The sequence below is a fragment of the Bradyrhizobium nanningense genome, from assembly GCF_004114535.1.
In the GTDB taxonomy this organism is placed as follows: domain Bacteria; phylum Pseudomonadota; class Alphaproteobacteria; order Rhizobiales; family Xanthobacteraceae; genus Bradyrhizobium; species Bradyrhizobium nanningense.
In genome coordinates this window covers 167,608-222,738 of the sequence record NZ_LBJC01000033.1, presented here as the reverse complement: position 1 = coordinate 222,738, position 55,131 = coordinate 167,608, and the positions used below count along the sequence as shown (strand labels likewise).

Annotated in this window: 60 protein-coding genes and 1 tRNA gene (1 of these 61 only partly in view); 23 read left to right on the top strand and 38 right to left on the bottom strand. The window is 64.9% G+C overall.

The window, feature by feature from the left end; genetic code table 11:
- Positions 1–822, bottom strand: partial view of an FAD-binding monooxygenase gene (locus XH84_RS29920; RefSeq protein WP_164936410.1) — the 5' portion only. Its footprint begins 1,101 nt before the window's first position; only the first 822 of its 1,923 coding nucleotides appear in the window; the start codon lies at positions 820–822; its stop codon lies beyond the left edge, outside the window.
- A gap of 103 nt (positions 823–925) precedes the next feature.
- Here XH84_RS29920 and XH84_RS29915 point away from each other — a divergent pair, with 103 nt between their 5' ends.
- Complete coding sequence (locus tag XH84_RS29915; protein WP_128920686.1) at positions 926–1,390, top strand: MarR family winged helix-turn-helix transcriptional regulator; 465 nt, start codon at positions 926–928, stop codon at positions 1,388–1,390.
- A gap of 120 nt (positions 1,391–1,510) precedes the next feature.
- On the top strand, positions 1,511–1,945 hold the full coding sequence (locus tag XH84_RS29910) for a COG4315 family predicted lipoprotein (RefSeq protein WP_128920685.1): 435 nt from the start codon (positions 1,511–1,513) through the stop codon (positions 1,943–1,945).
- Positions 1,946–1,996: 51 nt separating this feature from the next.
- Here XH84_RS29910 and XH84_RS29905 read toward each other — a convergent pair whose 3' ends face one another.
- Positions 1,997–2,593, bottom strand: coding sequence for a L,D-transpeptidase (locus XH84_RS29905; RefSeq protein ID WP_164936409.1), 597 nt, complete (start codon positions 2,591–2,593; stop codon positions 1,997–1,999).
- A 370-nt stretch (positions 2,594–2,963) separates the two neighbouring features.
- On the opposite strand from XH84_RS29905, the gene XH84_RS29900 reads away from it, so the two are divergent.
- Both XH84_RS29900 and XH84_RS29895 read left to right on the top strand, forming a co-directional pair.
- On the top strand, positions 2,964–3,992 hold the full coding sequence (locus XH84_RS29900; protein WP_128920683.1) for a hypothetical protein: 1,029 nt from the start codon (positions 2,964–2,966) through the stop codon (positions 3,990–3,992).
- A gap of 384 nt (positions 3,993–4,376) precedes the next feature.
- Complete coding sequence (locus XH84_RS29895) at positions 4,377–4,607, top strand: DUF6894 family protein (protein ID WP_028136727.1); 231 nt, start codon at positions 4,377–4,379, stop codon at positions 4,605–4,607.
- Here the strand turns inward: XH84_RS29895 and XH84_RS29890 are convergent, their stop codons facing one another.
- Complete coding sequence (locus tag XH84_RS29890; protein ID WP_128920682.1) at positions 4,608–5,393, bottom strand: SDR family NAD(P)-dependent oxidoreductase; 786 nt, start codon at positions 5,391–5,393, stop codon at positions 4,608–4,610. It abuts the gene before it with no gap.
- A gap of 133 nt (positions 5,394–5,526) precedes the next feature.
- Here XH84_RS29890 and XH84_RS29885 point away from each other — a divergent pair, with 133 nt between their 5' ends.
- Together XH84_RS29885 and XH84_RS29880 are read left to right on the top strand one after the other, a co-directional pair.
- Positions 5,527–5,916: a hypothetical protein gene (locus XH84_RS29885; protein WP_128920681.1), complete on the top strand. Its 390-nt coding sequence runs from the start codon at positions 5,527–5,529 to the stop codon at positions 5,914–5,916.
- A 126-nt stretch (positions 5,917–6,042) separates the two neighbouring features.
- Positions 6,043–6,294: a hypothetical protein gene (locus tag XH84_RS29880; protein ID WP_128920680.1), complete on the top strand. Its 252-nt coding sequence runs from the start codon at positions 6,043–6,045 to the stop codon at positions 6,292–6,294.
- Between the two features lie 21 nt (positions 6,295–6,315).
- Here XH84_RS29880 and XH84_RS29875 read toward each other — a convergent pair whose 3' ends face one another.
- The 5 genes from XH84_RS29875 to XH84_RS29850 form a co-directional block, all read right to left on the bottom strand.
- On the bottom strand, positions 6,316–6,501 hold the full coding sequence (locus XH84_RS29875) for a hypothetical protein (RefSeq protein WP_128920679.1): 186 nt from the start codon (positions 6,499–6,501) through the stop codon (positions 6,316–6,318).
- 209 nt (positions 6,502–6,710) lie between these two features.
- Positions 6,711–6,992, bottom strand: a complete 282-nt coding sequence (gene minE, locus XH84_RS29870) for a cell division topological specificity factor MinE (protein ID WP_091888131.1) — start codon at positions 6,990–6,992, stop codon at positions 6,711–6,713.
- Entirely contained in the window at positions 6,989–7,804 is an 816-nt protein-coding gene (gene minD / locus XH84_RS29865) for a septum site-determining protein MinD (RefSeq protein WP_128920678.1), read from the bottom strand. The genes minE and minD overlap by 4 nt, the downstream gene beginning before the upstream one ends.
- 19 nt (positions 7,805–7,823) lie before the next feature.
- Positions 7,824–8,522: a septum site-determining protein MinC gene (minC, locus tag XH84_RS29860; protein WP_128920734.1), complete on the bottom strand. Its 699-nt coding sequence runs from the start codon at positions 8,520–8,522 to the stop codon at positions 7,824–7,826.
- A gap of 293 nt (positions 8,523–8,815) precedes the next feature.
- Positions 8,816–9,820: an ABC transporter substrate-binding protein gene (locus XH84_RS29850; protein WP_128920677.1), complete on the bottom strand. Its 1,005-nt coding sequence runs from the start codon at positions 9,818–9,820 to the stop codon at positions 8,816–8,818.
- Between the two features lie 100 nt (positions 9,821–9,920).
- On the opposite strand from XH84_RS29850, the gene XH84_RS29845 reads away from it, so the two are divergent.
- The 6 genes from XH84_RS29845 (at position 9,921) to XH84_RS29820 (ending at position 15,126) form a co-directional block, all read left to right on the top strand.
- The gene (locus XH84_RS29845) at positions 9,921–10,568 is read left to right on the top strand and encodes a TetR/AcrR family transcriptional regulator (RefSeq protein WP_128920676.1); all 648 of its coding nucleotides are present in this window, start codon (positions 9,921–9,923) and stop codon (positions 10,566–10,568) included.
- Positions 10,569–10,651: 83 nt separating this feature from the next.
- A complete protein-coding gene (locus XH84_RS29840; protein WP_128920675.1) occupies positions 10,652–11,422 on the top strand; it encodes an ABC transporter permease in 771 nt (256 codons plus the stop codon).
- Between the two features lie 26 nt (positions 11,423–11,448).
- Entirely contained in the window at positions 11,449–12,486 is a 1,038-nt protein-coding gene (locus XH84_RS29835) for an NAD-dependent epimerase/dehydratase family protein (protein ID WP_128920733.1), read from the top strand.
- Positions 12,473–13,294, top strand: a complete 822-nt coding sequence (locus XH84_RS29830; RefSeq protein ID WP_128920674.1) for a GNAT family N-acetyltransferase — start codon at positions 12,473–12,475, stop codon at positions 13,292–13,294. Before XH84_RS29835 ends, XH84_RS29830 begins: the two co-directional genes overlap by 14 nt.
- A 6-nt stretch (positions 13,295–13,300) precedes the next feature.
- The gene (locus XH84_RS29825; RefSeq protein WP_128920673.1) at positions 13,301–14,356 is read left to right on the top strand and encodes a dihydrodipicolinate synthase family protein; all 1,056 of its coding nucleotides are present in this window, start codon (positions 13,301–13,303) and stop codon (positions 14,354–14,356) included.
- Positions 14,344–15,126: an ABC transporter ATP-binding protein gene (locus XH84_RS29820; RefSeq protein ID WP_128920672.1), complete on the top strand. Its 783-nt coding sequence runs from the start codon at positions 14,344–14,346 to the stop codon at positions 15,124–15,126. The genes XH84_RS29825 and XH84_RS29820 overlap by 13 nt, the downstream gene beginning before the upstream one ends.
- An 83-nt stretch (positions 15,127–15,209) precedes the next feature.
- On the opposite strand, the gene XH84_RS29815 is transcribed toward XH84_RS29820, so the two are convergent.
- Positions 15,210–16,406, bottom strand: a complete 1,197-nt coding sequence (locus XH84_RS29815; RefSeq protein WP_128920671.1) for an FAD-dependent monooxygenase — start codon at positions 16,404–16,406, stop codon at positions 15,210–15,212.
- A 147-nt stretch (positions 16,407–16,553) separates the two neighbouring features.
- On the opposite strand from XH84_RS29815, the gene XH84_RS29810 reads away from it, so the two are divergent.
- Positions 16,554–17,030 (top strand): MarR family transcriptional regulator, encoded by a 477-nt coding sequence (locus tag XH84_RS29810; RefSeq protein ID WP_164936419.1) that lies wholly within the window; start codon positions 16,554–16,556, stop codon positions 17,028–17,030.
- Here XH84_RS29810 and XH84_RS29805 read toward each other — a convergent pair.
- From XH84_RS29805 to XH84_RS29795, 3 genes are all read right to left on the bottom strand, one after another.
- Entirely contained in the window at positions 16,999–18,255 is a 1,257-nt protein-coding gene (locus XH84_RS29805; protein ID WP_164936408.1) for an O-antigen ligase family protein, read from the bottom strand. The two genes, XH84_RS29810 and XH84_RS29805, sit on opposite strands and share 32 nt — an antisense overlap.
- A gap of 164 nt (positions 18,256–18,419) precedes the next feature.
- Positions 18,420–19,967 carry an undecaprenyl-phosphate glucose phosphotransferase gene (locus tag XH84_RS29800; RefSeq protein WP_164936407.1) on the bottom strand — a complete coding sequence of 516 codons (1,548 nt, stop codon included), beginning with the start codon at positions 19,965–19,967 and terminating at the stop codon, positions 18,420–18,422.
- Positions 19,968–20,084: 117 nt separating this feature from the next.
- Complete coding sequence (locus XH84_RS29795; RefSeq protein ID WP_128920667.1) at positions 20,085–21,218, bottom strand: glycosyltransferase family 4 protein; 1,134 nt, start codon at positions 21,216–21,218, stop codon at positions 20,085–20,087.
- 204 nt (positions 21,219–21,422) lie between these two features.
- Between XH84_RS29795 and XH84_RS29790 the strand changes: the two genes are divergently transcribed.
- Positions 21,423–23,726: a GumC family protein gene (locus tag XH84_RS29790; RefSeq protein ID WP_128920666.1), complete on the top strand. Its 2,304-nt coding sequence runs from the start codon at positions 21,423–21,425 to the stop codon at positions 23,724–23,726.
- Between the two features lie 108 nt (positions 23,727–23,834).
- Here the strand turns inward: XH84_RS29790 and XH84_RS29785 are convergent, their stop codons facing one another.
- The 4 genes from XH84_RS29785 to XH84_RS29770 are packed head-to-tail and all read right to left on the bottom strand — an operon-like array spanning position 23,835 to position 27,834.
- A complete protein-coding gene (locus XH84_RS29785) occupies positions 23,835–25,010 on the bottom strand; it encodes a saccharopine dehydrogenase family protein (protein WP_128920665.1) in 1,176 nt (391 codons plus the stop codon).
- Between the two features lie 28 nt (positions 25,011–25,038).
- Positions 25,039–26,217, bottom strand: coding sequence for a saccharopine dehydrogenase family protein (locus XH84_RS29780; RefSeq protein ID WP_128920664.1), 1,179 nt, complete (start codon positions 26,215–26,217; stop codon positions 25,039–25,041).
- A 9-nt stretch (positions 26,218–26,226) separates the two neighbouring features.
- Positions 26,227–27,009 carry a DUF169 domain-containing protein gene (locus XH84_RS29775; protein WP_128920663.1) on the bottom strand — a complete coding sequence of 261 codons (783 nt, stop codon included), beginning with the start codon at positions 27,007–27,009 and terminating at the stop codon, positions 26,227–26,229.
- A gap of 57 nt (positions 27,010–27,066) precedes the next feature.
- Positions 27,067–27,834 (bottom strand): YdcF family protein, encoded by a 768-nt coding sequence (locus XH84_RS29770; RefSeq protein WP_164937403.1) that lies wholly within the window; start codon positions 27,832–27,834, stop codon positions 27,067–27,069.
- 167 nt (positions 27,835–28,001) lie between these two features.
- Between XH84_RS29770 and XH84_RS29765 the strand changes: the two genes are divergently transcribed.
- The 3 genes from XH84_RS29765 to XH84_RS29755 all read left to right on the top strand — a co-directional run bounded on the left by XH84_RS29765 (position 28,002) and on the right by XH84_RS29755 (position 29,887).
- A complete protein-coding gene (locus tag XH84_RS29765; protein WP_128920661.1) occupies positions 28,002–28,943 on the top strand; it encodes an acetamidase/formamidase family protein in 942 nt (313 codons plus the stop codon).
- 201 nt (positions 28,944–29,144) lie between these two features.
- Entirely contained in the window at positions 29,145–29,342 is a 198-nt protein-coding gene (locus XH84_RS29760) for a hypothetical protein (protein WP_007603456.1), read from the top strand.
- Positions 29,343–29,413: 71 nt separating this feature from the next.
- A complete protein-coding gene (locus XH84_RS29755) occupies positions 29,414–29,887 on the top strand; it encodes a GcrA family cell cycle regulator (protein WP_164936406.1) in 474 nt (157 codons plus the stop codon).
- 261 nt (positions 29,888–30,148) lie between these two features.
- On the opposite strand, the gene XH84_RS29750 is transcribed toward XH84_RS29755, so the two are convergent.
- Positions 30,149–31,705, bottom strand: coding sequence for a porin (locus XH84_RS29750; protein ID WP_128920659.1), 1,557 nt, complete (start codon positions 31,703–31,705; stop codon positions 30,149–30,151).
- 404 nt (positions 31,706–32,109) lie between these two features.
- On the opposite strand from XH84_RS29750, the gene XH84_RS29745 reads away from it, so the two are divergent.
- Positions 32,110–32,616 carry a MarR family winged helix-turn-helix transcriptional regulator gene (locus XH84_RS29745; protein WP_128920658.1) on the top strand — a complete coding sequence of 169 codons (507 nt, stop codon included), beginning with the start codon at positions 32,110–32,112 and terminating at the stop codon, positions 32,614–32,616.
- Between the two features lie 15 nt (positions 32,617–32,631).
- On the opposite strand, the gene XH84_RS29740 is transcribed toward XH84_RS29745, so the two are convergent.
- Positions 32,632–33,747 carry an alpha/beta hydrolase family protein gene (locus tag XH84_RS29740; RefSeq protein WP_128920657.1) on the bottom strand — a complete coding sequence of 372 codons (1,116 nt, stop codon included), beginning with the start codon at positions 33,745–33,747 and terminating at the stop codon, positions 32,632–32,634.
- A gap of 264 nt (positions 33,748–34,011) precedes the next feature.
- Positions 34,012–34,983 (bottom strand): SDR family NAD(P)-dependent oxidoreductase, encoded by a 972-nt coding sequence (locus XH84_RS29735; RefSeq protein ID WP_128920656.1) that lies wholly within the window; start codon positions 34,981–34,983, stop codon positions 34,012–34,014.
- 590 nt (positions 34,984–35,573) lie between these two features.
- Between XH84_RS29735 and XH84_RS29730 the strand changes: the two genes are divergently transcribed.
- Positions 35,574–35,813, top strand: coding sequence for a hypothetical protein (locus XH84_RS29730; protein WP_128920655.1), 240 nt, complete (start codon positions 35,574–35,576; stop codon positions 35,811–35,813).
- 122 nt (positions 35,814–35,935) lie between these two features.
- Here the strand turns inward: XH84_RS29730 and XH84_RS29725 are convergent, their stop codons facing one another.
- Positions 35,936–36,901 carry an alpha/beta hydrolase fold domain-containing protein gene (locus XH84_RS29725; RefSeq protein WP_128920654.1) on the bottom strand — a complete coding sequence of 322 codons (966 nt, stop codon included), beginning with the start codon at positions 36,899–36,901 and terminating at the stop codon, positions 35,936–35,938.
- A 123-nt stretch (positions 36,902–37,024) separates the two neighbouring features.
- On the opposite strand from XH84_RS29725, the gene XH84_RS29720 reads away from it, so the two are divergent.
- Both XH84_RS29720 and XH84_RS29715 read left to right on the top strand, forming a co-directional pair.
- The gene (locus XH84_RS29720; protein WP_164936405.1) at positions 37,025–37,648 is read left to right on the top strand and encodes a TetR/AcrR family transcriptional regulator; all 624 of its coding nucleotides are present in this window, start codon (positions 37,025–37,027) and stop codon (positions 37,646–37,648) included.
- Between the two features lie 203 nt (positions 37,649–37,851).
- The gene (locus XH84_RS29715) at positions 37,852–38,319 is read left to right on the top strand and encodes a hypothetical protein (protein WP_128920652.1); all 468 of its coding nucleotides are present in this window, start codon (positions 37,852–37,854) and stop codon (positions 38,317–38,319) included.
- 216 nt (positions 38,320–38,535) lie between these two features.
- On the opposite strand, the gene XH84_RS29710 is transcribed toward XH84_RS29715, so the two are convergent.
- The 7 genes from XH84_RS29710 to XH84_RS29680 form a co-directional block, all read right to left on the bottom strand.
- Positions 38,536–38,613, bottom strand: a tRNA-Pro gene (locus tag XH84_RS29710).
- A gap of 112 nt (positions 38,614–38,725) precedes the next feature.
- Positions 38,726–39,307, bottom strand: coding sequence for a MerR family transcriptional regulator (locus XH84_RS29705; RefSeq protein ID WP_128920651.1), 582 nt, complete (start codon positions 39,305–39,307; stop codon positions 38,726–38,728).
- Positions 39,308–39,331: 24 nt separating this feature from the next.
- Complete coding sequence (locus XH84_RS29700) at positions 39,332–39,676, bottom strand: integration host factor subunit alpha (protein WP_181769268.1); 345 nt, start codon at positions 39,674–39,676, stop codon at positions 39,332–39,334.
- Between the two features lie 133 nt (positions 39,677–39,809).
- Positions 39,810–40,790 (bottom strand): beta-ketoacyl-ACP synthase III, encoded by a 981-nt coding sequence (locus XH84_RS29695; RefSeq protein WP_128920650.1) that lies wholly within the window; start codon positions 40,788–40,790, stop codon positions 39,810–39,812.
- Positions 40,787–41,848 carry a phosphate acyltransferase PlsX gene (gene plsX, locus XH84_RS29690; protein ID WP_128920649.1) on the bottom strand — a complete coding sequence of 354 codons (1,062 nt, stop codon included), beginning with the start codon at positions 41,846–41,848 and terminating at the stop codon, positions 40,787–40,789. The genes XH84_RS29695 and plsX overlap by 4 nt, the downstream gene beginning before the upstream one ends.
- A 299-nt stretch (positions 41,849–42,147) precedes the next feature.
- Positions 42,148–42,717 carry a YceD family protein gene (locus tag XH84_RS29685; protein WP_128920648.1) on the bottom strand — a complete coding sequence of 190 codons (570 nt, stop codon included), beginning with the start codon at positions 42,715–42,717 and terminating at the stop codon, positions 42,148–42,150.
- Complete coding sequence (locus XH84_RS29680) at positions 42,714–43,265, bottom strand: ubiquinol-cytochrome C chaperone family protein (protein WP_128920647.1); 552 nt, start codon at positions 43,263–43,265, stop codon at positions 42,714–42,716. The genes XH84_RS29685 and XH84_RS29680 overlap by 4 nt, the downstream gene beginning before the upstream one ends.
- A gap of 98 nt (positions 43,266–43,363) precedes the next feature.
- On the opposite strand from XH84_RS29680, the gene XH84_RS29675 reads away from it, so the two are divergent.
- Together XH84_RS29675 and XH84_RS29670 are read left to right on the top strand one after the other, a co-directional pair.
- Positions 43,364–43,849: an outer membrane protein assembly factor BamE gene (locus tag XH84_RS29675; RefSeq protein WP_164936404.1), complete on the top strand. Its 486-nt coding sequence runs from the start codon at positions 43,364–43,366 to the stop codon at positions 43,847–43,849.
- 165 nt (positions 43,850–44,014) lie between these two features.
- Complete coding sequence (locus XH84_RS29670; protein WP_128920645.1) at positions 44,015–45,028, top strand: Bug family tripartite tricarboxylate transporter substrate binding protein; 1,014 nt, start codon at positions 44,015–44,017, stop codon at positions 45,026–45,028.
- A 193-nt stretch (positions 45,029–45,221) separates the two neighbouring features.
- On the opposite strand, the gene XH84_RS29665 is transcribed toward XH84_RS29670, so the two are convergent.
- The 11 genes from XH84_RS29665 to ldtR form a co-directional block, all read right to left on the bottom strand.
- Positions 45,222–47,342, bottom strand: a complete 2,121-nt coding sequence (locus XH84_RS29665; RefSeq protein ID WP_128920644.1) for a sodium-translocating pyrophosphatase — start codon at positions 47,340–47,342, stop codon at positions 45,222–45,224.
- Between the two features lie 233 nt (positions 47,343–47,575).
- A complete protein-coding gene (gene thiL / locus XH84_RS29660; protein ID WP_430641978.1) occupies positions 47,576–48,574 on the bottom strand; it encodes a thiamine-phosphate kinase in 999 nt (332 codons plus the stop codon).
- Between the two features lie 174 nt (positions 48,575–48,748).
- The gene (nusB, locus tag XH84_RS29655; protein ID WP_128920642.1) at positions 48,749–49,246 is read right to left on the bottom strand and encodes a transcription antitermination factor NusB; all 498 of its coding nucleotides are present in this window, start codon (positions 49,244–49,246) and stop codon (positions 48,749–48,751) included.
- 4 nt (positions 49,247–49,250) lie between these two features.
- Positions 49,251–49,742, bottom strand: coding sequence for a 6,7-dimethyl-8-ribityllumazine synthase (ribH, locus tag XH84_RS29650; protein ID WP_128920641.1), 492 nt, complete (start codon positions 49,740–49,742; stop codon positions 49,251–49,253).
- 177 nt (positions 49,743–49,919) lie between these two features.
- Positions 49,920–50,543, bottom strand: a complete 624-nt coding sequence (locus tag XH84_RS29640) for a riboflavin synthase (RefSeq protein WP_128920639.1) — start codon at positions 50,541–50,543, stop codon at positions 49,920–49,922.
- Complete coding sequence (ribD, locus tag XH84_RS29635; protein ID WP_128920638.1) at positions 50,543–51,691, bottom strand: bifunctional diaminohydroxyphosphoribosylaminopyrimidine deaminase/5-amino-6-(5-phosphoribosylamino)uracil reductase RibD; 1,149 nt, start codon at positions 51,689–51,691, stop codon at positions 50,543–50,545. Before ribD ends, XH84_RS29640 begins: the two co-directional genes overlap by 1 nt.
- Positions 51,688–52,170, bottom strand: coding sequence for a transcriptional regulator NrdR (nrdR, locus tag XH84_RS29630; protein ID WP_028135990.1), 483 nt, complete (start codon positions 52,168–52,170; stop codon positions 51,688–51,690). The genes ribD and nrdR overlap by 4 nt, the downstream gene beginning before the upstream one ends.
- Positions 52,171–52,182: 12 nt before the next feature.
- Positions 52,183–53,481 carry a serine hydroxymethyltransferase gene (glyA, locus tag XH84_RS29625; protein WP_128920637.1) on the bottom strand — a complete coding sequence of 433 codons (1,299 nt, stop codon included), beginning with the start codon at positions 53,479–53,481 and terminating at the stop codon, positions 52,183–52,185.
- Between the two features lie 269 nt (positions 53,482–53,750).
- Complete coding sequence (locus XH84_RS29620) at positions 53,751–53,972, bottom strand: hypothetical protein (protein WP_014494771.1); 222 nt, start codon at positions 53,970–53,972, stop codon at positions 53,751–53,753.
- 37 nt (positions 53,973–54,009) lie between these two features.
- Positions 54,010–54,246 (bottom strand): hypothetical protein, encoded by a 237-nt coding sequence (locus XH84_RS29615; RefSeq protein WP_128920636.1) that lies wholly within the window; start codon positions 54,244–54,246, stop codon positions 54,010–54,012.
- A gap of 199 nt (positions 54,247–54,445) precedes the next feature.
- Positions 54,446–54,964 (bottom strand): transcriptional regulator LdtR, encoded by a 519-nt coding sequence (ldtR, locus tag XH84_RS29610; protein WP_018320040.1) that lies wholly within the window; start codon positions 54,962–54,964, stop codon positions 54,446–54,448.
- Between the last annotated feature and the right edge of the window lie 167 nt (positions 54,965–55,131).

The window sequence follows — 55,131 nt, the reverse complement described above, 5'->3', positions numbered from 1 at the left end:
GCGGACCATGTAGCCGCCTTCGCGCGGAATGATCAGCAGGCTGCCGTCCTTTGCCGACTGGATGAGCGACTTGAAGCGGATGTCCGGAAAGTCCGTCACCGCCAGCACGTCCATCACACCCCAGGCGTGGTTGGCGGAATCACCGTGCAGCTCGCGCCCGATCGACTTGCGCACCGTGCTGCGTGCCCCGTCGCAGCCGACGACATAACGCGCCTTGACCGTCTCGACCTTGCCCTCGTTCGCGGCATCGACGCGTTCGAGCCGCACCGTCACCGCATGGTCGCCAGAACCCGCAGCCGGATCGACCTGGAGGTCGAGAAGACGGCGGCTGTAATGGGGTTCGAGCTTGGCCGGCGATTTGCGCATGATGTCGAGGAAGCCGTCATGGATGCGCGCCTGGTTGAGGATGACGTGAGGGAATTCGGACAACCCGTCCTCGACGTCCTGCACCCGGCCGCTGCAATTGATAGTCTCGGGCGAGCGTTCGTCAGGCTTCCAGAACGTGGTCTCATTGACCCAATAGGCCTCCTTCAGCACGCGCTCGCTGAAGCCGTAGGCATGAAACATCTCCATGGTGCGGCAGGCGATGCCGTCGGCCTGCCCGACCAGCAAGCGGTCCGGCTTCTGCTCGACGATACAGGTCTTGATATCGGGGAATTGCGCGAGCTGGGCGGCGAGCGTAAGGCCGGCCGGCCCGCAGCCAACGATGAGGACATCGACCTCGCCAGGCACGGCGCCCGCTGCACCGGAGGCCTGAATACGCGCGGCGGGATCGGCAATCTCGGGATCGCCCGGCTGAAATCCATTGAGATGGAATTGCATGAGCACCTCTCCCGGCAACGCTCTGTTTGGATATTGATCAGTATGCTGACTATCAGTATACTTGTCAACGATCCCGCGGTCTCGATCCCAGGAGAAGAATTCGGTGAAAGACAACAACGACATGCCCGGGCATCTGGCGCGCCGGTTCCAGCAGATTGCGGTCGCCGTGTTCCTGGCCGAGGTCGAGGATGCCGGCTTCGACCTGACGCCGGTGCAATACGCCGCGCTCGCGACCATCAAGGCCAATCCAGGGCTCGACCAGGTGACGCTCGCAGGATTGATCGCCTATGACCGCACCACCATCACCGGCGTGATCGACCGTCTCGTGCAGAAGGGCCTTGCCGAGCGCCGCGCCTCCAGCCGCGACCGCCGCGCCCGCGAGCTCGAGGTCACCGACGAGGGCCGGCGCACGCTGCGCAAGATCACACCGGCCGTGGAATCAGCGCAGCGCATCATGCTGCGCGGCCTCAGCGCGAAAGAGGGCGAGGAGTTGATGCGGCTGCTGCGCAAGGCGATTGCAGCCGGCAACGATTTGAGCCGCGCACCGCTGCGCGATGCTCCGGTATGATACGGTATGCTTATCCGCAATTGTCGCGGGCCTGCGAAACCTGGAACTAACCTTCGGCTGTTACGGTCCGCACCATTCTGCGCTTAACGCGCGATTAACTTTGCGGCTCGGGGGTTTTGGATGTTCAGGTGTCTCATCGCGGCCGCGGCCGTCGCGCTCTCGGCCGGCCATGCGCTCGCGAACGGCCATGGCGGAGGCGATGCCCCTCCTCCGCCGAAGCCCGAGGCGACGACCGCGCCGGCGAAAGTGGTCATCACCAAGCACGGTCCCAAGCTCGTCGATCTCAAGGGCATGACGCTCTACACTTACGAGCGCGACACCACCGGGAAGACATCGAACTGCAACGGCAAGTGCACCGAGAGCTGGGTGCCGCTGCCGGCAACGGCGGACGCCAAGGCGGTCGGCGACTTCACCGTGATCAGCCGCAACGACGGCAGCCGGATGTGGGCGTACCGTTATCGTCCGCTCTACACCTCGCCCGCCGACAAGGCGCCGGGCGAGGCCAACGGCAACGCCACGACGCTGCAATGGCGGATCGCGCGGCCTGAAAACTAGCGCGAGACCGGCCCGCGCAGGTGAGCCCCGGAGCGCACGCCAGAGCCTTCCTTACCCCCGCCAGCTTCCGCCCGTCTCGGCCCGCGCGCTCTGTCCGGGCGGCAGCACCACGACCGTCGAATTGAGCTTCACCCGGTCGTACAGATCGATCACGTCCTCGTTGCGCATCCGGATGCAGCCGGACGAGATCGCCTGCCCGATATATTCGGGCTGGTTGGTGCCGTGGATGCGATAAAGCGTGTCCTTGTTGCCGACATAGAGATAGATGCCCCGCGCGCCCAACGGATTGGCGGGACCGCCGGGAACGCGCGCCGGATACGGTCCGAGCCGCGCCTGGATATCTGCCGTCGGGACCCAGTCCGGCCATTCCGCCAGGCGGCCGACCCGCGCGACGCCGGAGAACGCCATGGCTTCCTCGCCCACTGCAACGCCGTAACGGATCGCCTTGCCGTCAGGCAGCACGTAATAGAGATAGCGTGCGTCGGTATCGACCAGGATGGTACCCGGTTGCTCCTTGCGCGGGTAATCGACGACGTGACGCAGATATTGCTCGGGCACGTTCGCCTGCGCGTAAGGCGTATGCGCGAGCAGCTGCCGATCGCGCGGCGTCATGCTCGCGTCGGTCGACGGCGAAAGCGTCGTCTGCATGCAGCCGCCCAGCGGCAGCAAGGCAACAGCAAACAAAGCGATGAGAAATCTTGGCACCGCCGGCCCCCGATAGCGGATAAGCAGCGCCCCCAGCATCCCCAGATGCTGCCCAAATCGTGCTGAAAACAAGGCAATGCGGAACACGTGCACGTGTTCGACAAATTGGGTTCCATCACCACAAACGGCGGAAGAGCGTCGCATCATCTCCATCCCCTCGCCTTGCTTTGGTCAAACCCGGCTGGACTCGTGCGTCATCGGGCCGGGCTCATCCGATCTGGGTGGGCTCCCCTCAACAGATCGGCTCGCGCCAATGCGAGCGACCAGGACTTTAACACCCGGGCTTCAACGCCTGGGCTTCAAAGGAGCTGCGATGCTCGCGACGCTGAACCCCAAGCAAATCGTCGATGAGATCGTGAAGGACACGGTCAAGGACAACGATCCGCACGACGCGATTCAGATCTCGCCCGACATTGTGCTGGCCTCGCGCCCGATCAGCGTTGCGCCGGCGTTGGCGCCCGAAATTGCGACCCGTCCGGAGCCGAAATTCGCGCCGCCGCCCAAACTCTCTCTGGAGCCCAGATTCGCTCCTGTCTCGGAGCCGCAGACGGCGGCACCGCCCTCGGTCGACACAGCCGTGCGCGCCGCAGCGAGCGATGACCATGTCCGGCCGAAGCGATCCGCAGTGCGCAAGTGGCTGCGCGGTGCGTTCGTCACGTTTCTGTTTGCGGGAGGAAGCGCCGCCGCCACCGTCGCGTGGGAGCAGCACGGCGATACCGCCAAACAGATGCTCGCCGAATGGACCCCTGCATTAGCGTCGCTAACGTCGCTGCTGCCCTCCACGTCGCAGACCGCGCCGGTCGCCCCCGCGCAGGCCGCGCCGCCTACGGATCAAGCTGTGCCGGCCGCAGCACAAGCGGCGGCCGATCAAACCACCGATCAATCGGCCGCGCCGCCCGTGGCGCAGGTTGCAACAGCGACGCCTGCGGCAACGCCGTCCGATGCAGCGCAGTCGGTGCAATCGATGACGCGCGACCTCGCCGCGATGGCGCAGCAGATCGAGCAGCTCAAGGCCAACATCGCCGAGTTGAAGGCCGGACAGGAGCAGATGGCGCGCGAGATGGCGAAGCCGCCCGCGCCGAAACCGGTGGCTGAGGCCAAGCCGGTCGATCCGCGCGTACGCGCTGCTGCGGTCCCAGCGCGAGCTCCGTCACCGCCGCCGGTTCGCAAACCGAAACCGGGCGTGTCGCACACCTACATGCCGGCTTATTCGCCCGCGCCGCTCACACCTCCGCCGCCGCCATCGCAGGCCGCAGCCGTCCCGCCGCCACCGGTCGCCACGACCCAGGCCGTTGCCGACGACGACGGACCGGTCGTGCGTCCGCCGATGCCGTTGCGCTGACGCGCGCAACAGCAACAGCGCGGCCGCTGCGACAACACGCACGCTGTCCGAGTCGATGTGATGCGTTGAGTCCGGGCAATTACGGAAAAGCGATGTTTTCCGCTCATGAGAAAAGGCCGTCGGGATCTATGCCGGCGGCCTTCTCTTGCAGCTGCCGGTTCCCGGAGCCCGGTTCTGCTGCAATTCCATGCCTTATGATTGCGCCACGTATTTAATAAATTCTTAATGACCCTGCATGCTGCACATCATTTCTGCGCCATAAGCACAGAGATTGCGCGGCCTGTTCATTCGATAGATATCGACTCAGTGGTACCATCCCGGATGTGTCGAGATTTCCATTGAAGACTTGTTTTCAGAGCTGGGTCGTCACACCGGGGAATTCGGATGCCTTACTACTCCTTCGATCTTGTGGTTGGTGAAGAGTTCAGGAACCAGGGCGGGATCATTCTCGAAGATATCGAGGTTGCCTCCGATCGCGCCGATCAACTGGCATGCGAGCTGTCGCAGGTGAAGCCGGAGCTGCAGCAGAAGGGTTGCGCGGTGCGCGTCACCGATCGCGATCACAATGAGCTTTATCGAACGCCGCTCGATCCGGTGCCGGCCTGGCGCCGCTGACTATTCGTCGAGCGCCGGCGGCTCGAACCAGTTCGTCAGCGACAATCCGCCGTCGACGACATAGGCCGCGCCGGTGACGTAACCGGAGAGCTTGTTCGACAGCACCGTGAGCGCCATCGGTGCGAGGTCGTTGGCCTCGCCGAGACGCCCGAGCGGAATGTGCCGCGCCAGCGCGGGATCCGCAACGAACCCGCCGGCCGCGATCGCGCCGGGCACCAGGGCGTTGACGCGGATGCCGTGGCGGCCAAACGTCTTGGCCAGCTCCTTCACCAGCATCGCCATGGCCGCCTTCGCCGTCGAATAATGCGGCAAATTGCGCGGCGTGCCCGCATGCAGCGAGGTGAGAAACAGGAACGAGCCGGGCCGCTTCGCCGCGATCAGCCGCTTGGCGAGGTTGCGCGCCAGGTGAAAGCCGGCATCGAGATTGACGGCATGCATCTGCTGCCAGATCCTGCGATCGACCGCGAGCGCATGATCGGCCTCCCGCCGCGGCGGCGATGCGCTGTGGACGAAATGCGTGATCTCGCCCAATGCTGCGTGCGCCGTCGCAAGCAGTGCGTCGCACGCCTCCAGCTCGGCGAGATCGCCGACCCAGGGCACCGCCAGTTCGGGCCTCGGGCTGGCGCTGATCGCAGCAGTCACCCGCTCGGCGTTGACATCGGCGAACACGGTCCGGACGCCCTCGCCGACCAAGGCCTGCGCGATCGCGCGGCCGATGCCGTTGCCCGCGCCGGTCACGAGCGCCGTGTCACGGGTAGGATCGAACGGCGTGCTGAACAGGCTCATTTCGCTCTCCGAAGCCGGGATGCGGTGCCACGATAGCGCACCGCAGAGGGAAGCGACAAATTCGCACCTGGCACCATTGCGGAGCAGCCCGCCGGACGCTAGCCTCCTGAAAAAGACAGAGGAGATACCAAGGATGCGCTACGGTTTCCTGGTGGCTGGCCTGTTGCTGATCGCAGCTCCCGCCCAAGCCGAGGACCACCCACGTTCGACCTATGTGACGATGGTCCTGCAGGCCTTCGCCGCCAAGGTGGAATGCCCGGGCACGGACGTCGTCTATCAGGACCTCGTGCAGAAGGCGCAGCAGATGCAGCTGCCCGAGGGTACCACCGAGAAGGTGCGCAAGGCGATCGCCTGGATGCATACCGGCGGCAAGATGGGCGAGAAGCAGGACGACGATCTGATGGCCGAGGTTGCGGTGGCGACCCAGGCGACGGACCTGAACCAGCGCCGTCTCGGCATGCCGACCTGGTGCGAGGCCCAGAAGACCAACCTCGCCGGCCTGATCCGCGCCAAGGGCGGTTAGCAGGGGCGGCTAGCAGGCCGGTTTTCGCGGCGTTAAGCACGTCGCCGGGAGACCCTGCGCCGGCCAACAATTGTCACAATTCTGGAAAGCATGCGGGGCCTCTTCGAATTCGAACAGGAACCTCTCATGCGGATGATCCATTTCGTTTTCGCCGGCACGCTCGCGGCCGCCACGGTGCTGGCCGGCCCTGTGCTGGCGAAGAATTCAGACAGCCAAAAAGCCGAGGGCAATTCGCCCTCCTCGACCTGCAGCGCGTATCAGCAGACACCCGATGGGACTTGGGAGCCGCTTCCGTGCAAGGAGACGGGAGACCGCGGCCAGTCGCAAACCCGGCGATCCTCATCGCAGGGAACCGAGCGCGACGGCGACGGCCGTTGAGGCGGTTTGCTGCTCCGGTGGTCAGCTCTGGTGCGGCCCACGGATGATCTTCATGGCGTCGGCGATGTGACGCCACTCCCTGGCCTCATCGGCCTCGCCGCGGCCCTCGCAAGCCTGGGCCTGCTCGGCGGCCTTCGCGATCGCAGCAAAACCGTGCTGTTCGAGCATCTGCCGCGCAACAGTATGGACCTGGACCTCGGACATCATGGGCGCTCTCCGTCTGACGAAACCGCGGAGCCCGGCTCGGCATTCCGCGGTCTACGATAACGATTGCGCCGCAGATCCCGTTCCGCCCGTCGTCGATCACATCGACAGGCCCCGGGAGCGTGAGTGATGCGAACGACAAAGGCGGCCCGCCATGCCCAGCGGACCGCCTTCTCACCCACCCCAAAATGGCTCGTCGTCGGCCGCGGTCCCTACGCGACCGCCACGCGCTTGCGCTCGATATCGTTGGGCACCTCGATATCGACCTCCAGGGTCGATACCTCGTCGCCGCGCTCGAGCCGGACGATGACCTTGGTCGGGTCCAGCGTGACGTGCTTGGACACGACGGCGAGAATTTCCTCACGCAGCACACCGAGCAGATCGGGCTGGCCACGCATTCCGCGTTCATGGGCAAGCAGGATCTGCAACCGTTCGCGAGCGACGGGTGCAGTGGCTTTCTTGCCGCGGAGAAGTCGAAGCAGACCCATGCTCATGCAGCCCTCCGTCGCAGCAGGCGGTCCATCAGACCTCTGCGCTCGGCGGGAACGTGCATCGTCACGTTCTCGCCGCAGAGGCGCTTGGCCGCGTCCATATAGGCCCGCGCCGGCGCTCCATCCGCGTTCGACAGCGTCACCGGCGTGCCGACGTTGGAGGCCTTCAACACGTCCTGGCTCTCGGGGATGATGCCGAGCAAGGGCGTTGCGAGGATTTCCAGGATATCGTCGATCGTCAGCATCTCGCCGCGCGCGGCGCGGGAGGGATCGTAGCGGGTGATGAGAATGTGCTTCTCGACCCGCTCGCCCTTCTCGGCCCGCACCGTCTTGGAATCGAGCATGCCGATGATGCGGTCGGAATCGCGCACCGAGGACACTTCCGGATTGGTGACGATCACAGCCTCGTCAGCAAAGCGCATGGCCATGGAGGCGCCGCGCTCGATGCCGGCCGGGCTGTCGCAGATCACCCAGTCGAAACGGGCGCGCAGTTCGTCGATGACCTTGCCGACGCCCTCTTCCGTGAGCGCGTCCTTGTCGCGCGTCTGCGAAGCCGGCAGCAGCCAGAGGTTCTCCAGCCGCTTGTCCTTGATCAGCGCCTGCGGGAGTTTCGCAACGCCCTGCACCACGTTGATGAGGTCGAACACGACCCGGCGCTCGGCCCCCATCACCAGGTCGAGGTTGCGCAGGCCGACGTCGAAGTCGACGACGACGACCTTGTCGCCGCGCTGCGCCAGCGCAGCTCCCAGGGCGGCGGTCGTCGTGGTCTTGCCGACCCCGCCCTTGCCTGATGTCACGACCAGTACCTTGGCCATTTCTGAAATCTCCTTCTGGTCAGTTCAGCGCGGTAATTCGCATGGTGTTGCCCTGCAGCCAGGCCTGGGCCGGCCTGCCGCGAAGCGCGGCGTCGATATCGTCGGCAGTCTGATAAAATCCATCGATCGCGAGCAGTTCGGCTTCGATCTTCTGGCAATAGATGCGCGCGCTGGTGCGGCCGTTGACGCCCGCCATGGCGCGGCCGCGCAGCGCCCCGTAGACGTGAATCGATCCGCCGGCGACGACTTCCGCGCCGGAGCCGACCGAACCCAGGATGGTCACGTCGCCTTCCGGGAAGATCACGGTCTGACCCGAGCGCACGGGGTTTTCGAGCAAAAGCGAGGTCGGCTTGGTCTCGGTCTTCGTCTCTGGCTTCTTCGGCGCGCTTGGCTCGACCATACAGCTGCGTCCGCCCGAGAGCAGCGGCGGCATCATCGGGGTCAGCCTTGCCTCCTCCACGCCCTCGATGCCGAGCACGCGAATGTTGCGGTCCTGCAGGCTGGCGAGCAGATGACCGATGCCGGACTGGCTGAGATCGACCGAGGACAAGTCGATCACCACCGGCCGGCCGGCAAAGAAGCCCGGCGAGCGCGCGATGGTGGCGTCGATCTCGTGCAGCCAGTCCTGAACCGGAACCGTCGGCGTAAACACGAAGGCCACATAGGAGCGCCCGCGCAGGCGCACCATTTGGCGTTGAGGTTTGACTGCAGCCTCCATCACGGCCGACTCGTTCCCTGTTATTGAATGGTTAACGATGCGGCGGATATGGTTAACGGCCGGTTAATTCTCCGTGGGATTACGTGGGGGGATGGGGTGCGCTGATCTCGCGATCGGCTGGGGCAAGCGTTGAACGGTCGCTCTCGCCCAGCACACGATGTCATCGTCCGGCTTGACCGGGCGATCCGGTACTGCGTGAAGGCGTTGAGTCGCCCGACGGGCCGCGGCGGACTGGATGCCCCGGTCGAGCCGGGCATGACACCGGTGAGTAGGTGAGCGCGCCGACTGCCCCCCTACTTCCTCACCTTGCTCGCATCCATCTTGATGCTCGGATCCAGCATCTTGGTCGTGAACGCCGTCGTCACGTCGAACGGCTTCTCCATGCCGAGATAGGTCTGGACCAGCTCGTAATCCTTCTTCATCCGCTCGCCGTCGATCCAGCCGAGCCCCTTGGTGGTGGTGAACTCGTCCGTCATCAGGAACTTGATGCGCTCCCACTGGCGCTCCTGGTTCTCCTTGTCGAGGCCGGAGACCTGGTCGAGCAGCGCCTTCAGGCAGGGCGCGACGTCGGCAACGCAGGCCGCAAAGGCCTTCTGCGTGACGCGCACGAAGTCTTCGACCACCTTCGGGTTCTTCTGCAGGTACGCGCCGTTGACGATCAGCGAGTTGCCGTAAGGATTGAGCCCGATCTCCTTCCAGTTGACGTAGCCGAGGTCCTGGCCGAACTCGATCACCTTCAGATCATGCTCGTTGTAGAAGTCGCTGATGATGTCGACGGTATGGCTTTTCAGCGCCGCGATCTTCGCGGTCGGCCCGACATTGACGAATCCGACCGAGTCCGGTGCAAGCCCTGCGGCTTTCGCAAAGGCCGGCCACATCACGCGCGAGGCATCGCCCGGCGGATTGCCGATCTTGTGGCCGGCGAAATCCTTCACCCCGTTCACGCCGTAGCTCTTCAGCCAGTAGAAGGTTTGCCCGGTATTGGCGTAGACGCTCATCACGGCAACGGTGTCGGCGCCCTTGCCCTTGGCCACCAGCATGGTGGCAAGATCGGCGACGCCGAAGGGCGAGCCGCCCGAGCCGACCTTGGCAGCGGAGACGCCGGAGCCCTTGCCGGTCTCGATCGTGAGGTCGATGCCGGCCTTCTCGTACCAGCCCTGCGCCTTGGCGTAGTAGTACGGCGAGTGATCGGCCGTCGGCGTCCAGTTGAGGATCAGGTTCACCGCTTCACCCGCGCTCGCCGGCACCGCCGGCAAACCGAGCATCAGGGCCACGACAGCCGCCTGCAAACGCTTCATCGCATCTCTCCTCATGCCAGCGACCCGGCTTGTCGCTCTCCCCGTGTGAGGATACCAATGCAACAAGCCCGCCCTCAACTTGTCAACTGTTTGGTTGGAAATGCCCGCAAAACGATCTGGCGACACCGTGCCGCAGCGCCGCGACCCCGTCGCCACCCGCAACAAGCTGCTCACCGCGGCGCGCCTGGAATTCGCCCGGCACGGCTTTGCGGGCGCCCGCGTCGACGAGATCGCCGAGCGCGCGGGCGTCAACAAGCAGCTCGTCTACCATTATTTCGGCGACAAGGACGCGCTCTACCTCGCCGTCCTCGAATGGGTCTATGAGGACATCCGCGAGCAGGAGCGCAAGCTCAATCTCGAAGGCCTGCCGCCGGAGAAGGCGATCCGCAAGCTGATCGAGGCCTCGTTCGACCATCTGGCCGCACACCCCGATTTCATCGTGCTTTTGAACGACGAGAACCGCGGCGGCGCCCGCCACGTCCGCGGCTCGACGCGGCTGGAAGCGATGCATTCCCCCCTGGTGAAGAGTGTTTCGCACATCCTCAATGAAGGGGTGCGCGCGGGCGTGTTCCGCAAGGGGATCGACCCGGTCCAACTCTATATCTCCATTGCCGGCCTCAGCTTTTTCTTCTTCTCCAACACGCCGACGCTGTCGGCGATCTTCGGCAAGGACCTGTCGAGCCGCAGCGCACGCCGCGCCCGCCGCCGCCACGTCGCCGATCTGGTGCTGCAGTCGCTCCGGCCCTAATCAACCAATTGGTTGAAACTTTCCCCGGGGACGGTTAGGCTGGCGACCTGCGGCATCGCCGCCGCGCCAACAGGGAGCAATCGGTGGCAGGAGACGGCGCACACGCCTCGCGCAGCTTTGCGGTCATCCTGGTCGTGCACCTCGCCGTGCTCGTGCTCTGGCAGGTCGCGGTCGATGCCTTCCACGTGCCGAAATTCATCCTGCCCTCGCCGCTCGCCACCGTTCAGACGCTGGGAACCACAGGCTACGCCTGGGGTTCCAACACGCTGGTCACGGCGCTCGAGATCCTCGGCGGCTTCGCGCTTGGCGCTCTCGTCGGCGTCGCGCTCGCGGTGATCTTCAGCTGGGCGCCGCTGCTCAGCCTCATGCTGCTGCCGCTGTTCGTGACGCTGAACATGATCCCGAAGGTCGCGCTCGGCCCGCTCTTCATCGTCTGGTTCTCCTACGGCATCGTGCCGAACATCCTGATCGCGTTCAGCATCTGCTTCTTCCCGATCCTGCTCACCACCGCACGCGGCTTGCGCGAGGTCGAGCCGGATCTGCTCGATCTCGTGAAGTCGCTGCGCGGCTCGCGCTGGACGCTGTTCCGCAAGATCCAGCTGCCGGGATCGCTGCCTTACATCTTCTCCGGCATGAAGGTCGGCGCCATCCTGGCGGTCGCCGGCGCCATCGTCGGCGAGTTCATCGCCTCCGAGCGCGGGCTCGGCTACCTCATGATCCAGGTGCAGTCTTCGCTCGACACGCCCGCGATGGTGATGGCGGTCGTGCTGCTGACGCTGCTCGGGGTCGCTCTCTATGGCCTCGTGCTCGCCCTCGAACGCATGTTCGTCGTCGGCGACGCAAGACAGACTTAGGAACGGCAGACTTGAAGGACAGAATCATGCTGCTCACCCGCCAGACGCTGCCGAAGACCATCCCCGATATTGCGGCCCTCGACGAGCTGCTGTGCCGGCCGACCCAGGCCCTGATCGACGACCTTAGGAAGGTCGAGGGCGACATCATGATCCTCGGCGTGGCCGGCAAGATGGGCCCGACGCTGGCGGGCCTTGCGAAGGCCGCAGCTCCCGATCGCCGGATCATCGGCGTGGCCCGCTTCAGCGACGCCGGCGTGAAGGACTGGCTGCACGCGCGCGGTGTCGAAACGATCAACTGCGACCTGATGGACGAGACGGCGATTGCGGCGCTGCCGAAGGCGCCGAACATCGTCTTCATGGCTGGCCGCAAGTTCGGCGCCGAGGGCGATCTGGCGCTGACCTGGGCGATGAACGCGCATGTGCCCGCCCTGGTGGCGCAGGCCTTCCCCTCCTCGCGCATCGTGGCGTTCTCGACCGGCTGCATCTATCCGTTCGTCCCGGTCGACGGCAAAGGCTCGACCGAGGACATGGCGCCGAACCCGCCCGGCGAATATGCGCAGTCCTGCGTCGGTCGCGAACGGATGTTCGAGTATTTCTCGCACAAATTCGCGACCCCGGGCCGGCTATTCCGCCTCAACTACGCGATCGACATGCGCTACGGCGTGCTGCACGACATCGCGACCAAGGTGCTTATGGGCACGCCGATCGACGTCAGCCTGGGCCATGTCAATTTCATCTGGCAGGGCGATGCGTCTGCCCAGGCGCTGCGCTGCCTCGCGCACTGCACCACGCCGACCTCGCCGCTCAATGTCAGCGGCCACGAGATCCTGGCGGTGCGCGATCTCGCCCAAAAATTCGGCGCAAGGTTCGGCCGCGCGCCGATGCTGACGGGCAAGGAAGAGCCCACAGCATGGCTGACCGACACGTCAAAGGCAGTCGCACTGTTCGGCCTTCCCGTCGTCGACACCGAACAGCTGATCGCCTGGACCGCCGACTGGGTCTCGCGCGCCATGCCGAGCCTCGGCAAGCCCACCAAATACGAGGTGCGCGATGGACGCTACTGACGGCCCGTCCATCCTGACGCTCGGCGTGCAGGACGCGATCGCGGGGCTGGCGCTCTCGACGGAAGCGCACTGGAATCAGACCGAGGAGGACTGGCGCATCTTCCTGCGCGACGGCATCGTGTTCGGCATCCGTGACGGCGCGCGGCTGGTCGCGACCGCGGCACTGCTGCCCTATTCCGGCAACAACGCCTGGATCAGCATGGTGCTGGTCTCAGGCACCCATCGCCGGCGCGGCCTTGCCACCCGTCTTGTCGACGTTTGCCTGGAAACGGCGCGAAAGAACGGCCTGACCAGCTGGCTCGACGCTACGCCCGACGGCGCGGCCGTCTACGGACCGCTGGGGTTCATGCCGACGCTGCAATTGCGTCGCCTGAAGCTGGTGAAGCCTGCGCGAGCCGAGACGCCGCCACCATCATCCGCCACGCTCGATGCGCTTGCCATGCGGGATCGGCGCGCGACTGGTTTCGACCGGATCGCCCTCCTCTCTGCCTTCGCCCAGCGCGCCGGCTCGCGCATCGTCGCCGCGAATGGCGCCATCGCGCTGGTGCGCGATGGCCGGACCGCCCGCCATATCGGCCCGTTGTTTGCCGATAATGCCGCGGCAGCTCTGGCTCTGGTTGACGGGATCGTGCGCTCCGAGACCAGCCCGCTGCTGCTCGACGCCGTCGCCTCCCAAGCCGCATTCCTGGAAGGCTTGACCGCCGCTAGCTGGACCGTCGAGCGCCCGTTCCAGCGCATGCGGTTCGGCCCCGCCACCTCTACGGGCGAGGAAACCCCATTCGCCGTCGCCGGCCCCGAATTCGGATAGGACATCATGCACCACAGCCAGATCAACAGCGACATCCGCAAGCTGATTGCCGACGGCACCGTGCTGCCGGCGCACCCCCTCGCGCTCACCGCCGAACGTCAGCTCGACAAGACGCATCAGCGCGCGCTGACGCGCTATTACATCGACGCCGGCTCAGGCGGCCTTGCGGTCGGCGTGCACACGACGCAGTTCGCGATCCGCGATGTCGGCCTCTACCGCCCGGTGCTCGAGCTCGCCGCCGAGACCGCGGCCGATTGGACCAAGCGTCCGCTGGCGATGGTCGCGGGCCTCGCGGGTCCGACGAGGCAGGCGGTCACCGAGGCCCGCACCGCGCGCGACATCGGCTACCACGCCGGGCTGCTCAGCCTCGCCGCGATGAAGAGCGCCTCCGAGGACGAGATCATCGCGCACTGCACGGCGGTTGCGGCGGAAATCCCGCTGGTCGGCTTCTATCTCCAGCCAGCCGTCGGCGGCCTCGTCCTGTCGAGCCGCTTCTGGCAGCGCTTTGCCTCGATCGACAACGTCATCGCGATCAAGATCGCGCCGTTCAACCGCTATCGGACGCTCGATGTGCTGCGCGGTGTCGCGGCGGCCGGCGCGCTCGACCGCGTCGCGCTCTACACCGGCAATGACGATCACATCCTGCTCGATCTCACCTTGCCCTTCGATCTGCGCGACAACGGCGTCACGACCCGCACCTACTTCAGAGGCGGCCTGCTCGGCCACTGGTCGGTGTGGACCGCGAGCGCGATCAAGCAGTTCGAGCGCTGCAAGGCGGCGCGGCACAAGGACATCGTACCCGCGGATCTGCTCGCGCTCGATGCCCGTGTCACCGACTGCAACAGCGCCTTCTTCGATGTCGCCAACAATTTTCACGGCTGCATCGCCGGCTGCCACGAGGTCTTGCGCCGCCAGGGCCTGATGCAGGGCCTGTGGTGCCTCGATCCGAACGAGGGCCTCAGCTCCGGCCAGAAAGAGGAGATCGACCGCGTCACGCGCGAGCACGCCGACCTCAGCGACGATGCCTTCGTCGCCGCGAACCTGAACAAATGGCTGGCATGAGCCCAGACCCCTTCATCAGCCTGCAGGGCGTCCGCAAGGTCTATCGCAGCGGCGGCGCCGAATTCCTGGCGGTCTCCGACGTCACGATGGACGTGCAGGAAGGCGAGCTCGTCTCGCTGGTCGGCCCGTCCGGCTGCGGCAAGACGACGGTGATGAAGATTCTGGCCGGCCTGCACGGCGCCGACGGCGGCACCGTCAGGATCGGCAACGCCCACAGCCCGTTCGATCCGACCCGCGACATCGGCATGGTGTTCCAGCAGGCGCTGCTCCTAAAGTGGCGCACCATCCTGGACAACGTGCTGCTGCCGGCCGAGATCGTCGGCCTGCCGATCAAGGCCGCGCGCGAGCGGGCGCGCGACCTGCTCAATCTCGTGGGGCTCGCCGGCTACGAGCAGAAATATCCGCAGCAGCTGTCCGGCGGCATGCAGCAACGCACCGCGATCGCGCGCGCCTTCATCCACGATCCCAAATTGATCCTGATGGACGAGCCGTTCGGCGCGCTGGATGCGCTGACGCGCGAGCAGATGAACCTGGAGATGCTGCGTATCTGGCGCGAGAGCGGCAAGACCATCATCTTCGTCACCCATTCGATCCAGGAAGCGGTTTTCCTGTCGTCGCACTGCGCCGTGCTGACGGCGGGACCTGCGAAGATGGCCGACTATTTCCCGATCGACCTGCCCTTCCCGCGGGATCTTCCGCTGAAGACGACGGATGCATTCGGCGCTTATGCCAGAAGGATCTACGCGAAGCTCGGACTGGGGGCGGCGTAGGAAGCTTGCTCAGGTCTTCCCGGCGGATCATCGTCGCGCATGGTGGGCACGCTTCGCTTTGCCACCCCTGCGGTACTGTGCCGCTATACCGCGCGCGCGTCATAAGCGTACATGAAATCGATGCTCCTCGATCCCAGCGGCAGCAGCCATTTCAGCATCTGATTTCTCATCCACGCGCCGGTGGCGCTGAATTCGCGCTTGCTGTTGCCGTTGCGGCGCGTTATCGCGACGATCTTCTCGGTACGCGGGCGACGCTCAGCCTCGAAGGCCTGGAAAGTGGCGCCGAGCTCCTGGCCCTCCTGCATCAAGCGCGCGAGCCGCATCGCATCCTCAAGTGCCAGCGAAGCGCCCTGACCGGCATGGGGGCTGGTCGCGTGCGCGGCGTCCCCAATCAGCAGCGAGCGCTTGCGCGACCAGGCCGGCAAGGTCGCGACGTCGAGCGTGTCGGTGACCACGATATTCTCGGCGGCCTCGATGATATCAGGGATCGGATCGTGCCAGCCGCGATGGAAGCCCCGCAGATGCTGCTTCAGTGTCGCCTGGTCGAGCGCACGAAACATCGCCGCGTCCATGCCGTGCGCAGGCTGCGTGCTCCACCACATCACGCCATCGTTCGGATCCGGGCTGCAATAGCCGTAGCCGAAGAAGCCGCTCTGGCCGAACGTCGTCTCGACGTGCCGGCCGATCGATCTGCCGTCGAGGACTGCGTGCGGCACGAAGCCGCCGAAGCCGATCAGTCCAGTGTCGAAAGGTTGCGGGCCGTCCGGCACCACCTGGCGTCGCGTCACGGAGTGGATGCCGTCGGCCCCGATCAGGAAGTCGCCCTCGGCCGTGGTGCCGTCGGCGAAATAGGCAATGACCGGCTGGTCGCCGCGGTCCTCGATCTTGATCAGGCGCTTCTCGAAATAGAGCGAGACGCAGGCGCACCAGGCCTTGTCGATGAGGATTTCGTTCAGTGTGGCACGGCAGACGTTGACAGCCGGCTGGCCGAAGCGCCGTACCATGTCGCGGTTGATCGACCCGAGCATCGTGCCGCCTTGCGAATAGAAGTCGAACGACTCCGCGACCGAGCCGCGGCTGATCAACTCGTTCGCCAGCCCGATCTCGTCCATCACATGCATACCGTTCGGCGCGATCTGAAGGCCGCCGCCGATGCCCTTCGAATAGGGCCAGGCCTCGTAGATCGCGGACTCGATGCCGGCGCGGCGCAGCAGGATCGCGGCCACCGGACCGGCGATGCCGGCGCCGATGATCAGGGCCTTGCGGGGACGATAAGGCATGGCTTGCTCCCGACGTTTCCGTGGTGCTAGGAGAAATTACGGTTGCTAAATCTCTTAGCAACTAAGATATACACCGCCTAAGATATGAGGTCAGCCTTGTCAAGGACGAAGGTGCGCGCTGCGCTGTTGCAGGAGCTTGAAGAGGCGATGCGCAGGTCGTCGGCGCAAGGCGTGCTCTATGGGCAAACCGTTGCCAACGTTGCTGGAATTGCCAATTCCGACCTCGAATGCATGGACATCCTGTATCTCGAGGGCCGTGTCACCGCAGGGAGGCTCGCCGAGGTCACGGGCCTCACGACCGGCGCGATCACCGGCGTGGTCGACCGGCTCGAAAAGGCCGGCCTGGTGCGCCGCGAGCGCGACGAGAAGGACCGCCGCAAGGTCTTCATCGCCGTCGTGCCGGAGGCGGCGATGAAGATCGGCCAGTTCTACGTGCCGATGCAGCAGGCGATGGAGAAGGTGTTAGGTGGTTATTCCGACGAGGAATTGCGTCTGCTGCTGCGGTTCGCCAACGAGGGCTACAAGGGTGTGCTCGCGGCGACGGAGGCCCTGAAGGGCCTGCTCGACACGCCACCGGAGAAGCGGCCGGCTCTCAAGCTGAAGACGCGTCCTCGCCAGCCCTGATCTTGTAGATCTGCGCGGCTGCGATCATGCCCCACATCGCGCCCAGCATCATCCAGAAATGCCGCCAGTGGTCGGTGTCGATCACGAAGCTTTCGCCGACGGTGCCGACGAAGGCGGAGAACACGGCCAGATAAGCGCGCTGCCACGGCACGGGGACGAAGATGTGGCGGAAGCCTGTGATCACGGTGGTGAAGACCAGCGCCGGATAGCACACGCCGGACAGCCAGCCGCCGGACATGAAGGCGTTGAGATAGGAGTTGTGGGTGTCCTCGGGGAAGAAGCGGTGGAATTGTAAGGGGCCGATGCCGAACGGCAGGTCGAGCGCCATCTCGGCACCCAGGATGTGGCGGCCGAACCGGCCGAAGCGACCCTCGTCGTAGCTTTGGTCGAAGCTCGCGCGCTGCTTGAACATCTCTGCGGTGGAATCGAACGACAGCAGCACAGCGATCAATGCGAGGCCCAGCACGGAGGCCACGATCGCCATGACGATGATGCGCGAACGCTGCGCGTTGGTGCGGCCGGTCAGCACCATCAGCGCCAGCATGAAGGCGGAAGTCAGCACCAGCCCGCCCCAGGCGGCGCGCGAGAAGGCGAGCAGGATCGCGAGCGACATGATGCCGAAGGCGATGACGTTGCGAAACGCCTTGGCCAGCTTGTCCGAAACCACGCTCTGGAGCGCAAACAGCGCCGGCAGGATCAGAAAAGCGCCGAGCACGTTCGGGTCCTTGAACGTGCCACGCGCGCGTCCGTAGAGCGTGAGCAGGTCGTTGCCTCCGGGCACGAGGTGAAAGTAGCCGGCGACCGCCAGGAGCGAAGCGACCATCGCGCCGACAACGAGCCCGCGGCAGAGCATGTCGAGCCGGGCCGCGGTGTCCTCGGACATGACCATGGCAAAGAATACGACGGTCACCGCCATGTACCAGGAGGTCGCGATCCAGCTCACCACCTCGGACTGCTCGAACAGCGGGATCGCGCTGATCGTGTAGCCGACATTGAGCAGCACCAGCAGCGCGACCAGCGGCATCAGCGCGAGCCGCAAGCGAAGACCGGTGGCGAAGAACGTGACCGCCGCGAGCAGCGTCATGATCTCGTAGGGGCTCGGCTCGATGAAGACGATTGCGCCGGAGGCGCCGACCAGCCACACCAGCGCGCGCTGCAGCGCCAGCACGCCGGGCGCAGCCGGTGCAGCCAATCTCACTCCATCGGCTGTCGCCGCATACGCCATCACATGCTCATACGCTTACGCAACTCTTACGCCACAAACACTGCTGTCATCGCCCGGCTTGACCGGGCGATCCAGCACTCCGTGGCGCCTGTTGTGGAAAACAGTTGGCGCCGCGGCGTACTGGATGCCCCGGTCGAGCCGGGGCATGACAGAGAACTCTCAACTCAGTACGCGTTCTCGTTCTTGGTCAGCAGCGAGATCGGCGTCTTCAGGAGAATGTAGAGGTCGAACAGCACCGACCAGTTCTCGATGTAATAGAGGTCGAACTCGACGCGCTTCTGGATCTTCTCTTCGTTGTCGATCTCGCCGCGCCAGCCGTTGATCTGGGCCCAGCCGGTGATGCCCGGCTTGACGCGGTGGCGGGCGAAATAGCCGTCGACGGCCTCGTCGAACAGCCGGCTCTGGAGCTTGCCCTGCACCGCGTGCGGGCGCGGGCCGACCAGGGACAGGTTGCCGGAGAAGACCACGTTGAAGAGCTGCGGCAGCTCGTCGAGGCTGGTCTTGCGGATGAAACGGCCGACGCGGGTGACGCGCGGATCGTTCTTGGTCACGACCTTCGAGGCCGTCGGATCGGCCTGGTGGTGATACATCGAGCGGAACTTGTAGACGTCGATGCGCTCGTTGTTGAAGCCGAAACGCTTCTGGCGGAACAGCACCGGTCCCGGGCTGTCGAGCTTCACCGCGAGCGCGACGAGTCCCATTACCGGCAGGGCTGCGAGCAGCGCAAGGCTGCCGACGACGCGGTCGAACAGCCATTTCATCACCAGGTCCCAGTCGGTGATCGGGGCCTCGAACACGTCGAGCGTCGGCACCTCGCCGAGATAGGAATAGGAGCGCGGCCGGAAGCGCAGCTTGTTGGTGTGCGCGGACAGACGGATGTCGACCGGCAGCACCCAGAGCTTCTTCAGCATCTCAAGGATGCGCGTCTCCGCCGAGATCGGCAATGCGAACAGCACGAGATCGACGCGGGTGCGGCGAGCGAATTCGACGATGTCGTCGACCTTGCCGAGCTTCTGCGCGCCGGCGCAGGTGTCGAGCGCGCGGCTGTCGTTGCGATCGTCGAACACGCCGAGCACGTGGATGTCGGAATCCTCCTGCCCCTCCAGCGCTTCGACCAGCTGCTCGCCGTTGCTGTCGGAGCCGACGACGATGGTGCGGCGGTCGAGCCGGCCCTGGCGCGCCCAGCCGCGCACCAGCGAGCGCAGCACCAGACGCTCGGCGATCAGCGCGGCGAGCCCGAGGAAGTAGAAGGCGGCAAGCCACAGCCGCGAGATTTCGCTGCCGTATTTGGCGAAAAAGGAGATGCCGATGAACAGCAGGAAGACGAACGACCAGGACGAGATCATCCGTGTCATCTGCCGCAGCTGCCCGCGGAACAGCTGCACCTGATAGATGTCGGCGGCCTGGAAGCAGATCACGGCGGCGACCGCGACGGCGACGACCTCCGCGGGATAGACCCAGTTGAAGCCCGAGAGCGGCATCACATAGCCGACATAGAGCGTGATGCCGACGAGGCTCAGCAGCGTGAAGTCGGCCAGGCGCACGAAGCCGGCGATCACGATCGGCGAATAAGCGCGGGCGACCTTCTGGTTGACGACTTCGAGCGCGGCGGGCGTCAGCCGGCGACGGCGCTCGACGAAGGGTTGGTCAGCGGGCTTCGCCGCAGCGCTGGTCGCGGCGTCGAGCATCGAGCGTGCGTTGAGCGGTTCCACGGGCGTCCACGTCCATTCCAAAGCCCGCGGCACGGCCTTGAGCGCCCGGGCGAGCATCCCCTGGCCCTTCGACTATCGAACAAATCGGAAGATTCTCTAAAGCGGGCTTAAGGATGGTTAATGATTGGCAAATGCGTCGCGATAGCCGGCGAGCACGCCGTCGACCATCGCGGCTTGCGAGAAATGTGCGGAGATGCGTTCGCGCAAGGTGGCCGCGCGCTGTGCCGTTACCTGGGAATCGTCGAGCGCTGCGGCGATCGCCTCGGCCATGGCCTCGGAATTGCTCGGCGCGAACAGGGCCGGACTCTCCGCCCCGAAGATTTCGGGGATGCCGCCGATTCTGGACGCGATCATCGGGATGCCGGCCGCGCCCGCCTCGATCACGACATAGGGCATGGAATCGCCGCGCGAGGGGACGACGAGCAGCCGCCCTTTGGAGAAGCCGTAGCGCGCCTTGACGTGGCCGATGAAGCGGATTGCGCCTGACAGGCCGAGCTTTTCGACCTGCGCCTTCAGGGCCGCCGTTTCCTCGCCGTCGCCGCCGAGCGTCAACGTGACCTTCTTGCCGCCCTCGTGCAGGCGCGCCACGGCCTCGACCAAGAGATCCGCACCCTTGATGTGCCTGAACTCGCCGACATAGCAGAGGTCGGTGGCATCATCGGCGGTCACGACAGGCTCGAACTCCTCGGGCGTGACGCCATTGAAGACGCAGCGCACCACGCCCTTGGGTGTGCCGACGATGCGTTGATAGGTGTCGCGGGCGAATGCGCTCTCGAACAAGAACAGGTCGGTCGAATCCATCAGCGCGCGCTCCAGCCGCGCGTAGAACTCGCCCTTGAAGGTGTTGAGCGGATAGTGCAGCGAGCCGCCATGCGGCGTGTAGATGCGGATGGTGTCGTCGGAGCGTCGCCGCATCCGGATGAAGGCGCCGGCCTTGGCACCGTGGCCGTGCATGACGTCCGGCTTCAGCGTGGCGATCAGGCGCCGCATCCGCAGCCACACCAGGACATCGTCCGGCGAAGGTTCGCGGCGGATCGCGAGCCGGTGCACCCCGAGCTTCAGCCGCGGCGCGAGCTCGGCAAGCGCCTTGTCGGCGCGTTCGCCGCCGGTGAGGCTGTCGGCGAGGATGCCGACATGATGGCCGCGGTCGACCTGTCCATTGGCGACGTCGAGGATGTGGCGGAAGATACCGCCGACCGGAGCGCGCACGGCGTGCAGGATGCGAAGCGGCCGGTCAAGAGAGAGTGGCATGAATCAAAACCAGCGCTCGACGACGTGTGCCGAACAATTCCTTGGAAATATCGAGACGGATTAAGAGCCCTCGTGGTTAACAAACGGTGACCGGCACGACCGCAACGATCGCCGGATGCTCCGATTAACCCAGCGGCAACCTTAATGGAGTGTAATCGCCCCGGTTGAGTTAGCTTGGTGGCATTGCCCCTGCGGGAGTGTTCGATGCGTTTAGCGTTCTGGCGTGCCGGCAAGGACAAGGCGGTGGTTGCGCGGGCCGTGTCAAAGCCCAGAGCCGAAGTCGCGCCCAAAGCTGAAGTCAAGGCTGAAAGGGCTGAAGTCAAGGTCGAGCCCAGGATTGAAGCGAGGCCTGCGCCGATCGTCACGAAGCAGACGCAAGTCGAATCCGGCGATATCGACCTGCACGCGCTCGGTGCCGCATTGGCACGCAAGCGCGGCTGGATCGTCGTGCCGACGGTGCTGGCGCTCGTCGCCTCGATTGCCGCCGTCAATCTCGTCACGCCGCGCTACAAGTCCGAATCGCGCATCCTGATCGATGGCCGCGAGAACGTGTTCCTGCGCCCGAACAGCGACCGCACCGAGGAGCGGCAGGCGCTCGACGCCGAGGCCGTCACCAGCCAGGTGCAGCTCGTGCTGTCGCGCGATCTCGCACGCGAGATCATCAAGAAGAACAAGCTCGCCGAACGTCCCGAATTCGATCCGGTGCTGCAAGGCGTCTCGCCGCTGAAGTCGCTGGCCGCGATGATCGGTATCGGCCGCGATCCGTTCTCGATGACGCCGGAAGAGCGCGTGCTCGATGCCTATTACGAGCGCCTTCAGGCCTATGCCGTCGACAAGTCGCGCGTGATCGTGGTCGAATTCCAATCCGCCGATCCCGAGCTTGCGGCCCGCGTCGCCAATTCGATCGCCGACGGCTATCTCGTGCTCCAGCAGGGCGCGCGCCAGGAGCAGGCCAAGAACGCGAGCCTGTGGCTCGCCGGGGAAATTGAGAATCTGCGCAAGAAGGTCTCCGACGCCGAGGCCAGGGTCGAGGATTTCCGTTCCAAGTCGAGCCTGTTCGTCGGCACCAACAATACCACCCTGTCGAACCAGCAGATGGGCGAGGTGAACACCCAGCTCAATAATGCGCGCTCGATGAAGGCGGACGCCGAATCCAAGGCGCGGCTGATCAAGGAGATGCTCCAGAGCGGCAAGCCGATCGAGGCGTCGGAGGTGCTGAACTCCGAGCTGGTGCGGCGGTTGTCGGAGCAGCGCGTCACGCTGCGTGCCCAGCTTGCCGAGCAGTCCTCGACGTTGCTCGGCAACCATCCGCGCATCAAGGAATTGAAAGCCCAATTGGGCGATCTCGATACCCAGATCCGCGACGAGGCGGCCAAGATCTCCCGCTCACTCGAAAACGACGCGCGCATTGCCGAAGGCCGGGTCAACGGCCTGACCGTGAGCCTGGAGCAGCTCAAGAAGCAGGCGGCCTCGACCAACGGTCAGGACGTCCAGCTTCGCGCGCTCGAGCGCGAAGCCAAGGCGCAGCGCGATCTGCTCGAGACTTACCTGGCCAAGTACCGCGAGGCCAACACCCGCGAGACCATCGACACCGCGCCAACCGATGGCCGCATCATTTCGCGCGCCATCGTCTCGAACACGCCGGCCTATCCGAAGAAGCTGCCGATCGTGCTGATCGCGACGATCGCGACGCTGCTGCTATCGTCCGGCGTCGTCGTCACCGGGGAGTTGTTGCGCCAGACCGCACCGCGCGCGGTGGCGGCGGTTTTCCCGGCACAGGCGCCGGTGCGCCAGGAGGCGGCAGTCCAGCCGGTCGTCGAACCGACCGCCGAGCCCCGCATCGATCCCGATTTGGAAGAGCCCGTACCGCTGCAGCCGGAGATGACGACCGATGCGGACGTCACCGAATTCGCCGAGATCGAGCAACTGGCCGACCGCCTGCGCGCCGCCGGCGCTGCAGCGAAGAAGGTCACCGTGCTCGGCACTGCCTCAGGCGAAGCCATCACGCTGTCGACACTGACGCTGGCCCGGCATCTGGCGCGCGAGGCGCGCGTCGTCGTGGTCGATCTCGCCGCGTCCTCGCCGACGATTGCCGCGGTGTGCGTCGACGCTTCGGCGCCCGGCCTTGCCGAGCTGATGCAAGGAGAGGCGTCGTTCGCGCAAGTTATCACCCGGGACAAGCTGTCGCGGCTGCATCTGGTGATGGCCGGCCGTCCCGGCTTCGATCGCAGCCTGCTGCAATCGCCGCGGGTGACGCTCGCCATCGACGCACTGCTGCGCGCCTATGATCACGTCCTGATCGACGCCGGCAGCGCCTCGGACCTTCCGGCCGAACTGCTGACGGCGCATGCCCGCGCCGTCGTGGTGCCCGATACCGCGATGGCGCCCGACGCGCGCAACCTGATGTGCGAGCAGCTGAGAGAGGTCGGCTTCAGCGAGGTGACCATGCTGAGCAAGCCGGTGCAGGCCTCGAATGCGACGGAAGCGCCGCGCGTGGTGGCGGCGTAGGTCTTACCCGCTCCCCTTGTAAGGGCTTTGCACAAAGTCGGGGGGAGCTTTAGAGGCGCCTAATTTGCAGACGTCTTTTGGCCCGGGGGCCCACCCAACAATGCCGAGCTACGTCTCAACCTCAAACGTCACCCCCGCATTGTCCCGCAGCCGCTTGATGAGCTTGTGCTGCATCGCTGCGCCCGGCGTCCAGAGACCGGCCGGAACATCCGGCGTGTCGCGCAACAGACAGATGGCGCATTCGGAGATCATCTTCGCCGTTGAGGCATAGCCGGGATCGAGATCGCCTTTCACCGCCACACGAACCTGACGGCCGTCGGGCGCGATCGCGACATAGAGCACGTCGTAGTGACCGTTGTCGCGCTCTTTCTTCGACGGCCCCTCGCCCGGCTTGAGCGCTGTGGGGCCGGTCTTTTCGCTGTTGGCGGCCATGACCAGCTTCGCGTTGGCCTGCCCTTCGTCCCCTGTCCCCGTCAGCACCATCTCGTCGTAGACAAAATCCCGGCCATACGGGAATCCCATCAGCATGTTGGAGCGATGGACGTTGCGCGTGTTCAGCGTCGCCATCGCAAACGGCGCGGACCAGGATTGCAGGTCTTCCTCGAAAACAGGCTTGTTGCCGCGCGGCTGTTTCGGTCCCTCGAAGCCGGGCGTGAACGCGAAGGGGTCCTTGAGGATCGACACCAGGCTGAGATCCCGCGCAACTGCTTCGAAGGTGACCCTCGCGCTTGCCGAGGTGCCGCCGGAGAACTTCCAGCTGAGGTCGCGGACGCGCCCCTTGACGCGAGATACAGGCGCTCCGAACACGCGCCTGGCTTCCTCCTGCACGAAGAACGCACCGAGTTCGAACGGAATGGAATCGAAGCCGCACGAGAACATGATGCGCGCGCCGCTCGCCTTGGCGGCCGCCTCATGCATATCGATCATCTGCTTTAGCCAGATCGGCTCGCCGCAGAGGTCCATATAGTCGGTGCCCGACGCGGCGCAGGCGGCGAGCAGATCGGAACCATAAAGCTGGTACGGACCGACGGTGGTGACGACGAGCTTCGCCTGATCCACCATCGCCTGCAGCGATGCGGGATCGGCTGCGTCGGCAACGATGAGCGGCGTGTCCTTAGGTGCGCCGATCGCGTCGCGAACTGACGTGAGCTTGTCTCTGCTGCGTCCTGCCATCGCCCATGTCGGCGCCCCGTCCCCGACGTAGTGCGCGGCGAGGTACTCGGCAACGAGCTGGCCGGTATATCCGGTAGCGCCGTAGACGACGATGTCGAACTTCGCTGACATGGATCGCGCGTCCTCGGAGGCGTGGACGTTATGCTTCCACGGCGAATGTCAGCCCCGCATTGTCCCGCAGCCGCTTGATCAGCTTGTGCTGCATCGCCGCGCCCGGGGTCCAGAAGCCGGCCGGAACGTCCGTCGCGTCGCGCAGCAGGCAGATGGCGCATTCGGAGATCATCTTCGAGGTCGAGCCGTAGCCGGGATCGCGGTCGCCGGTGACGCCGGCGCGGACCATGCGGCCGTCGGGGGCAATCGCGACATAGAGAAGGTCGAAACGGCCGTTCTCCCGCTCCTCTTTCGACGGCCCCTCGCCCGGCTTCGGCGCGTTCGGGCCGGTCTTCTCGGCGTTCGCCGCCATCACGCGCTTGGCGTTAGCCTCGCCCTGCTCGCCGGGGCCGGTCAAAACCATCTCGTCGTAGACGAAGTCCTGGCCATACGGGAAACCCATCAGCATGTTGGAGCGATGGACGTTGCGCGTGTTGATCAGCGCCATCATGAACGGCGCGGCCCAGGATTGCAGATCCTCCTCAAGCACCGGCCTGTTGCCCTTCGGCTGCTTCGGGCCGGTGAAACCCGGCGTCAACGCGAACGGATCGTTCAGGATCGCGATCAGACTGATGTCCTTGGCGACCGCGTCGAAGGTTGCCTTCGCGCTTGCCGCGGTGCCGCCCGACAGCGTGCCGCGCATGTCGCGCACACGGCCCTTCACGCGCGCGGCGGGCGCGCCGAACACGCGTTTGGCCTCTTCCTGCACGAAGAAAGTCCCAAGCTCGAATGGCACGGAATCGAAGCCGCAGGAGAACACGATGCGCGCGCCGCTCTCTTTCGCAGCCGCCTCGTACTTGTCGATCATCTGCCGCATCCAGATCGGCTCACCGCAGAGATCGAAATAATCCGTGCCGGTCGCAACGCAGGCCGCGAGCAATTCCTCGCCATAGAGCTGATACGGACCGACCGTCGTGATCACCGACATCGTCTGCTCCGCCATCGCCCTCAGCGAGGCCGCGTCCGACGCATCCGCAACGATCAGCGGCGTATTCCCGGGCGCGCCGATCGCATCGCGTACCGATTTCAGCTTGCCGAGGCTGCGGCCGGCCATCGCCCATTTCAGCGAATTGTCAGTTTTGTATTGCCTCGTCAGATACTCGGCGACGAGCTGGCCGGTGAAACCGGTTGCGCCGTAGACGACGATGTCGAATTTCGCAGAGCTCATGGTCGTCCCTTACTTTTTCGCGTAACTCACGCCCATGCCGGCACGGACGTCGCTTTGAATGCCATAGGGCGGGATCGGATAGCGCAGGCCGTTCCGGGCCAGCGCCTTCATGCCCTCGATTGCCTTGGCGAGATGCGCGGGCTTCAAGGCCATCAGCATCTCCTCGTCCGGCACGCCGCCATAGCGCCGTTCGGCATAGCATGGCAAGGACAGGCTGGGCTCCCCGGTCTTGAGCGCCCGCCCCCAGGAATCGGCGCAAGCGGTCTCGCCGACCACGCCCCATTCGAACTTCTTGTAGCCGGTATATTGCAGCCCGTTGATCAGGATGATCATCTGCCCGGGCGTCGCATAGACGAGGCAGATGTCGGGCGGATCGAGCCGCCCGCTCGCGAGCGGACTGACGGCGAGCGCCTGATATTGTCCGAACGGAACAACGTCCAGCGCCTCCTGCCGCTTGCGCGCGTCCTCCGCCGTGCCGTGCCAGACCCCGACATAATTTTCACCGGCGCGCCATTTGTCGTCCTGTGGCGCAAGGCCGATCACCGCGCGGCACTGCGCGCCGACGAGATCGTCGGCGGTGATGCCGACAGTCCAGCCCAGCCGCGCGGCCATGCTGACGATCTGGTCGGTGGTGTGGATCGCGTTCGGCCGCCGGATTTTTGGGATCGCCTCCATCTCCGCCGGTTGCGCGAACAACTTCATGCCGATCACATTCGTCTTCAACCGCAGCAGGCTGTTGAGATCGGCGACGAGGCCGGCAAGATCGATGCTGTCTGCACTGTGCTGTTGCATGGCTTCCTCCGGACGCAGCGATCGTGCGCCGCGTATTCTTGTTTTGCGGTTCTCGTTCTAGTCCTTGCCGGGTCCCGGAAGCAACTCGCCGGTCCTGCCCATCAGGCGGTAAGCCACGAGCCCGATCCACTCGCGCACCGCAACTTCGGTTCGGCCTAGTCCGTCCGCGCCGATATTGGTGAAAGACAAGAGATCGTCACGTCCGCCCATCCGCCAGTCCACCGGATAGGCCTCGACGTCAAATCCGGCCTTGCGGAAGATTCCCATCGAGCGCGGCATGTGGAAGGCCGACGTCACCAGCAGCCAGCGCTCGCCCGGCTTCGGCGTCACCAGCTGTTTGGTGAAAATCGCATTCTCCCAGGTGTTGCGCGAATTGCGCTCGAGGATCAGACGCTCTTTCGGGATGCCGAGATTCTCCAGGATCGGCGCGGAATAGTCGGCCTCCTTCGCCTCGGTCGAAACCAGGTTCGCGTTCCCCCCGGTGAACACGATGCGCGCGTTCGGATAGCGGCGCGCGAGCTCGGCCGGCGCGAACAGACGATCGGCTGCGTGCGCGACGACGGGCGTGCGATGCGCCGCCGAAAGATCGGTGTCGACCGAGCCGCCGAGCACGATGATGCCGTCGGGCGCGCCGCGCGAGGCGTCCCACGCGGGAAAGCGCGATTCCAGCGGATAGATCAAGAGATTGCCGAGCGGCGAGAACGCCGCCAGCGCCAGCAACACCAGCGTGGTCACGGCAAGCTTGCGGCCGAGCGCGGCAAAGCGCGTCGCCATCAGCACCAGCGCGACGATGCCGAGCTCGACCAGAAGGTTGATCGGCAGCAGCGCAGTGCCGAGGGTCTTGGACAGGACGAAAAACAGGGGAGCCTCGCGGGAATGACCTTGCCAGTCTGCGCGGGGCTTGACCTGCCCGGCGATCTTCAGACAGCTTCTTGAAAGAGGATCGAGCGCCGGGTCAAGCCTGGCCTGATGAAAGCGACCGGACGCGGCAAATGACCCATCACCACCTGCATTCCAGTCCCAAAACCTGCCATTGGGGCTTCTTCGAAGCCGCGCTGAAGCCCGTCCTCACCATCGCCAGCGGCGATGAGGTGACGGTCGACACCATCAGCGGCGGGCCTGACATGCTGCCCGACCGCGACAAGTTTCACATTCCCCCCGAGATGCTCGAGGTTCATGCCAGCAACGAGCGCATGCTGCCCGGCCACATTCTGACCGGCCCGATCGCCGTCGAGGGCGCCGAGCCCGGCGACGTACTCGCGGTCGAGATCCTCGACGTTCAGCTCCGGCAGGATTGGGGCTGGAACATGATCAAGCCGCTGTCCGGCACCCTGCCCGACGATTTTCACGAGACCCGCATCCTCAACATCCCGCTCGACCGTACCAGGATGACCGGCCGCATGCCGTGGGGCCTCGACCTGCCGCTCAAGCCGTTCTTCGGCGTGATGGGCGTGTCGCCGCCACCGGCCTGGGGCCGCATCTCCTCGCTGGTGCCGCGCGCGATGGGCGGCAATCTCGACAACAAGGAGCTCGGCGCCGGCGCGACGCTCTATTTGCCGGTGTTCGTGCCGGGGGCGATGTTCTCCTGCGGCGACGGCCACGGCGTCCAAGGCGACGGCGAGGTCTGCGTCACCGCGATCGAGACCGCGCTGCAGGGCCGCTTCCGCCTGGCGCTGCGCAAGGACCTGAAGCTCGACTATCCCCGCGCCGAGACGGCGACCCACTACATCACCATGGCGATGGACCCCGACCTCGACCAATGCGTGGTGCGCGCGCTGCGCGACATGATCGCGCTGCTCGGCGAGACGCGAAACCTGTCGCGCGAGGACGCCTACACGCTGTGCAGCCTGGCCGCCGATCTCAGGGTCACCCAGACCGTCAACGGCGCCAAAGGCATCCATTGCATGATCGAAAAGGCGATCGTGCACGGCTGAGCTCGGACGCCGTTTCCGTAACCTGTTGACGCCACACCGCCGCCCGTACTCCGCGCGGCGCGCTCGGTCGCGACTAATTTCCCGTGCGATTCCAACACGCTGAGCGTCAAGCTCAGCCTGCATTTGACTTCCGCCCCTGAACCTAAATAGAGTCTTAATCGTTACTTTTATGTACCCGAGTAAGAGGCTAGCGTTCGGGCCATGGCCACCGAAAAAGCCGAGACTGACCGCATTCCCGTAACCCTGGCGCTCTCGACCATCACCTACCTGGAGAAGCTGGTGAGACAGGGCACCCACGGCACCAGCGTTCCCGGCGTCGCACGTACCTTGATCGAGGAAGGCATCCGTCTCGCCATCAAGGACGGGCTCTTGTCGATCCGCGACAATGGCAGGACGTGAGCGCGCGCCGAACGTGAGGCGGACGGATCTCGAGGCGGATGGCCGACATCTGCAACCTGGGACCGTTACCAATGCCTGTTCTCTCACCGACCTGGACCGACGAACGAATTGAGCTCCTGAAGCGGCATTTCGAGGCCGGCCTCTCCTGCCGCGAGATCGCCGCCGACATCGGCGTCAGCCGCAACGCCGTGATCGGCAAGCTCTCCCGCCTCAACCTGACGCGTGGCCGGACCAACGACGATCGCAAGGTTCAGGATCGGGGCCCGGCGCGGGCGCAGAGGGCCGTGCCGCGGCTGCAATATGAGATGCTCGCCACGATCTATGGCGACACCGACGCCCCCGTGGCGACGGGGCCGATCGACGACGCCAATCGCTGCTCGCTGCTGGAGCTTGCCGAGAACCGCTGCCGCTGGCCGATCTCGACTCCGGGCGCCGAGGACTTCTGCTTCTGCGGCAATTCCGCGCCCGACGGCCAGCCCTATTGCGCCGGCCACAGCCGCCTCGCCTACCGGCCGAACGCCCGTGCGCGCGTGATGCGGGGCTGAAGTCCAGGCCGAAAATGAAAACCTCCGGCGGGGCATCGCCGGAGGTTTCTGGAGGCTTAGCGTGAAGCTAAGAGCCGCAACTTTCGTATCTGGCTAGGAGCTATATAGCTTAGTAACTCATGTAAGTAAATTAATCTGGCGCGATTGAATCGCATAGCTCGTCTTCGTCCGCCGCACGGACGACGAGAAGTGCCGAACGTGCGCAAAAAAAGCCCCGGCGGTGTCCCGCCGGGGCTGTGTCGGATCGAAGGACCCAGAAGCTTACCAGTTGCGCTGGGCGCGCAGGAGCAGGCTGTAGGTGTCCTGGTCCTTCAGCTCGTAGGTCGCCGCCGGCTTGGCGACGCCGGTCAGCGCTGCGGTCGTGATCGCGCCCGAGTACTTCTGATCGAGGTGGCTGTAGGTGAAGTCAGCCGAGAAGGTCAGGTTCTTCACCGGCGTCCAGCGGGTGATGACACCGACCTGGCCGATGTTGAAGTCCGGGTTGCAGGTGCCGGTCAGGGTGGCGAACGCGGCGCTGCCGCAGATCAGGCCCTTGGCCGTGCCGCTGTAGTTGACCGCAGCCCACGCGCCGTAGAGCGCCGTGTTCCAGTACGGGCTCCAGTTGTGGGTGTAGGCGCCCCGGAAGCCGTAGGTCTTGGTCAGCTCGAGCTGGCCGCCCGGAGCAAACACCGCGTCAGACACGCCGGCGAAGCCGATGCTCTGATAGGCCGCGTTCGAGCTGCCGAACATCGAGTAGCTGGTCGCGGCCAGCTCCTGGAAGTTGTAGCGGCTCGCGCCCTCGGTGTAGACGCCCGAGATGTTGATCACGTCGCCGGCACCGGTCGGGATGTTCTTGATGCCCAACGCGAGCTGAACGGCCCAGCCCCACTTGTCTTCCGGATGACCGGTGACTTCGCTGGCGCCGTAATAGGCGACATGGTTGTCGTGAGCCGCGACCGAGGCCTGGAACAGGCCCCAGGCCTGATCGACGCGAACCATCGCGACGAGGTCCGGCGAGCGGCTGCCGCCGATGTCGTTCGAACCGTAGGCACCGCCGAGCACGCCCGTGGTCGACATGCCGGCCGTGTTCCAGAGGCTGGTCTGGTAGACCTGCGTCTGGTCCTGCGCCGAGAACGCAGCGGTGACGCCCTGGCCGAAGTCGGCCGTGTAGGTGAATTGCGCCACGCCGTTGGTGGTGCCGCTGCCGCCGACGAGCTGATCGAAGTTGTTGCCGGGATAGTTGATCCAGGGCGCGTCGAACTGCGACACCGCCTTACCCATGGTGAAGCCGGCGAACTGGATGAAGGCGTAGTAGACGCCGAGCGCGCCGCCCGAGATGTTGCCGTCGGTGCCGTTGATGCTGCCGCCGCCCGAACCGGTGAGGCCGGTGCCGGCCGCGTTGAGACCGATCGTGCCGCTGTACTGGGTCGCGCCCGTGGCCGAACCGGTCCCGCCGTAATTGCCGGTCGTCCAGGTGAAGACCGCGTCGAAATAGGTGCGGACGACGCCGTATTCCGTCGCGGTGCGCGTGTCGATGTTGAGATCTTCACGAGCGCGCATCGAGTAGTAGTTGTTCAGGCGGTTGGTGGCCGCGAACACGCCGTTGTACTGGGCGCTGTAATTGCCGCCGGCGTTGAGCGCCACTTCGGCACGCACGTAGCCGCCCAGCTTGATGCAGGTGTCGGTGCCCGGGATGTAGTAGTAGCCCGCGCCGTACAGCGAGCAGATCTTCACGTACTCGACCGCCTTGGCCTTGACCGGAAGATCGGCCGCCTGGGCTCCACCGACGGCGATCAGACCCGCCGCAGTGCCGAGCAAAAGGCTCTTCACCACTTTCATTTAAAACCTCCAAGTTGCTCATTTTGCGGAGACGGACCGTGAGGCCCCCCAAGATCCCCGCCTCTCAAATCCGCTCGGCCGCTTTCGGACACTCCCGCTTTCGACGCGAGGAACGTGAGCGAACCACCTGCAACGGGACGATCGAGTACCCCCCACCGTCGAAGATCAATATGCCTGCGTCGTTCGGTAATCAAAATAGTTTATTAGGTCAGCTTTTCGGTTTTGCTAAACCTGTGCCCCGCGCGCCACACCGTGGCCTGCGGGGGGGCAATCACTGAGCTGATCATCTTTGTAGTTTTAGTGACGAAATTACCCTGCCCTGCACTTGCGTCAGAGCAGGCTTGCGTGGACTATGGCCTTCCACGAACACCGGCCTGAACAAATCGGTTCACGGGAGTGACGCTGTGTCCGCGACGAGGAAAGAAGGAGCGCGCCTGCGCTCGATCGGCAATCTGGATATCATCAGGCGCTTCACCTGGGAGATATCGTCGATCAACATGTATCTGGAGGAGCTGCGTCAGTTCTGGGCGAAGACGCTCGGCATCAGCGGCCCGCAATGGCTGATCCTGATGGCCATCTCCGACCTCGACAAGGACGACGGTATCCCGGTCAACGTCGTCTCCAAGCTGCTCCACGTCGATCCGTCCTTCGTCACCACCCAGTCCAAGCTGCTCGAGAAGAAGGCGCTGTTGCGCCGTCGCCCCTCGCCGACCGACGCCCGCGTGGTGCGGTTGTCGCTGACCGACAAGACGCAGAAGCACATCGCGAGCCTCCACGAGCAATACAAGACGATTCGCGAGTTCGTCTTCCAGGAGTTCGACGAGGACGAGCTGACGGAATTCACCACCAAGCTCGCGACGCTGAAGAACCGCCTCGAGAAGGCCTGCGTCCGGATCTCGCTCGACTTCTAGGCCTGAGGGCGGTGCTCAGATCCGCCGGGCGGCGGCACCGAGCCGCGATTCGAGCCAGTCGAAGATGTATTCGTTGGCAAGGCTCGGATTGTCAGCATGGGCCTGCGCCGCGCCGGTCTCGGCCGCAGTGAACACCTTCAACATGACATCCGAACTGCCGAGCCGGGAGCTCTGGACGATCTGACGGGCCCGGTCGGCCTTGAGCCAGCCGTCCTCGCCGAGCGTGATCAGCACCGGACAGTCGGCGCTGGAGGCCATCAGCGGCGCATGCGGCACCGGCACGATGCTGACGTCGCTCAGCGCGAACCGGCTGGCGAAGAAGGCCCGCTCGTGCAGGTCCCACAAGCCGCCGTCGCAGACGGCGGCGGCAAGCCGCGGCTCCTGTAGCACGGCGCGCGCCACGAAGGAGGAGCCCCAGCCATCGGCAATGATCCCGACGCGCGCGAAATCGACGTCGCTGCGCATCTCCAGATAGTCCATGACGCAAGGAATCGCGCTCTCGAGATCGCGCCGCCGCAACAGCGCGTCGATGAAATCGTCGCGCTGGTCGCCGAACAGGTCCAGCGCCAGCAGCGAGAACCCACGCTCGCGCGCATGCGGCACGAGCTTGAACAGGAACTCCTCCTTGCGGTGGCCGGGCTCGCCGATGCAGATCACGGTCGGCGCTCGCGCGCTGCCCGACGGCGCAGGGAGGAAGTAGCCCTGCAGCGCATGGCCGTCGAGCCATGGGATCGTCACGACCTCGCCCGCCGGGCTGCGCGCCGAAAGGTAGCGGCGCGCGCATTCCTGCATCGCGAGCACGGCAACCCAGCGGCGCTCGTCGTCCTGCTCCAGCGGCATCGCCGCCGCGCTATAATAGTTCATAGCGCGAAGCCAGTTGCGCTGCGCGCTCGCCATGTGGCCTTCCGCGAACGCAGCCTCGGCGCGCTGCCGGTTGGCTTGCGCCAGCCGCTTCCACTCGCGATGCCAGGAGCGGTCGTCGCCCCGCTTCAGCTGCCGCGCGATCATCAGGCATTCGGCGATCGTGGCGCCGCCCTCCTGGGCCGCGGTCAGCAGGCGCGTGAATTCAGCGGAGATGTCCTCCCGCTCCGGGCAAAGGATCCAGTCGTCGGAGAGGCATGCGGGTATCATCGGGAGCTACGCTCTGTCATCGCGTTACCCCTGATTGACTAAACCATTTCAGGTGCCCGACCAAGACGCCGCGCGCGGCATTCCAAGCGTTCGAGATCAACATCGCTTGAACGACGATCCATGACGCATGCATGACATGCCAATCCGACATAGGGAGCCGGCGATTGGCAAGAGGTGTCACGCGATATCACGCGCGCACCTCTTGACATGATGATTATCATACCTAAATACGCGCGTCGTTCGACGACGATCTCTGCCGCAAGCTCAACCGAGTCGCCAGCCGACCTCCTGCGTGAAACTTTCGTAGAAGGCGCGGTCATAGGCTTGCTCGGGCGTTGCGCGCACGCGTTCGTCGAGGCGCTTGGCGTCCTCGCCGACGAGAATGCGCCAGCGCTCGGCCTTGACCCCGTCGAGAATGATCTTCGCCGCTTGGGCGGCCGTGGTCGGCGCATCCTCCAGGAAGCTGCGGGCGCGTTCGGCGAACGCCGCCTGGATGTCCTCGTCCGACATCTTGTCGGCATCCGGCATGCCGGCCGCGACCATGCGCTTGCGCGTCAGCGCGACCTCGTCGGCATTGAGCCGCTCCGATCCATCGGCGCTCTGCACCTTGCGCGAATTGGAGACGATCGAGGTGCCGATGTGGCCGGGCATCACCACCGAGCATTTGACGTGCGGCGCGTGCAGGCGGAGGTCGTTGATCAGCGCTTCGGTGAATCCCTTCACCGCGAACTTCGCCGAGCTGTAGGCGGTGTGCGCCTGGTTCATGCCGATCGAGGCCCAGAAGCCGTTGACGCTCGCGGTGTTGACGATGTGGGCCTCGTCCGCGGCCACCAGCAGCGGCAGGAAGGTGCGCACGCCGAGATAGACGCCGCCCCAGCAGATGTTAAAGGTGCGCTCCCATTGCTCGCGCGTGCTGGTGAACAGGCTGCCGCCGCCGCCGATGCCGGCGTTGTTGAACAGCAGATGGATCTTGTCGGTCTTCTGCTGCTCGGCGAGCTCGTCGCGAAAACGGTTCAGCTGATCCTCGATCGCGACGTCGGCGACATGCGTCGTGACGCGCAGGCCTTGCGGAAGCTTTTCGGTCTCGCACAGCCGCTTGGTCTCGGCCATCGCGGCCTCCGAGACGTCGCATATCGCGACGTTGCAGCCCTCGGCCACCAATTGCCGCGCGAGCTCGCGCCCCATTCCCGTGCCGCCGCCGGTGATGACCGCGATCTTTCCTGCAAAATCCTTCATGGGACTTTCGGCCCCTCCCTTGTCGGTATGTTTCTTCGTCACCGCGCCGCCCGCCGGCGCGCGCAAAATGTAGCAGCGCTGCATGCGCAGGTAAAAGCGGATCGGCGATAGCGATCTTCGGCGTCAGTTATTTCGGCGCGCGGACTATTGATCGTTCCAGTGCGGTCACTCGCGTGGTCCGCACATGGGAGGCAGCCACGCCCGCGGCGTATCCTTCGAGACGCCCGCCATTGGCGGGCCCTCAGGATGAGGGCGGAGTCCGTTGCGCTAGTTTCAACAAGCACCGATGCCCGTCAGCCTCATCCTGACGAGACCGCTGAGAGCGGTCGTCTCGAAGGACGAGGCGCTTGCTCCGTCGTCGCCGTGAAACACCGTTAGCGCGGCGCTGGTGCCACAGTCGGGCATAAGTGCCCGGTTCCCGTATTTGTCCGGCTTCGGTTTAGGGGCAATTTTTTTACAATCCGAATCGTCAAATGGACTCCGGACGTTGGGTCGAGTCGACCAGGCCAGCGTGTTGTTTGCGTGTCACAGGCTCTGGCACTCCGCTTGCATCCTCTTCGTGGTCCAAAACGACCGATGAGGTGACAGGAATGTTCGTGACCGTCGTAGCCGTGCTCTGCCGGCTTAGCGCAGCTAGCTCAGGCAGTTGCGTCGAGGAAATCGTGACCGACAGCAACATGACGCCCGAGATTTCGATGATGCAGTGCGCGGTCGGCGCACAGGCACCATTAGCGAAATGGATGGGCGAGCATCCGATCTATCACGCCAACTGGCGCCTCGAGCGCTTCAAATGCGTCCCGGGTCATTACGAGATCAAAAGCCACGCGTAGACCCGTAGAACTACGAGCATCGAGGAAACGCCCCGGAGGCGCGCTCCCTTCCCTCCGTATGGGCTCGATAGCGCCGCTCTCGTTGAGTCGCTGCGCTCTGTGACAACGATCACACCTTCCCTTCACGCCACCGCCCGCAAGATCATCGCCCGCGCGCGCCGCCCCTCCGGCGTCGGCATCAGCGCATAATTGTGCGGCTGGTCACGGAGCAGATGCAGCTCGACCGGCACGCCCACCGCCCTCGCCCGCGCCGCCAGATCGATACTGTCGGGGTAAAGCAGATCGCGCGTCCCTGCGAAGATCGTCATCGGCGCCAGCGCGCGGAAGGCGCCGTTGAGCGGGCTGACGAAGGGATGGCCGACATCGAGCTCGCCGGCATAGAGCCGCCCGGCCTCGACGATGCCCGGAATGTCCTGGATCGGATCGTGCTTCGCGATCTCGATTTGCTCCGGACGGCTGACCGAGGCATCGGCGGCGGGTGAGATCAGCACCATCTGGTTCGGCTGCCGATGCCCGTGATCGCGCAGCCATTGGCAGGCGGCGAGCGCGAGTCCCGCGCCGGCCGAGTTGCCGACCAGCGTGACCTTTGCGGGCCCCGCGTCTTCCAGCAACATCCGCAGCAGCTCCGCCGTCGCCGGCACCACGTCCTTAGCGGTGGCGCGCGGCGCCAGCGGATAGATCGGCACGACGCAGACGACGCCGGCCTTGCGCGTCATCTCGCCGACGAAGCGCCAATGCGCCGGCACGATCTCGTTGATGTAGCCGCCGCCATGCAGGAACATGACGAAGTTGCAGCCTTCATGGCCCAACGATGGCGCGGTGTAATAGACCGGCCAGCCGCCCATCTTGGTCAGCGTCGCCTCGACGCCGCGGCCCAGCCCCGTCGGCTCGAACGAGGCCGGCTGCAAGGCGAGCTTCTGCACATGCGCCTGCACGGCTTCGGCGGACGCGAGCTGCTGCTTGTAGGGGAGCTGCCGCAGCATGGCATTGAACAAGCGGCTCTGCAAACTCGGCGCGGGATCGCGACTGCGCGGTGCGCAGATGACAGGACAAAACTGCAAGGCCGACACAAGTCTTGCGACGCTCATGATCCGTTCTCCGCCTGGCCGGGAGTCCATATAGCGACCAAGAGGCTTGCGAGAAGGCCGCCATGGGCCGATATAATGCGAGCATTCGCTCGCTTTTCCTACTCGCATTCGGATCGCAAGGCCATGGCGCGCACGCCGCCGACAAGACCCCGGAAAAATGCCCTGCAGGCGCGATCGCGCGCCACCGTCGACGCGCTGATCGAGGCGACTGCTCGCATTCTGGTCCACGACGGTTTCGAGAAAGCGAGCACCAACCGCATCGCGGAGATCGCCGGCGTCAGCGTCGGTTCGCTCTACCAGTACTTTCCGAGCAAGGAAGCCCTCGTCGCCGCCGTGATCGAGCGTCACAACGAGGAGATCATGGGCATCGTCCGCACCGCGCTGACCGAAGTCGCCGACCTCCCGATCGACAAGGCCGTACGAAGACTCGTCACCGTCGCGATCGAAGCCCACCGCATCAACCCGAAGCTGCATCGCGTGCTCGCCGAACAGATCCCGCGCACCGGCCAGCTCAAGGACATCGAAGCCTTCAACCGCGAGGTCCAAACCCTCGTGCGCACCTATCTCGAAAGCCGCCGCAAGGAGATGCGGAAGGTCGACCTCGATGTCGCAACCTTCATCTGCGTCAGCGCGATCGAAGCGGTGGCGCATAATACGGTGCTGAACGGGGCGGAGATGCTGTCGGAGAAGACGGTGCGGACCCTGGTGGACGAGACGACGCGGTTGGTGGTGGGGTATTTGAGGTAACGGATCGCGAACTAACAGGGGGCTCGTGTTCAAAATGATTAAATCACAGCTTGATCGCATCCATACGATCGTCGGAAGAATTGCGACAGAGTTCAGCGAAGTGGAAATGCTATGGTACCTCATTTTCACTTGTTTGCTAGCTGCCGACCGGAAGGTGGTGGAGCAATAGTCACAAGACTGGAGCTCAACAGCGGCAGTTGATCTTGGACGTTCCTGCAGCCGCGCTTGGGATAGAGTCACCGCTCCACGTTCTTATTAAACGCCGTGTCGAGGAAACGAAGGCGCTCGCCGGAAGACGCAACGACATCATTCATAGTATTATTCATGTCTTCCAAGCTGCACTTCCTCCCAGTATCGCCGCAGGCGGCGCCTCAAGACCCTCTCGCTTGGGACAGAAAGAAATTGCTCTAGAAGTTGCGCACACCTATCGTGAAATCGTTGTTCATCAACTTGACGTGCACGAATTACGACTCGCCGCCATTCGACATTCCAACCCAGCGGCCAATCTACGTCACGAAGAGCGCCAGCTGTCGCGCGCGCGGCAGACAGAATTGGACAAGATCGATCTAGATCCTATTGTTCTGGCACTGCTCGCGACGCAGAGAAAGTCCTCACGAAGAGGCGGGAGAGGTCCTGACGCTCGCCTCCGAGATTTCGCAAACAAGCGCTGATGGCTGTTTCACGGTCCGGTAGGATGAACATCGTACCCCCTCCCGGCTCGTGAAATTGATTCGGAAAGACAGCATCTCTCCACCAGCTTGGCTACTGTGCATGGGGTCGTTTTCGGCATTTTAGTTGCCGACCATCCACGGCCACGCGCTGGCCGTCGCCGCGGGTGGGAGCCCCCAACACGACGATCAACCCACAGACAGATGTTTTGGAAAAAATGGTCGGAGCGAGAGGATTTGAACCTCCGACCCCTAGTCTCCCAGACTAGTGCGCTAACCGGGCTGCGCCACGCTCCGAACGTCGTTCCATTAGCTAGGATCGGCGCGATGCGCAAGGCGAGGCACGCACCATTTTGGTGCCCTTACCCTAAGTCCCCGGAACCGCCCGCAAAGCCGGCCGAAGACCGCCCTAGCCGTCCTTCAGCGCCTGATCCAGCATCTCCTTAGCTGCAACGAGGTCGGCGAGCGCCCGCCCCAAGCGCTCCCGATCGAGCGCGCTGGGGCCGGCGGGCGCGGCGGGGGTGCCGCCTTTGCGGAAGGTGGTGAGGATGTCCTCGTCGTCGACCTCCGTGAAGCGGAAGTCGATGCCTTCCGCCTCGTCGCCCTGGTAGTCGTCATCGTCGGTGTCGGTGACGCCCTTGATCGGCGCCTCCTCGTCCTCGGGCTCCATCAGGCTTGCGCCGATGGCATCCTCGATGGCGCCGAACGAGACCGCGGCGGCGCTGTCGGCGAGGCCCTGCACCGATTTGACGCCGTGCTCTTTCAGGATCCGCTGGACCCCGCGGATGGTGTAGCCCTCGCCGTAAAGCAGGCGGCGGATACCCTTGAGCAGATCGACGTCGTCGGGGCGGTAATAGCGGCGGCCGCCGCTGCGCTTCATCGGCTTGATCTGCGAGAAGCGGGTCTCCCAGAACCGCAGCACGTGCTGCGGGATGTCGAGCTCCTGCGCTACTTCGCTGATGGTTCGGAACGCATCCGGCGCCTTGTCCAAATGCCAAATCCTTTGCGGAAGGCGTTACGCCTCTTGTGCAGCCTTGCTGGTGGCGTCGCCGTTGGCGCGGTGCTGGCCGTTGATCCGCTGCTTCAGGATCGCCGACGGCTTGAACACCATGACGCGGCGCGGCGAGATCGGCACCTCAGTGCCGGTCTTCGGGTTACGGCCGATGCGCTGACCCTTCTTGCGCACCATGAAGGACCCGAACGAGGACAGCTTCACCGTCTCGCCCTTCTCCAGGCAGTCGGTGATCTCCTTCAGCACGAGTTCCACGAAGGCGGACGATTCCGTGCGCGACAGGCCCACCTTCTGGTAGACGGCTTCGCACAGATCGACACGCGTTACGGTTTTACTTTGATCGGTCATCGCCCTGCCCCACATCACGGCGAACAATTGTTGTCTGAAATTATGAGGTTACGATACGCCGGTCAACAGCGCTCATCAATGCAGGCGCATCGATATCGCGGCGGATTCCGGCTAAATTTTATCGAGTGTGGCTCTACCAGCGCACCAGCGCGGAGCCCCAGGTGAAGCCCCCGCCCATCGCTTCCAGCAGAACGAGGTCGCCCTTCTTGATGCGGCCGTCCTTGCGGGCCACCGACAGCGCCAGCGGGATCGAGGCCGCCGAGGTGTTGCCGTGACGGTCCACCGTCAGCACCACCTTTTCGGGGGCGATATGGAGCTTGTGGGCGGAAGCGTCGATGATTCGCTTGTTGGCCTGGTGCGGCACGAACCAGTCGATGCTGTCGGCATTGAGCCCGGTGGCCTGGAAGGCATCGACGATGACGTCGGTGATCATGCCGACCGCATGCTTGAAGACCTCGCGGCCCTCCATACGCAGATGGCCGACGGTCTGGGTCGAGGACGGCCCTCCGTCGACGAACAATTTTGCCTTGTGGCGGCCGTCGGAGCGCAAATGCGTGGTCACGACGCCGCGGTCGGTGGCGGCCTTGCCCGGCTGCTCCTGCGCCTCGAGCACGACCGCGCCGGCTCCGTCGCCGAACAGCACGCAGGTGCCGCGGTCGTTCCAGTCGAGGATGCGCGAGAAGGTCTCGGCGCCGATCACCAGCGCGCGCTTGAAGGCGCCGGTGCGCAGGAAATTGTCGGCAGTGGCGAGCGCGAACACGAAGCCCGAACAGACCGCCTGCAGGTCGAAGGCCGCGCCGTGGTTGATGCCGAGCGCGTTCTGCACGGCGACGGCGGTCGCGGGAAAGGTGTTGTCCGGCGTCGAGGTCGCCAGCACGATGAGGTCGATCGACTGCGCATCCATGCCGGCGTCAGTGAGCGCGGCCTGGGCTGCTCTGATCGCCAGATGCGAGGTGAACTCGCCCTCGGCCGCGATGTGCCGCTCGCGAATGCCGGTGCGCTGCACGATCCACTCGTCGGAGGTATCGATGCGCGCCGCCAATTGGGCGTTGGTCACCACCTGCTCCGGCAGATAGGAGCCGCAGCCGAGCACGACCGAACGAATTTGAGTCACGAAACAGCCTCCTGCGCGGCCTGCACCGAATTGAGTGCACCACCCTCGCGGTTGAGCATCTGATTGATCTTGTTCAGGAGATCGTAGTGAGCCATCTCATAGCCAACATCGATTGCATAGGCAAAGCCTTCGGCACTGATTCCGCCATGGCTCTTGACCACGATCCCGTTCAATCCCAGGAACACGCCGCCATTGGACTTGTTCGGGTCCATCTTGTCGCGCAGGGCCTGGAAGGCGCTGCGGGCAAAGAGATAGCCGAGCTTGGACAACCAGCTCCGTTTCATCTCGTTGCGGAGCAATTCCGCCATCTGCCTGGCGGTTCCCTCGGCGGCTTTCAGCGCAATGTTGCCGCTGTAGCCTTCGGTCACAATGACGTCCGCCACCCCCTTGCCGATGCCGTCGCCCTCGACGAAGCCGAGATAGTCGAGCTCCGGCAGGTTCCTGGCGCGCAGGATTTCGCCGGCCTCGCGGATCTCCTCGTGCCCCTTGATCTCCTCGGTCCCGATATTGAGCAGGCCGAGCGTGGGCCGGGGCTTGTCGAACAGCACGCTCGCCATCGCGGCGCCCATGACGGCGAGTAACACCAGGTGGTGTGCGTCGCCGCCGATGGTGGCACCGAGGTCGAGCACGACGGATTCTCCGCGCCTGGTCGGCCATATCCCCGCAATCGCCGGGCGGTCGATTCCCTTCAGCGTGCGCAGATGGAAGCGCGACATCGCCATCAGCGCGCCGGTATTGCCGGCGGAGACCGCGACATCCGCCTCTCCCTTCTTCACCGCGTCGATCGCAAGCCACATCGAGGACGTCTTGCGGCCGCGCCGCAGCGCCTGGCTCGGCTTGTCCGAACCACTGACGGCAACGTCGGTATGGATGATCTTCGAGGCGGCCTTGAGCTGGGGGTGCCGGTCGAGCTCGGGCTCGATCTTGGCGCGGTCCCCGACCAGCAGGAACTCGATCTCGCGGTGCCTACCGAGCGAGATGGCAGCGCCCGGAATGACCACGGCGGCGCCGGCGTCGCCCCCCATGGCGTCAAGCGCAATGCGAACCTTGCTTGGCATAAAAGTCCTGGAAAACCTGGTCTGGTGCGGTCTTGAACGAGCGGAGCCGCAGAATGGGTCCGCCATGGACATGGCGACCGGTCAGGCGCCACGCCGCGCCCGGACCGGGGCGCGACAATAGCGTTTTGTTATCCCGAAACAACCTCTTGCCCCCAGCCTTTTGCTTTTGGGGTGATCCGGCCGCGAATCCCGGAATTTGCAGGAAATACATTGAAATCAGTTAGATAAGGGCTTCTTTGAAACCGTCCCGGCAGATGCTTCGCGCGCCCTTGCAGGCGATCCGGCGTGGAACGGCCCGGCTACTGGCCCTTCTTGTTGTCCTGCAGCGCCTTCAACGCGGCGAAGGGATGGTCCTCCGGATCGGGCGCGGTGACCTCCGCCTCGAAAACGGCCCCCTCCTTGCGCGGATAGGGATCGATCGCCAGGAACAGGGCATCGGTGGCGATCCGGCCGAGGTCGATGATGCCACCCACGATCGCTTCCGGTGGATCTGCGACCTCAGGCGTCTCCGCATCGTCCTGCCCCTCCTCGATCAGGTCGGCGAGGCGCCGCGCCTCGGCCTCGGGGGCGAACATCAGGTCCACCTCCTCCTCGATCTCACTCTCGATCGGATCCAGCGTGACCACGCAGGTCTGGCCGATTCGGGCCCGGACGATGCCGGTCACCTGAACCCGGCCGCCGCTCCTGGGCATGACGTCGAGGTCGGCCCGGGCGGACAGGACCTCCCGTACGCCGCCGACCTCAGCGATGGCCTTCCGCTCGGCGGCCGAGGCCTCGAGCTTGCGATGCAGGCCGGTGTCGGGGATCTGGGCGACGATGACAGGCGCCCGCCAGGGATCGGGCACGGATCCGGTCGTTGGTCGGCTCATGGCGTGACATCCTCAGGGAGCGCTGGAGGAAACCGAAACGAGGCCCGCAGCAGCGCGGCCTCGCCGGCCTGGCCGAGAGCGGCCTCGCTGGCCCGGGCGTAGGCCGCCAGCCGCTTCGCCTGGTCCAGGCCGGTCCCATTCAAGATATTCTTGCAGATCGCCTCTGCCAGGGCCTCACCGCCGGCCTCCATGGCCTGATCATAGGCCTGGACGCGGCCGTAAAAGGCCTCGCCGAAGGCCCGCATCCGCTTCGGCACGGTCTGGTCGCCGACCCCCATCTCGCGCAGATTGTCGTCCATATCCTCGCAGAATCGGTCGAACAGCGCCTGCGACAGCTCGGTGGCGCTTTGAACCGTGCGCAGGCGTCGCAGCAACAGCCACAGATGCAGCAGCAACAGGTCGAAACGCCCGTTAACGGTATCAGGCACGCCCAAGTCCCGGTAAAATATGGGTTCTCGCGCCTGCGTCACGATCATGCCATAGATGGCTTCAATGGTGCCGCTCGGGGTTCGCCGGGGTTTCCTGAAGTGATTGAACGGCCAAAGCATTGTGGTTTCCGCAAGCGGGCGCGCGCGAGTTGCATTCAGACGCCCTGCCCGGTACTTCAGCGCCTCGCGCGACGCAAGGGGACGGAATCAGTTCCGCTATGACCACAACGATTGAGACCAGCCCGCGCGCAGGTAAGCGGCGCGGCCTTCATGCACGCTGGCGCGGCTTGCGCATGCTCGCGGCCGTCACCCTGATCGGCGCTGCGCTTGCGGGCTGCACCGGCGAGCAATTCCAGAAGGGTTACATCCTGCCACCCGGCGCGCTGGAGCAGATTCCGATCGGCGCGAGCCAGGATCAGGTGCTGATCGTGATGGGCACCCCCTCCACCGTCGCCACCCTTGATGGCGAAGTGTTCTATTACATCTCGCAGCGCTCGGAGCGCATGGTCGCTTTCATGAATCAGAAGGTGGTCGACCAGCGCGTGATCGCGATCTATTTCGACAAGAACCGGCGCGTGCGGCGGCTGGCGAATTACGGCCTGCAGGACGGCAAGATCTTCGACTTCATCAGCCGCACCACGCCGACGTCGGGTCAGGAGATGAGCTACCTCGCGCCGCTGTTCAAGCTGCTCAGCTTCAACTGAGTCTCCAAAAGCGTTTTCGAGCGACGCCAATTCCGCCGGAAGGCAAATGGCTGTCGCCTGCGGCGTCGTGCCGCCCTCCGCGCGGCCTTTGCCGTGGCGTGCGACTTGCCGCCGCAAGCCGCGTTCCCTAGGCTCCCTGCAAAGCAAGAAGCTGGGAGCGGATTCGTGTCCAAGAAACTTCAGAATACCTTGTTGTCCCGCCGTCGCGTGCTCACCGCCGCTGCCGGCCTTTCGGCCGCAGCGATCCTGCCGCGATCAAGCCTCGCCGACTGGAAGCCGACCGAAAACGTCCGTCTCGTCGTGCCAGCCGCAGCCGGCGGCTCGACCGACGTGATGGGCCGGCTTCTGGCCGCACATCTGCAAACCGCATGGGGCCAGTCGGCCGTCGTGGAAAACCGCTCCGGCGGCGGCGGCACCATCGGCACCGCCGAGGTGGTCCGCGCCAAGCCTGATGGCCATACCATCCTGGTCGGCAATCCGGGCCCGAACGCGATCGCCTACAGCATCTTCAAGAATCTCACCTACAAGCCGGACCAGCTTCAGCCTGTGACCAACATGATCCGGATCCCGAACATCGTGTCGGCGCATCCGAAGACCGGCATCAAGTCGGTTGCTGAGCTGATCGCCTATCTCAAGGCCAATCCGGACAAGCTCAGCTACGCCTCCTCCGGCGTCGGCCAGAGCCCTCACCTCACCGGCGCCTGGTTCCTGCAGCTCACGGGCCTGAAGATGACGCACATCCCGTTCCGCGGCGCCGGCCCCGCGCTCCAGGCCGCGCTCGCCGGCGACATCCAGATCCTGTTCGACAACCTCTACCCGAGCCTGCCCCAGGTGCAGAACGGCACGCTCAACGGTCTCTGCGTCACCACGACCGAGCGCAGCGAGCTCGCGCCGAACTTGCCGACCATGCGCGAGAGCGCACCGGAGCTCGCGAATTTCGACGTCTCGTCGTGGTTCTCGGTGTTCCTGCCGAAGGGCGTCTCGCCCGAGGTGCTGAACGCGCTCAATCTCCAGGTCAAGGCGATGCTGGAGCGCGACGACGTCAAGAAGCAGATCGCCGCCATGGGCGCCCGCGCCGACTACGGCACGCCGCAGCAATTCGCCGCCTTCGTGGACGCCGAGACGAAGAAGTTCGCCGCCATCATCCAGAAGGAAGGCTTGCAGATGGACGTGCAGTAGGGTTCGCAAGAACGCCCGCCACCGCCTCCGTCATTGCGAGTGAAGCGAAGCAATCCAGCCCGTCTCCGCGCAGAGACCCTGGATTGCTTCGTCGCAAGAGCTCCTCGCAATGACGCGGTAAGAGCTCGTATTCCGTCAAATAAAAAACCCCGCGGCTCACGCCGCGGGGTTTTGTCTTTCACGTCGGCGCCGCCTAGTGCGCCAGGATCGCCAGCAGCAGCAAGGCCACGATGTTCGTGATCTTGATCATCGGATTCACCGCGGGGCCGGCCGTATCCTTGTAGGGATCGCCGACGGTGTCGCCGGTCACCGCCGACTTGTGGGCATCCGAGCCCTTGCCGCCGAAATGACCGTCCTCGATGTACTTCTTGGCGTTGTCCCAGGCGCCGCCGCCCGAGGTCATGGAGATCGCGACGAACAGGCCCGTCACGATGACGCCGAGCAGCATGGCGCCGACCGCGGAGAACGCCGCCGACTTGCCGGCCGCACCGCCGCCCGCGATCGCGTAGATCAGGAAGTAGACGACGATCGGCGACAGCACCGGAAGCAGCGAGGGGATGATCATCTCCTTGATCGCCGCCTTCGTCAGCAGGTCGACCGCCTTGCCGTAATCAGGCTTGTCGGTGCCCTGCATGATGCCAGGCTTCTCGCGGAACTGACGCCGCACCTCCTCGACGATCGCGCTCGCCGCACGGCCCACCGCCGTCATGCCCATCGCGCCGAACAAGTACGGCAACAGGCCGCCGAACAACAGGCCCACCACGACGTAGGGGTTGTTGAGCGAGAAGTCCGGATTGACGCCGGCGAAGTACGGATGCTGCGCGCTGTCCGCGACGAAGAACTTGAGGTCCTGGTTGTAGGCCGCAAACAGCACGAGGGCACCGAGACCGGCGGAGCCGATCGCGTAGCCCTTGGTCACCGCCTTGGTGGTGTTGCCGACCGCGTCGAGCGCGTCGGTCGACTTGCGCACCTCCTTGGGCAGGCCCGCCATCTCGGCGATGCCGCCGGCGTTGTCCGTCACCGGGCCGAAGGCGTCGAGCGCAACGACCATGCCGGCCAGCGCCAGCATGGTGGCGGTCGCGATCGCGATGCCAAACAGGCCGGCGAGGCTGTAAGTAACCAGGATGCCGGCGATGATCACGATCGCAGGCAGCGCGGTCGCTTCCATCGAGACGGCAAGGCCCTGGATCACGTTGGTGCCATGGCCGGTCACCGAGGCCTGGGCGATCGACTTCACCGGACGATAGTCCGTGCCGGTGTAGTATTCGGTGATCCAGATGATCAGCGCCGTGACGACGAGGCCGACCACGCCGCATTCGAACAGCGCCATGCCGGTGTACTCGACGCCCTCGAGCTTGCCGAAGCCGATCAGGTAGTAGATCACCAGCGCGATGCCGATCAGCGACAGGATGCCGGTTGCGATCAGGCCCTTGTAGAGCGCGCCCATGATCGACTGGCTCGACCCGAGCTTGACGAAGAAGGTGCCGATGATCGAGGTGATGATGCAGATGCCGCCGATCGCGAGCGGCAGCGTCATCATGTTGGCGAGGATCGGCGTCTTGGCGAAGAAGATCGCAGCCAGCACCATGGTGGCGACCGCGGTCACCGCATAGGTCTCGAACAGGTCGGCGGCCATGCCGGCGCAATCGCCGACATTGTCACCGACATTGTCGGCGATGGTTGCGGGATTGCGCGGATCGTCCTCGGGAATGCCGGCCTCGACCTTGCCGACGAGATCGCCGCCGACGTCCGCACCCTTGGTGAAGATGCCGCCGCCGAGACGGGCGAAGATCGAGATCAGCGAAGCGCCAAAGCCGAGCGCCACCATGGCGTCGACCACCGTGCGGCTGTCGGGCGCGAGCTTGAGCGAATGGACCAGGAAGCCGAAATAGAGGGTCACACCTAACAGCGCGAGACCCGCCACCAGCATGCCGGTGATCGCGCCCGCCTTGAAGGCGAGCTCGAGGCCGCCGGCGAGCGACGTCGTCGCGGCCTGGGCAGTGCGCACATTGGCGCGGACCGAGACGTTCATGCCGATGAAGCCAGCAGCGCCGGACAGGATGGCGCCGATGGCGAAACCGATCGCGACATAGAGACCGAGGAAATAGGCAAGCAGCACGAAGATGACGATGCCGACGATACCGATCGTGGTGTACTGGCGCCGCAGATAGGCCTGCGCGCCTTCACGCACCGCCCCTGCGATCTCCTGCATGCGCGGCGACCCCGCATCCGCGCTTAACACCGAAGACGTCGCCCAAATCGCGTAGACGACGGAAAGCACTCCGCAGAGCACTATCAACCATAATGCTGTCATGTGATGTTTGCCTCAGATCCTTGATGTACCCCCGGCGCCTTATTGTCCGTTGTGCGGTGCGGCGCCTTGATTTCGAACAAAGCCGCCCCTTGCCCAAAAGGGGCGGCCTTAGTCAGCCGCGAGCTTGCCAAAATCAAATTGAGGGTGCAACGCCGGATAAGGCCGAAAACGCCGATCTCGGCAGGTATTTAGAACCAAGTGCTGAGAACTAACATGCCGGTTTGGAGCGATTCCTAGAAGTGGCTGTAGGACAGCCGCGTCAAAGCCAGTTCCTGGCCGTGTCCGTCCAGGAAGCGCGGCCTCTCCTTCCCCGGCACGATCGTGCCGATCGCCGTGACGGCAAGGCCGGCCGTCCGCCCCGCGGCAATCAGCGCATCGGCTTGCGCCGGCGGGACGGTGCACAGCACCTCGTAATCGTCGCCCCCCGCAAGCAGCGTCTCGACGCCAACGACGTTGCGGGCGACCAGGCTTGCCGCCGCGGCCGAGAGCGGCACGCTCGCCACGTCGACACTGGCCGAGACGGCGGACGCCGCGCAGAGCTTCGCCAGATCGCCGGCAAGCCCGTCGGAGACATCCATCGCCGCGGTCGCATGATCGCGCACGGCCCGCGCCAGCACATTGCGCGGCTGCGGCTCGCGATAGCGCGAGACCAGGGCGTCCTTTGCGGCGGGACTGCTCGCGAGCGCGGCCGCAGCAGCGCCGCCCTTGAGCACGTCGAGGCCGAGCGCAGCATCGCCGATCGTGCCCGTCACCAGAATGCGATCGCCCGGCTTCGCGCCGGTCCGGCCGACCATCCGCCCCTTCGGCACGCGGCCGAAGGCGGTGATCGAGATCATCTGCGGACCCGGCGTCGAGACCGTGTCGCCGCCGAGCAGCGGACAAGCGAACTCTCTTGCGTCTTCGCCGAGCGCGTCCGCAAAGGGCCGCAGCCAGGCGTCCTCCTTGCTGCGCAGCGCCAGCGTCAGCACGAAGCCGGCCGGCACCGCGCCCTTGGCGGCGAGATCCGACAGGTTCACCCGCAACGCCTTGCGCGCGATGGTGTCAGGCGGATCGTTGGCAAGATAGTGCACGCCCTCGACGACGGCGTCGGTGGTGACCACGATGTCGTCGCCGGACGACGACAGCACCGCGGCGTCGTCGACCAGCCCGAACGCACCGGGATCGGTCGCCAGCGGCTTGAAATAGCGCGCGATGAGGGAGTCTTCGGCGGAGAGGGGTTTCGGGTCTGCCACCGGCTTAACCCCACAAACAGGTGTCATCGCCCGGCTCGACCGGGCGATCCAGTATTCCACAGACGGCTGCGAACAATCGATAGGCCGCGGCGTACTGGATCACCCGCCTTCGCGGGTGATGACAGTGGAGAATGGGGCTGGCGTATTGCTTCAATGCGACGCCCCTCAGCACGACTACCGCCCGAACTCGTCGCCGCGAAACTGGCGGCCGATCTGGTCGAGCACGGCGTTCACCATGCCGGTCTCCTCGCGGTCGACAAACGCGTTGGCGACGTCGACATATTCGGAGACGACGACGCGGCCCGGCACGTCCTTGCGATGCTCCAATTCGTAGGCCCCCGCCCGCAGCACCGCACGCAGGATCGCCTCGATCCGCTTCAAGGGCCAGCCCTTCGACAGCGCCTCGTCGATCAGGGGATCCAGCTTCTTCTGGTCGCGCACGACGCCCGAGACGACGTCGCGGAAGAACGCAGCTTCCGCCGGTAGATACGTGTCGCCCTCGACCTCGTTGCCGAGCCAATGGCTCTCGAACTCGGCAAAGATGTCGTTGATGCCGGCGCCCGCGATATCCATCTGGTACAGCGCCTGCACGGCCGCGAGCCGCGCCGCACCGCGCCGGTTCGCCTTCTTCTCCGCAAGCCCCGCCGGCTTTTTGTTGCTGTTGTCAGCCATGGCTTCAGGCCCGCGCCAGGCGGCGTTTGATGCGCAGCATCGCAAGCGCGGCGCGCGCGGCATCGCCGCCCTTGTTGAGCTCGCTGGCGCGCGCCCGCGCCCAGGCTTGGTCCTCATTGTTGACGGTGAGGATGCCGTTGCCGAGCGGCAGCTTGCGCGAAACCGCGAGGTCCATCAGCGCCCGCGAGGATTCCTGCGAGACGATCTCGAAATGAATGGTGTCGCCACGGATCACGCAGCCGAGCGCGATCACGGCGTCATAGGGCTTGCCGTTCGCCGCCGCGGCATCCACCGCAATGGCCACCGCGGCCGGAATCTCCAGCGCGCCAGGAACCGTGATGACGTCATGGGTCAGGCCGGCTGCCTTCAGCTCGGTCACCGCGCCGTCCAGAAGCGCGTCCTGGAGATCGTCATAGAACCGCGCCTCGACAATCAGCGCGCGCGCGCCGGAAATGTCGGTCTGGTCCTTCAGGGGTGCGCGCCGCGCGTCTGCCATCGTTAAGATCCATTCTAGAGGTTGGCGCGTTATGTAGTCGCCACAGGCTGGTAAGCCAAGTTCAAAGACACTGTCATTCCGGGGCGCGAAGCGAACCCGGAATCTCGAGATTCTCAGGTGCGCAATTGCGCACCGTAGTTCGGCTCTTCGAGCCGCCCCGGAATGACGGCTTCGCCGTCACTTCATTTCCGTCAGCCGCGCCGCATAGCGGGCCATCAGATCGACTTCGATATTGACCTCACTGCCCGCCTTCCAGCCGCCGATTGTCGTGACCGTCAGCGTGTGCGGGATGATCAGCACCGAAAAGGTCACATCCTTCACCGTATTGACCGTCAGCGAGACGCCGTCGAGCGTGATCGAGCCCTTGGTGGCGATGAACCGTGCCAGCTCCCGCGTGGTCGAGAGCTCGAACCGCGCCATATCAGGCAGGTCCTCGCGGCTCAGGAGGGTCGCGATGCCGTCGGCATGGCCTGCGACGATGTGGCCGCCGAGCTCATCGCCGATCTTGAGGGCGCGCTCGAGATTGAGCTTGGTTCCGACCTTCCAGTGTTTTGCGGTGGTCAGCGCCAGCGTCTCGGCCGCGGTATCGACATCGAACCAGGTCTTTTGAGAAGAATCCCTGCCGTCGGCAACGCCGGAGGCGACGACCGTCAGGCAGACGCCGTTGCAGGCGATCGAGGCGCCGTCGGCAATGGTGGTCTGATCATAGCGGCAGGCGATGCGCAGGCGGTGCAACTGCCCCTGCGCCACAGGCGTGAAGCTGACGACCTCGCCGATATCGGTGACAATGCCGGTGAACATTACGCGCGCTCGTAGATGGTGAGAGTATCCTTGTCGAATGTTTCGCTAGCATGAACCTTGTAGGCCTGCGACTGCGTGATTTTCGACAGGGGCAATGCATCGAGTGCATCGACGCCGCCTCTGCCCACCGCTTCCACGCCGCGGAACAGCCAGATCTCGTCGACGAGGTCGGCCGCGACGAACGAGGACGCCACCCGGCTACCGCCCTCGACCATCAGGCGGGTGATGCCCTTTCCGGCCAGCGCATGCAGCACGGCCGGCAAATCGAGCCCGGAGGCGCCTGCCGGCGGGACGCGGATCACTTGCGCGCCGGTCGCACCAAGCCGGGTCGCTGCTGCGGCCTCCGCAAGCTCAGAACCCATCACCCAGAGCGGCGTCTCGCGCGCGGAGCCTATCAGCCTGCTCGGGCCGGGAATCCGCAGGCTCTGATCGAGCACCACGCGCACCGGCGAGCGCGCCGCCATGCCCGGCAGGCGGCAGGTGAGAAGCGGATCGTCGGCCAGCACCGTGCCGATGCCGACCAGGATCGCATCGCTTTGCGCACGCAGGAGATGCACCCGATTGCGCACAGCCTCCCCCGTGATCGCGACCGGCTTGCCGCCGGCCGCACCGATCTTGCCGTCGGGGGAAACCGCGAGTTTCAGGATCACATGCGGACGGTGATCCCTGATACGGCGGAAATGCCCGGCATGGTCGAAGGCGGCCTCCGCCGCGCACAGGCCGACGTCCACATTGATGCCGGCGGCGCGCAGGCGCGCATGCCCCTGGCCTGCCACCTCAGGATTGGGATCCTCGATCGCCGCCACCACTCGTTTGATGCCGGCGGCAATCACCGCGTCGGCACAAGGCGGCGATTTGCCGAAATGCGAGCAGGGCTCCAACGTGACGTAGAGCGTGGCACCGCGAGCAGCTTCGCCGGCCCGGAGCAAGGCTTCAGGCTCGGCATGCGGACGCCCGCCTGCTTGCGTCCAGCCGCGCCCGACGATCACGCCATCCCTGACGACGACGGCACCGACGGCCGGATTGGGCCAGGTGCGTCCCTGCCCGCGCTTGCCCAGCGCCAGCGCAAGCTGCATGAAGCGGATATCGGCGTCCTTGGCCTCGCGGGCCTTCTGCGCGAACTGATCTTCCAGGATACGGAAGATCATTTGCGGATCGCGGCGAGCCGCGCTTCCTCCTCACCGGAGAGCTCGCCGAGCACCTCGGCGAAATCCTTGGCCTCGCGGAAATTGCGGTAGACCGAGGCGAAGCGCACATAGGCGACGTCGTCGAGCGTCCGCAGATGCTCCATCACGGTCTCGCCGATCACCTCGGACGAGATCTCGGCCTCGCCCCCGGTCTCGAGCTCGCGCACGATGGTGGAGACCATCTTCTCCACGCGCTCCGGCTCGACCTGCCGCTTGCGCAACGAGATCTGCACCGAGCGCATCAGCTTGTCGCGATCGAACGGCACGCGGCGGCCGTTGCGCTTGATCACCGTGAGCTCGCGCAGCTGCACGCGCTCGAAGGTGGTAAAGCGGAAATTGCAGGCGACGCATACGCGCCGCCTGCGGATCACGGACGAGTCCTCGGTCGGACGCGAGTCCTTTACCTGCGTATCGAGACTGTTGCAGTTCGGACAGCGCATCCGCTTGAGGCCTTACTGATAGATCGGGAACCGATCGGTGAGTGCCTTGACCCGTTCCTTGATCGCGGCTTCCACCAGCGGCGCCTTGCCGTCGGCGGACTGCGCGATCGCATTGAGGACCTCGGCGATCATGCCGCCGACCTGCTGGAATTCGGCGACGCCGAACCCGCGGCTGGTCGCGGCCGGCGTGCCGAGCCGAATGCCTGACGTGACGAAGGGCGACTCCGGGTCGAACGGGATGCCGTTCTTGTTGCAGGTGATGGCCGCGCGGACCAGCGCCTTCTCCGAGACATTGCCCTTCAGGCCCTTCGGCCGGAGATCGACCAGCATCAGATGATTGTCGGTGCCGCCGGAGACGATATCGAGACCATGGCCCTTCAAGGTCTCAGCCAGCGCCTTGGCGTTCTCGACGACGTTCTTGGCATAGACCTTGAAGTCCGGACGCAGGGCCTCGCCGAAGGCAACCGCCTTCGCCGCGATCACGTGCATCAGGGGACCGCCCTGCAGGCCCGGGAAGATCGCCGAGTTGAGCTTCTTGGTCAGCGTCTCGTCATTCCACAGCATGAGGCCGCCGCGCGGACCGCGCAGCGACTTGTGCGTCGTGGTGGTGGTGACGTGCGCGTACGGCACCGGCGAGGCATGCACGCCGCCGGCGACGAGCCCGGCAAAGTGCGCCATGTCCACCAGGAGGTAGGCGCCGACGCTGTCCGCAATCTCGCGGAAGCGCTTGAAGTCCCACGCTCGCGAATAGGCCGAGCCACCGGCGATGATCAGCTTCGGCTTGACCTGCTCGGCCTGCTTGGCCACCGCATCCATGTCGATGATCTGGTCTTCGCGGCGCACGGTGTAGTGCGCGGCCTTGAACCACTTGCCGCTCATGTTGACGGGCGAGCCGTGGGTGAGATGGCCGCCGGCGGCGAGGTCGAGGCCCATGAAGGTGTCGCCGGGCTGCAGCAGCGCCAGAAACACCGCCTGGTTCATCTGGCTGCCGGAGTTCGGCTGCACGTTGGCGAAACCGGCGCCGAACAGCTTCTTGGCGCGATCGATCGCGAGGTTCTCGGCGACGTCGACCCACTCACAACCGCCGTAGTAGCGCGCGCCCGGATAACCCTCTGCGTACTTGTTGGTCATCACCGAACCCTGCGCTTCCAGCACGGCCCGGCTGACGATGTTCTCGGAGGCGATCAGCTCGACCTCATGGCGCTGCCGGCCGAGCTCGCCCCTGATGGCGGCGGCGATTTCGGGGTCGGCCTGCTCAAGCGAGGCGGTGAAAAACGAATCGGGCGCGGAGGCGGTCTTGGGTGCGGTCATCTTGCGAATATCTCCACCGCCGCAGCCTTTTGGCGGGCTGCGGGCGGGTCTGGTGTGGCGGTCGGAAGCACGCGCGATCTACCACATCGCCCGCAACAGGCCAAGCATTTGCGGGTCGGGCCTGATATTTATGCAAGATATGGTGGAGAGTGGAGGTTTTCGGGGATCGGGCCGGTTGGAGGGAACCGCCCGTTCGCCTCATCCGGAATGGGGCCGCTTCGGGCCTTAACTGCTCATGCCTGGAGCTGCCGGCTGCGGCAGAAGTCGCATCACAACCCCGTATACCCCGCCTTCACCGGGTCCACGCTGCCATCGAGCTGGCGCAAATAGGTTAGGCCGCACACGGTCAACCTGTGCGGGTCCTTCTCGCCGGCCTCCATCAATGTGTTGAGATAGTTCGTGACCTTGGCCCTCGCCTCCTCGCTGGCCGCGGCGGTGCGGTTGGCGAGCAGGTCATAGGTCTGCATGATGCGGTCGATGGCGGCTTCCATGGCACCCTCTGGTTGGTCGACGTATTGGGATTGTTGATCAGGCAACCGCGCGGGCCTCGGACTGGGTCTCGAACCACGTGATCGCCTTGTTGGCGAGCCTGATCTTGTTGAATTCGCCTTGCTGGAGCAGCTTGATGATGACCCCGAGCAGGCGTTCGTCGGTGACGAGCGTATCGGGGATCGCGCCGGAACGGCGAAGGTAGTTCGCGGCGATGGCGTAGGCCTCGCTCACGAGTTCCACGTTCATCGCCTGAAGCCCGCGCTCGACCAGCATCGCCCTGTCTCCAATCCGAAGGAGATAAGCGTCGAGCCGGGAACTGGTTCCTCGCATCCGCGAATTTTTTCGCAGGTGCAAAAAATGTAAACGCACCGGCCCGGGGGCAACTCCGGGCCGGCGCGCTTGGGGAAGTCGGGCACGTTCGGGCAGGCTTGCCGGTCTTGTTGCGGGCCGGCTTGGCCTTATCCCCTAGAAATCAGAGCCGATACAGGATCTGGTCGGTCCAGAACCGCTCGAGGCGATGCAGCGACTTGTTGAGGGTCGAGAATTCCTCGCCCGAGATGCCGCCGACCTGCTCCACCGTCTTGACGTGCTTCTGGTAGAGCGCATCGACGATGCGGCGGACTTCCTGACCCTGCGGGGTCAGGCGGATGCGCACCGAGCGGCGATCGACGCGCGAGCGCTGATGATCGAGGAAGCCGAGCTCGACGAGCTTCTTCAGATTGTAGGAGACGTTGGAGCCGAGATAGTAACCGCGCGTGCGCAGCTCGCCCGCGGTCAGCTCCTTGTCGCCGATGTTGTAGAGCAGGAGCGCCTGCACCGAGTTGATGTCCGCACGGCCGCGGCGATCGAATTCGTCCTTGATCACGTCGAGGAGCCGGCGATGCAGCCGCTCCACCAGAGTCAAAGCTTCCAGATAGAGCGACTGCACCGAACCCTGCTGGCCGGAGACGCGCTCTGCGGTATCTGCCGCAGTTGCGACGGCTTTCATCATGACACTTCCCCTGTTGTCGTTTTTATCGACACTTATTCGACGAAACTTGTGTCCCGCCTGATAGGTGCAACTTAAGGGGCTCGTTTGAAGATCGGCTTAAATAAGAGAATAAAGAGATCATGAATTTAAGACAGTGAATTGCGGATTAAGCCTGTGCCACAAGCACT

Coding starts and splice junctions, on each gene's coding strand:
- XH84_RS29910 (WP_128920685.1), top strand. CDS start 1,511: ATGTTCAGGTGTCTCATCGCGGCCGCGGCCGTCGCGCTCTCGGCCGGC.
- XH84_RS29905 (WP_164936409.1), bottom strand. CDS start 2,593: ATGCAGACGACGCTTTCGCCGTCGACCGACGCGAGCATGACGCCGCGC.
- XH84_RS29900 (WP_128920683.1), top strand. CDS start 2,964: ATGCTCGCGACGCTGAACCCCAAGCAAATCGTCGATGAGATCGTGAAG.
- XH84_RS29895 (WP_028136727.1), top strand. CDS start 4,377: ATGCCTTACTACTCCTTCGATCTTGTGGTTGGTGAAGAGTTCAGGAAC.
- XH84_RS29890 (WP_128920682.1), bottom strand. CDS start 5,393: ATGAGCCTGTTCAGCACGCCGTTCGATCCTACCCGTGACACGGCGCTC.
- XH84_RS29885 (WP_128920681.1), top strand. CDS start 5,527: ATGCGCTACGGTTTCCTGGTGGCTGGCCTGTTGCTGATCGCAGCTCCC.
- XH84_RS29880 (WP_128920680.1), top strand. CDS start 6,043: ATGCGGATGATCCATTTCGTTTTCGCCGGCACGCTCGCGGCCGCCACG.
- XH84_RS29875 (WP_128920679.1), bottom strand. CDS start 6,501: ATGATGTCCGAGGTCCAGGTCCATACTGTTGCGCGGCAGATGCTCGAA.
- minE (WP_091888131.1), bottom strand. CDS start 6,992: ATGAGCATGGGTCTGCTTCGACTTCTCCGCGGCAAGAAAGCCACTGCA.
- minD (WP_128920678.1), bottom strand. CDS start 7,804: ATGGCCAAGGTACTGGTCGTGACATCAGGCAAGGGCGGGGTCGGCAAG.
- minC (WP_128920734.1), bottom strand. CDS start 8,522: ATGGAGGCTGCAGTCAAACCTCAACGCCAAATGGTGCGCCTGCGCGGG.
- XH84_RS29850 (WP_128920677.1), bottom strand. CDS start 9,820: ATGAAGCGTTTGCAGGCGGCTGTCGTGGCCCTGATGCTCGGTTTGCCG.
- XH84_RS29845 (WP_128920676.1), top strand. CDS start 9,921: ATGCCCGCAAAACGATCTGGCGACACCGTGCCGCAGCGCCGCGACCCC.
- XH84_RS29835 (WP_128920733.1), top strand. CDS start 11,449: ATGCTGCTCACCCGCCAGACGCTGCCGAAGACCATCCCCGATATTGCG.
- XH84_RS29830 (WP_128920674.1), top strand. CDS start 12,473: ATGGACGCTACTGACGGCCCGTCCATCCTGACGCTCGGCGTGCAGGAC.
- XH84_RS29825 (WP_128920673.1), top strand. CDS start 13,301: ATGCACCACAGCCAGATCAACAGCGACATCCGCAAGCTGATTGCCGAC.
- XH84_RS29820 (WP_128920672.1), top strand. CDS start 14,344: ATGGCTGGCATGAGCCCAGACCCCTTCATCAGCCTGCAGGGCGTCCGC.
- XH84_RS29815 (WP_128920671.1), bottom strand. CDS start 16,406: ATGCCTTATCGTCCCCGCAAGGCCCTGATCATCGGCGCCGGCATCGCC.
- XH84_RS29810 (WP_164936419.1), top strand. CDS start 16,554: ATGCGCAGGTCGTCGGCGCAAGGCGTGCTCTATGGGCAAACCGTTGCC.
- XH84_RS29805 (WP_164936408.1), bottom strand. CDS start 18,255: ATGGCGTATGCGGCGACAGCCGATGGAGTGAGATTGGCTGCACCGGCT.
- XH84_RS29795 (WP_128920667.1), bottom strand. CDS start 21,218: ATGCCACTCTCTCTTGACCGGCCGCTTCGCATCCTGCACGCCGTGCGC.
- XH84_RS29790 (WP_128920666.1), top strand. CDS start 21,423: ATGCGTTTAGCGTTCTGGCGTGCCGGCAAGGACAAGGCGGTGGTTGCG.
- XH84_RS29785 (WP_128920665.1), bottom strand. CDS start 25,010: ATGTCAGCGAAGTTCGACATCGTCGTCTACGGCGCTACCGGATATACC.
- XH84_RS29780 (WP_128920664.1), bottom strand. CDS start 26,217: ATGAGCTCTGCGAAATTCGACATCGTCGTCTACGGCGCAACCGGTTTC.
- XH84_RS29775 (WP_128920663.1), bottom strand. CDS start 27,009: ATGCAACAGCACAGTGCAGACAGCATCGATCTTGCCGGCCTCGTCGCC.
- XH84_RS29765 (WP_128920661.1), top strand. CDS start 28,002: ATGACCCATCACCACCTGCATTCCAGTCCCAAAACCTGCCATTGGGGC.
- XH84_RS29760 (WP_007603456.1), top strand. CDS start 29,145: ATGGCCACCGAAAAAGCCGAGACTGACCGCATTCCCGTAACCCTGGCG.
- XH84_RS29755 (WP_164936406.1), top strand. CDS start 29,414: ATGCCTGTTCTCTCACCGACCTGGACCGACGAACGAATTGAGCTCCTG.
- XH84_RS29750 (WP_128920659.1), bottom strand. CDS start 31,705: ATGAAAGTGGTGAAGAGCCTTTTGCTCGGCACTGCGGCGGGTCTGATC.
- XH84_RS29740 (WP_128920657.1), bottom strand. CDS start 33,747: ATGATACCCGCATGCCTCTCCGACGACTGGATCCTTTGCCCGGAGCGG.
- XH84_RS29735 (WP_128920656.1), bottom strand. CDS start 34,983: ATGAAGGATTTTGCAGGAAAGATCGCGGTCATCACCGGCGGCGGCACG.
- XH84_RS29730 (WP_128920655.1), top strand. CDS start 35,574: ATGTTCGTGACCGTCGTAGCCGTGCTCTGCCGGCTTAGCGCAGCTAGC.
- XH84_RS29725 (WP_128920654.1), bottom strand. CDS start 36,901: ATGAGCGTCGCAAGACTTGTGTCGGCCTTGCAGTTTTGTCCTGTCATC.
- XH84_RS29720 (WP_164936405.1), top strand. CDS start 37,025: ATGGCGCGCACGCCGCCGACAAGACCCCGGAAAAATGCCCTGCAGGCG.
- XH84_RS29700 (WP_181769268.1), bottom strand. CDS start 39,676: ATGACCGATCAAAGTAAAACCGTAACGCGTGTCGATCTGTGCGAAGCC.
- plsX (WP_128920649.1), bottom strand. CDS start 41,848: ATGCCAAGCAAGGTTCGCATTGCGCTTGACGCCATGGGGGGCGACGCC.
- XH84_RS29685 (WP_128920648.1), bottom strand. CDS start 42,717: ATGAGCCGACCAACGACCGGATCCGTGCCCGATCCCTGGCGGGCGCCT.
- XH84_RS29680 (WP_128920647.1), bottom strand. CDS start 43,265: ATGCTTTGGCCGTTCAATCACTTCAGGAAACCCCGGCGAACCCCGAGC.
- XH84_RS29675 (WP_164936404.1), top strand. CDS start 43,364: ATGACCACAACGATTGAGACCAGCCCGCGCGCAGGTAAGCGGCGCGGC.
- XH84_RS29665 (WP_128920644.1), bottom strand. CDS start 47,342: ATGACAGCATTATGGTTGATAGTGCTCTGCGGAGTGCTTTCCGTCGTC.
- nusB (WP_128920642.1), bottom strand. CDS start 49,246: ATGGCTGACAACAGCAACAAAAAGCCGGCGGGGCTTGCGGAGAAGAAG.
- ribH (WP_128920641.1), bottom strand. CDS start 49,742: ATGGCAGACGCGCGGCGCGCACCCCTGAAGGACCAGACCGACATTTCC.
- XH84_RS29640 (WP_128920639.1), bottom strand. CDS start 50,543: ATGTTCACCGGCATTGTCACCGATATCGGCGAGGTCGTCAGCTTCACG.
- ribD (WP_128920638.1), bottom strand. CDS start 51,691: ATGATCTTCCGTATCCTGGAAGATCAGTTCGCGCAGAAGGCCCGCGAG.
- nrdR (WP_028135990.1), bottom strand. CDS start 52,170: ATGCGCTGTCCGAACTGCAACAGTCTCGATACGCAGGTAAAGGACTCG.
- glyA (WP_128920637.1), bottom strand. CDS start 53,481: ATGACCGCACCCAAGACCGCCTCCGCGCCCGATTCGTTTTTCACCGCC.
- XH84_RS29620 (WP_014494771.1), bottom strand. CDS start 53,972: ATGGAAGCCGCCATCGACCGCATCATGCAGACCTATGACCTGCTCGCC.
- XH84_RS29615 (WP_128920636.1), bottom strand. CDS start 54,246: ATGCTGGTCGAGCGCGGGCTTCAGGCGATGAACGTGGAACTCGTGAGC.
- ldtR (WP_018320040.1), bottom strand. CDS start 54,964: ATGATGAAAGCCGTCGCAACTGCGGCAGATACCGCAGAGCGCGTCTCC.